Source organism: Shewanella sp. CAL98-MNA-CIBAN-0140 (assembly GCF_040309905.1).
Lineage (GTDB): Bacteria > Pseudomonadota > Gammaproteobacteria > Enterobacterales > Shewanellaceae > Shewanella > Shewanella psychromarinicola.
Map to the genome: position 1 here is coordinate 1 of NZ_JBEOPI010000024.1, position 57671 is coordinate 57671.

General features: G+C 41.4%; 45 protein-coding genes, 3 pseudogenes and 1 riboswitch. Of the genes and pseudogenes, 25 read left to right on the forward strand and 23 right to left on the reverse strand.

Going from position 1 to position 57671, the window contains the following annotated elements:
• The 8 genes and pseudogenes from AAEY93_RS13185 to gloA form a co-directional block, all read left to right on the forward strand.
• Positions 1-377 (forward strand): annotated as a pseudogene (locus tag AAEY93_RS13185) (hypothetical protein); the annotation flags it as partial.
• Between the two features lie 2 nt (positions 378-379).
• Positions 380-1432, forward strand: a complete 1053-nt coding sequence (rsxD, locus tag AAEY93_RS13190; RefSeq protein ID WP_124013060.1) for an electron transport complex subunit RsxD — start codon at positions 380-382, stop codon at positions 1430-1432.
• 2 nt (positions 1433-1434) lie between these two features.
• Complete coding sequence (gene rsxG, locus AAEY93_RS13195) at positions 1435-2082, forward strand: electron transport complex subunit RsxG (RefSeq protein WP_101031122.1); 648 nt, start codon at positions 1435-1437, stop codon at positions 2080-2082.
• On the forward strand, positions 2075-2770 hold the full coding sequence (locus tag AAEY93_RS13200; protein WP_101031120.1) for an electron transport complex subunit E: 696 nt from the start codon (positions 2075-2077) through the stop codon (positions 2768-2770). The genes rsxG and AAEY93_RS13200 overlap by 8 nt, the downstream gene beginning before the upstream one ends.
• A 59-nt stretch (positions 2771-2829) precedes the next feature.
• Positions 2830-3492 (forward strand): endonuclease III, encoded by a 663-nt coding sequence (gene nth / locus AAEY93_RS13205; protein ID WP_124013059.1) that lies wholly within the window; start codon positions 2830-2832, stop codon positions 3490-3492.
• A gap of 581 nt (positions 3493-4073) precedes the next feature.
• Positions 4074-4520 carry a hypothetical protein gene (locus tag AAEY93_RS13210; protein WP_124013058.1) on the forward strand — a complete coding sequence of 149 codons (447 nt, stop codon included), beginning with the start codon at positions 4074-4076 and terminating at the stop codon, positions 4518-4520.
• 893 nt (positions 4521-5413) lie between these two features.
• A pseudogene (locus AAEY93_RS13215) lies at positions 5414-5663 on the forward strand (endonuclease III); the annotation flags it as partial.
• Positions 5664-6119: 456 nt separating this feature from the next.
• Positions 6120-6530: a lactoylglutathione lyase gene (gene gloA / locus AAEY93_RS13220; RefSeq protein WP_124013057.1), complete on the forward strand. Its 411-nt coding sequence runs from the start codon at positions 6120-6122 to the stop codon at positions 6528-6530.
• A 150-nt stretch (positions 6531-6680) separates the two neighbouring features.
• Here gloA and ruvB read toward each other — a convergent pair whose 3' ends face one another.
• The 6 genes from ruvB to AAEY93_RS13250 all read right to left on the reverse strand — a co-directional run bounded on the left by ruvB (position 6681) and on the right by AAEY93_RS13250 (position 14512).
• A complete protein-coding gene (gene ruvB, locus AAEY93_RS13225; protein ID WP_101031112.1) occupies positions 6681-7685 on the reverse strand; it encodes a Holliday junction branch migration DNA helicase RuvB in 1005 nt (334 codons plus the stop codon).
• A gap of 33 nt (positions 7686-7718) precedes the next feature.
• Complete coding sequence (gene ruvA / locus AAEY93_RS13230; RefSeq protein WP_124013056.1) at positions 7719-8336, reverse strand: Holliday junction branch migration protein RuvA; 618 nt, start codon at positions 8334-8336, stop codon at positions 7719-7721.
• Positions 8333-8854 carry a crossover junction endodeoxyribonuclease RuvC gene (gene ruvC / locus AAEY93_RS13235; RefSeq protein WP_059743772.1) on the reverse strand — a complete coding sequence of 174 codons (522 nt, stop codon included), beginning with the start codon at positions 8852-8854 and terminating at the stop codon, positions 8333-8335. The genes ruvA and ruvC overlap by 4 nt, the downstream gene beginning before the upstream one ends.
• A 7-nt stretch (positions 8855-8861) precedes the next feature.
• The gene (locus tag AAEY93_RS13240) at positions 8862-9614 is read right to left on the reverse strand and encodes a YebC/PmpR family DNA-binding transcriptional regulator (RefSeq protein WP_101031108.1); all 753 of its coding nucleotides are present in this window, start codon (positions 9612-9614) and stop codon (positions 8862-8864) included.
• A gap of 125 nt (positions 9615-9739) precedes the next feature.
• Positions 9740-11515 (reverse strand): aspartate--tRNA ligase, encoded by a 1776-nt coding sequence (aspS, locus tag AAEY93_RS13245; protein ID WP_351077496.1) that lies wholly within the window; start codon positions 11513-11515, stop codon positions 9740-9742.
• 171 nt (positions 11516-11686) lie between these two features.
• Positions 11687-14512, reverse strand: coding sequence for a diguanylate cyclase domain-containing protein (locus AAEY93_RS13250; protein WP_351077499.1), 2826 nt, complete (start codon positions 14510-14512; stop codon positions 11687-11689).
• Between the two features lie 396 nt (positions 14513-14908).
• On the opposite strand from AAEY93_RS13250, the gene cmoA reads away from it, so the two are divergent.
• From cmoA to AAEY93_RS13290, 8 genes are all read left to right on the forward strand, one after another.
• Positions 14909-15640, forward strand: coding sequence for a carboxy-S-adenosyl-L-methionine synthase CmoA (gene cmoA, locus AAEY93_RS13255; RefSeq protein WP_124013052.1), 732 nt, complete (start codon positions 14909-14911; stop codon positions 15638-15640).
• Positions 15637-16629 carry a tRNA 5-methoxyuridine(34)/uridine 5-oxyacetic acid(34) synthase CmoB gene (cmoB, locus tag AAEY93_RS13260; RefSeq protein WP_124013051.1) on the forward strand — a complete coding sequence of 331 codons (993 nt, stop codon included), beginning with the start codon at positions 15637-15639 and terminating at the stop codon, positions 16627-16629. Before cmoA ends, cmoB begins: the two co-directional genes overlap by 4 nt.
• A 25-nt stretch (positions 16630-16654) precedes the next feature.
• A complete protein-coding gene (locus AAEY93_RS13265; RefSeq protein ID WP_351077504.1) occupies positions 16655-17422 on the forward strand; it encodes an ATP-dependent zinc protease family protein in 768 nt (255 codons plus the stop codon).
• 8 nt (positions 17423-17430) lie between these two features.
• The gene (locus tag AAEY93_RS13270) at positions 17431-18939 is read left to right on the forward strand and encodes a UUP1 family membrane protein (RefSeq protein ID WP_124013049.1); all 1509 of its coding nucleotides are present in this window, start codon (positions 17431-17433) and stop codon (positions 18937-18939) included.
• A complete protein-coding gene (locus AAEY93_RS13275) occupies positions 18939-19895 on the forward strand; it encodes an alpha-L-glutamate ligase-like protein (RefSeq protein ID WP_101031094.1) in 957 nt (318 codons plus the stop codon). Before AAEY93_RS13270 ends, AAEY93_RS13275 begins: the two co-directional genes overlap by 1 nt.
• Positions 19858-21660, forward strand: coding sequence for a hypothetical protein (locus AAEY93_RS13280; RefSeq protein ID WP_351077508.1), 1803 nt, complete (start codon positions 19858-19860; stop codon positions 21658-21660). Before AAEY93_RS13275 ends, AAEY93_RS13280 begins: the two co-directional genes overlap by 38 nt.
• Positions 21638-22768 carry a DUF3541 domain-containing protein gene (locus AAEY93_RS13285; RefSeq protein ID WP_351077511.1) on the forward strand — a complete coding sequence of 377 codons (1131 nt, stop codon included), beginning with the start codon at positions 21638-21640 and terminating at the stop codon, positions 22766-22768. Before AAEY93_RS13280 ends, AAEY93_RS13285 begins: the two co-directional genes overlap by 23 nt.
• Before the next feature lie 108 nt (positions 22769-22876).
• The gene (locus tag AAEY93_RS13290; protein WP_351077514.1) at positions 22877-23776 is read left to right on the forward strand and encodes a LysR family transcriptional regulator; all 900 of its coding nucleotides are present in this window, start codon (positions 22877-22879) and stop codon (positions 23774-23776) included.
• A 236-nt stretch (positions 23777-24012) separates the two neighbouring features.
• Here the strand turns inward: AAEY93_RS13290 and AAEY93_RS13295 are convergent, their stop codons facing one another.
• The 8 genes from AAEY93_RS13295 to thiC form a co-directional block, all read right to left on the reverse strand.
• Positions 24013-25470: a putative metalloprotease CJM1_0395 family protein gene (locus AAEY93_RS13295; protein ID WP_351077517.1), complete on the reverse strand. Its 1458-nt coding sequence runs from the start codon at positions 25468-25470 to the stop codon at positions 24013-24015.
• A gap of 2 nt (positions 25471-25472) precedes the next feature.
• A complete protein-coding gene (locus AAEY93_RS13300; protein WP_101031084.1) occupies positions 25473-25760 on the reverse strand; it encodes a chemotaxis protein in 288 nt (95 codons plus the stop codon).
• 87 nt (positions 25761-25847) lie between these two features.
• A complete protein-coding gene (gene thiH / locus AAEY93_RS13305; RefSeq protein ID WP_351077520.1) occupies positions 25848-26963 on the reverse strand; it encodes a 2-iminoacetate synthase ThiH in 1116 nt (371 codons plus the stop codon).
• A complete protein-coding gene (locus tag AAEY93_RS13310) occupies positions 26960-27775 on the reverse strand; it encodes a thiazole synthase (protein ID WP_124013042.1) in 816 nt (271 codons plus the stop codon). Before AAEY93_RS13310 ends, thiH begins: the two co-directional genes overlap by 4 nt.
• Positions 27776-27777: 2 nt before the next feature.
• The gene (gene thiS, locus AAEY93_RS13315) at positions 27778-28005 is read right to left on the reverse strand and encodes a sulfur carrier protein ThiS (protein WP_124013041.1); all 228 of its coding nucleotides are present in this window, start codon (positions 28003-28005) and stop codon (positions 27778-27780) included.
• The gene (locus AAEY93_RS13320; RefSeq protein WP_164839475.1) at positions 27992-28834 is read right to left on the reverse strand and encodes a HesA/MoeB/ThiF family protein; all 843 of its coding nucleotides are present in this window, start codon (positions 28832-28834) and stop codon (positions 27992-27994) included. Before AAEY93_RS13320 ends, thiS begins: the two co-directional genes overlap by 14 nt.
• Positions 28831-30549, reverse strand: coding sequence for a bifunctional hydroxymethylpyrimidine kinase/phosphomethylpyrimidine kinase (locus AAEY93_RS13325; protein ID WP_124013039.1), 1719 nt, complete (start codon positions 30547-30549; stop codon positions 28831-28833). Before AAEY93_RS13325 ends, AAEY93_RS13320 begins: the two co-directional genes overlap by 4 nt.
• A 5-nt stretch (positions 30550-30554) precedes the next feature.
• Complete coding sequence (gene thiC, locus AAEY93_RS13330; protein WP_351077526.1) at positions 30555-32573, reverse strand: phosphomethylpyrimidine synthase ThiC; 2019 nt, start codon at positions 32571-32573, stop codon at positions 30555-30557.
• Between the two features lie 209 nt (positions 32574-32782).
• A riboswitch (TPP riboswitch) is annotated at positions 32783-32882 on the reverse strand.
• A 264-nt stretch (positions 32883-33146) separates the two neighbouring features.
• Here thiC and AAEY93_RS13335 point away from each other — a divergent pair.
• Positions 33147-35288: a TonB-dependent receptor gene (locus AAEY93_RS13335; protein WP_124013037.1), complete on the forward strand. Its 2142-nt coding sequence runs from the start codon at positions 33147-33149 to the stop codon at positions 35286-35288.
• A 479-nt stretch (positions 35289-35767) separates the two neighbouring features.
• Here the strand turns inward: AAEY93_RS13335 and AAEY93_RS13340 are convergent, their stop codons facing one another.
• Together AAEY93_RS13340 and dnaQ are read right to left on the reverse strand one after the other, a co-directional pair.
• The gene (locus AAEY93_RS13340; protein ID WP_351077560.1) at positions 35768-37045 is read right to left on the reverse strand and encodes a TIGR03503 family protein; all 1278 of its coding nucleotides are present in this window, start codon (positions 37043-37045) and stop codon (positions 35768-35770) included.
• A gap of 71 nt (positions 37046-37116) precedes the next feature.
• The gene (dnaQ, locus tag AAEY93_RS13345) at positions 37117-37845 is read right to left on the reverse strand and encodes a DNA polymerase III subunit epsilon (RefSeq protein WP_101031066.1); all 729 of its coding nucleotides are present in this window, start codon (positions 37843-37845) and stop codon (positions 37117-37119) included.
• 77 nt (positions 37846-37922) lie between these two features.
• Here dnaQ and rnhA point away from each other — a divergent pair, with 77 nt between their 5' ends.
• The gene (gene rnhA / locus AAEY93_RS13350) at positions 37923-38396 is read left to right on the forward strand and encodes a ribonuclease HI (RefSeq protein WP_124013035.1); all 474 of its coding nucleotides are present in this window, start codon (positions 37923-37925) and stop codon (positions 38394-38396) included.
• Between the two features lie 25 nt (positions 38397-38421).
• Here rnhA and AAEY93_RS13355 read toward each other — a convergent pair whose 3' ends face one another.
• The gene (locus tag AAEY93_RS13355) at positions 38422-39201 is read right to left on the reverse strand and encodes a methyltransferase domain-containing protein (RefSeq protein WP_124013034.1); all 780 of its coding nucleotides are present in this window, start codon (positions 39199-39201) and stop codon (positions 38422-38424) included.
• 366 nt (positions 39202-39567) lie between these two features.
• Here AAEY93_RS13355 and gloB point away from each other — a divergent pair, with 366 nt between their 5' ends.
• A complete protein-coding gene (gene gloB / locus AAEY93_RS13360) occupies positions 39568-40347 on the forward strand; it encodes a hydroxyacylglutathione hydrolase (protein ID WP_124013033.1) in 780 nt (259 codons plus the stop codon).
• Between the two features lie 142 nt (positions 40348-40489).
• Positions 40490-42043, forward strand: a complete 1554-nt coding sequence (locus AAEY93_RS13365; protein ID WP_124013032.1) for a lytic transglycosylase — start codon at positions 40490-40492, stop codon at positions 42041-42043.
• Between the two features lie 314 nt (positions 42044-42357).
• Here the strand turns inward: AAEY93_RS13365 and AAEY93_RS13370 are convergent, their stop codons facing one another.
• Positions 42358-44181: an AsmA family protein gene (locus AAEY93_RS13370; RefSeq protein ID WP_351077533.1), complete on the reverse strand. Its 1824-nt coding sequence runs from the start codon at positions 44179-44181 to the stop codon at positions 42358-42360.
• A gap of 26 nt (positions 44182-44207) precedes the next feature.
• Positions 44208-44702 carry a putative 4-hydroxy-4-methyl-2-oxoglutarate aldolase gene (locus tag AAEY93_RS13375; RefSeq protein WP_101031054.1) on the reverse strand — a complete coding sequence of 165 codons (495 nt, stop codon included), beginning with the start codon at positions 44700-44702 and terminating at the stop codon, positions 44208-44210.
• Positions 44703-44896: 194 nt separating this feature from the next.
• Here AAEY93_RS13375 and AAEY93_RS13380 point away from each other — a divergent pair, with 194 nt between their 5' ends.
• On the forward strand, positions 44897-45211 hold the full coding sequence (locus tag AAEY93_RS13380; protein WP_101031052.1) for a hypothetical protein: 315 nt from the start codon (positions 44897-44899) through the stop codon (positions 45209-45211).
• 88 nt (positions 45212-45299) lie between these two features.
• Here the strand turns inward: AAEY93_RS13380 and AAEY93_RS13385 are convergent, their stop codons facing one another.
• Positions 45300-46949: a methyl-accepting chemotaxis protein gene (locus tag AAEY93_RS13385; RefSeq protein WP_351077538.1), complete on the reverse strand. Its 1650-nt coding sequence runs from the start codon at positions 46947-46949 to the stop codon at positions 45300-45302.
• A 721-nt stretch (positions 46950-47670) separates the two neighbouring features.
• Between AAEY93_RS13385 and AAEY93_RS13390 the strand changes: the two genes are divergently transcribed.
• From AAEY93_RS13390 to AAEY93_RS13405, 4 genes and pseudogenes are all read left to right on the forward strand, one after another.
• Positions 47671-47862 carry an SDR family oxidoreductase gene (locus AAEY93_RS13390; protein ID WP_351077541.1) on the forward strand — a complete coding sequence of 64 codons (192 nt, stop codon included), beginning with the start codon at positions 47671-47673 and terminating at the stop codon, positions 47860-47862.
• Positions 47850-48531, forward strand: a pseudogene (locus AAEY93_RS13395) (phosphotransferase family protein); the annotation flags it as partial. The gene AAEY93_RS13390 and the pseudogene AAEY93_RS13395, both read left to right, overlap by 13 nt.
• Before the next feature lie 2 nt (positions 48532-48533).
• Complete coding sequence (locus AAEY93_RS13400; protein ID WP_101031048.1) at positions 48534-49235, forward strand: histidine phosphatase family protein; 702 nt, start codon at positions 48534-48536, stop codon at positions 49233-49235.
• Between the two features lie 107 nt (positions 49236-49342).
• Entirely contained in the window at positions 49343-50092 is a 750-nt protein-coding gene (locus tag AAEY93_RS13405) for an SDR family oxidoreductase (protein WP_351077563.1), read from the forward strand.
• A gap of 883 nt (positions 50093-50975) precedes the next feature.
• Here AAEY93_RS13405 and AAEY93_RS13410 read toward each other — a convergent pair.
• The 3 genes from AAEY93_RS13410 to AAEY93_RS13420 all read right to left on the reverse strand — a co-directional run bounded on the left by AAEY93_RS13410 (position 50976) and on the right by AAEY93_RS13420 (position 57603).
• A complete protein-coding gene (locus AAEY93_RS13410) occupies positions 50976-51509 on the reverse strand; it encodes a cell division protein ZapC (RefSeq protein ID WP_101031044.1) in 534 nt (177 codons plus the stop codon).
• A gap of 168 nt (positions 51510-51677) precedes the next feature.
• Positions 51678-52697 (reverse strand): quinone-dependent dihydroorotate dehydrogenase, encoded by a 1020-nt coding sequence (gene pyrD, locus AAEY93_RS13415; protein ID WP_101031042.1) that lies wholly within the window; start codon positions 52695-52697, stop codon positions 51678-51680.
• A 61-nt stretch (positions 52698-52758) separates the two neighbouring features.
• On the reverse strand, positions 52759-57603 hold the full coding sequence (locus AAEY93_RS13420) for an NAD-glutamate dehydrogenase (protein WP_124013027.1): 4845 nt from the start codon (positions 57601-57603) through the stop codon (positions 52759-52761).
• Positions 57604-57671: the final 68 nt, after the last annotated feature.

Genomic DNA, 57671 nt, shown 5'->3' on the forward strand with positions numbered 1-57671 from the left:
AGACTATTACCGATAATGACCACAACACTGCGAGTGAAGCTGAAGTAACTCATTCAGCCACCACCCAAGCTGTAGATGACAAAAAAGTTAAAATTGCTGCGGCGGTTGCACGTGCTAAAGCCAAAAAAGCGGCATTAGCCAATGGCTCAGCGACAACAAGTACTGCCGATACAAAAAGCACTGCGGTGACTGAACATGCTGTCGTTAGCAAAAATCAGACTATTACCGATAATGACCACAACACTGCGAGTGAAGCTGAAGTAACTCATTCAGCCACCACCCAAGCTGTAGATAACAAAAAAGCCAAAATTGCTGCCGCTGTCGCCAAAGCAAAAGCGAAAAAGCTCGCTAACAGTGCTAAGCAAGAGGAACAATAACTATGGCATTTAAAATTGCCTCATCTCCACATGTCAGCACAACATTGCACACCAATAAAGTGATGAAACGTGTCGCGCTATGCCTAATACCGGGTATTGCAGTACAAAGCTATTATTTCGGTTATGGTACTCTTGTACAGTTATTACTCGCCATTACAGTGGCTTATTTAGCTGAATCTGCCGTAATGAAGTTACGAAACAAAAATATTTCCGCCACGTTATCTGATAATAGTGCATTGGTTACTGCAAGCTTACTTGCGGTTGCGATTCCGCCTTTAGCACCTTGGTGGCTCATTGTAATAGGCACAGTATTTGCCATTGTCATCGTTAAGCAGCTTTACGGCGGGCTGGGTAATAACGTCTTTAACCCGGCTATGGCCGCTTACGTTCTATTGTTGATTTCATTCCCAGTGCAAATGACATCATGGGTCGCTCCGCAAACGCTCACGCTCAATAGCGCAGATTTAAGCAATACTATTAACAGTATTTTTCAATTAAACAACGTCTATTCGGCAGATTTTTTTCGGCTTGCGATTGACGGCACCACAATGGCAACACCACTGGACACACTTAAGACCGATCTTTCAATGGGCATGACCACGACAGAAAGTTTGGCTAAAATCATCTTCAATGGCAGTGTCGGTGCCGGCTGGTTTTGGGTGAATTTGGCTTACCTTGTAGGTGGGCTAATCATGCTCAAGCTTCATGTTATACGCTGGCACATCAGCGTCTCTATTTTACTGACATTATTTATTTGCGCCAGTGGCGGATTTTTAATCAGTCCGGATACCTTCGTCAGTCCAATGATGCATTTATTTTCCGGTGGTACCATGTTGGCGGCATTTTTTATTGCCACCGACCCAGTCACTGCAGCAGCGAGTCCTCGCGGTCGACTGATATTTGGCGCCATGATAGGCTTACTCATTTACTTAATACGCACCTTTGGTGGCTACCCTGATGCCGTCGCATTTGCCGTATTGTTAGCTAACATGTGCGCACCTTTTATTGATTATTATGTTCGCCCGCGTAGCTATGGTCATCGAGCAGGAAATTAATTATGTCTATTTTAACAACTAACCCGATGATTAAAAATGGCCTGTTACTCGGCCTATTTGCCTTATGTTGCACCGGCCTCGTCGCGTTGGTGAATGCCTTAACCAGTGACACAATATTATTGCAACAGCAAAAACAATTAACCCTAACGCTTAACCAAATTATTCCGACCGAATTACACGACAATGTACTCAGTGAGCAATGTATTTTGGTTAATTCTCCGCAGCTATTAGGCACTAAAGCCGATTTGCCGGCCTATCTTGCTTATAAAGGCGAACAACCTGTTGCCATCGCGATTGAAGCCATTGCTCCAGATGGTTATAACGGAGCAATAAAACTCATTATTGGCGTTGATAACACCGGGACAATATTGGGTGTTCGCACCCTTTTCCATCAAGAAACGCCTGGCTTAGGCGATAAAATTGATTTACGAAAGTCTGATTGGGTCACTCATTTCAGCGGCAAACGTTTTACTGGAAATTCAAGCGACTGGAAAGTGAAAAAAGATGGCGGACAATTTGATCAATTTACCGGTGCGACCATTACTCCGCGCGCTTATGTTAAAGCCATTGCAAATGCGATGACATTTGTTGAACAACATCGCCAAGCGCTCTACCAAAGTCATTATGCCTGTGAGGCCAACCATGAGTAATTATCGTGCAATCGCGGCTCAAGGGTTATGGAAGAATAACCCCGGATTAGTCCAACTATTAGGTTTATGTCCGCTGCTTGCTGTGACAGCAACAATCACAAATGCATTAGGTTTGGGGGTTGCCACTTTGTTGGTACTAATTGGATCCAATGTCTTAGTTTCCTTGGTACGCGATATTGTTCCTAAAGAAATTCGTATCCCAGTATTTGTTATGATCATTGCCGCACTTGTCACTTGCGTACAATTACTGATCAACGCTTATGCCTATAATCTATATTTGTCGTTAGGCATTTTTTTACCACTGATTGTGACCAACTGCGTCATCATCGGCCGCGCTGAAGCATTTGCCTCTCGTAACTCTGTAGCCCACTCGGCCTTTGATGGATTAATGATGGGGTTAGGTTTTACTGCTGTACTGGTTGTTTTAGGTGCCAGCCGAGAATTACTCGGTCAAGGGACCCTATTTGGTGGTGCTGATTTATTATTAGGTGATTGGGCGAGTGTGTTAACGATTCATGTGTGGCATGTGGACACACCATTTTTATTGGCGATGTTGCCGCCGGGAGCATTTATAGCGATGGGATTATTAATTGCCCTTAAAAATGTCATCGATAGCCGAGTAAAAGCACAGCAGCCTAAAGCTGAAAGTGTTGGCGTGACGCGTGCTCGGATCACTAAAGTCAACTAACACGACTCCGCGGTTACTCTAAAACGGCCGTTAACTTAACGATGAATTGACCGATTAATATGAATAAAGATAAACGTATCCAAATTCTCAACCGATTAAGAGACAATAACCCTAAGCCTGAAACTGAATTGAACTTTTCAAGCCCATTTGAGTTATTAGTTGCTGTGACATTATCAGCACAAGCGACCGATGTCAGTGTCAATAAAGCGACCAATAAGCTGTTTCCTGTTGCCAATACGCCTCAAGCCATATTTGACTTAGGGGTTGACGGGCTTAAGCAATACATTAAAACCATTGGCCTATACAATAACAAAGCTATTAATGTGATTAACGCCTGTAAAATGCTGCTGGATTTGCATAATGGTGCGGTACCAGAAAACAGAGACGCACTAGAAGCTTTACCTGGCGTGGGTCGAAAAACAGCAAACGTCGTTCTCAATACGGCATTTGGCTGGCTAAAAGATAATGAAGGTAGATACTTTATTGCTGTTGATACACATATTCAACGAGTAGCTAATCGCACAGGCTACGCTAAAGGTAAGACTGTTGAAGAAACCGAACAAGCCATCATTAAGAACACCCCTAACAAAACTGAATTTATGTATGATCTACATCACTGGTTAATTTTGCATGGTAGATACACGTGCATAGCACGAAAGCCTCGCTGCGGTTCTTGTATTATCGAAGACTTGTGTGATTTTAAAGAGAAGACTGAAGACTAAAGATTTACTTAACCCATTTATAATCTCATCGTCAGCTATGGTAGGTAATCATTATCATAGCTTGATCTATCTTCACTCTTGCCACGAAGAGTAAGTGGTTCTGTTATTACTTATTTAGTATTTTCCTGACACTGAAATGAACTTTCGAGATATCCAGAAAAATATTGAAAGTTTGAATTTATCGAATAAAAATTTAAGGTTAGTAGCTGCCAAAGAGGAGACTCTTGCCTGAATGTAAAACGGATTCAACATAGACTGTTTACATACTAAAGCTGACGTATCGAGTTCTGTTTAAATTTATATTGCAGCCCAGTTTTATTATGCCACTATAATTTTCTACTTATATAAGAACCGATAGGTATGCCAATTAATCTGCCCGCCTCTAAACCAAAAGTAGCACAAACATGACCTCGTGTTCCTGCACCTATTAAGCCCGATTTTTCTGCTGTTTTCCCCAAGCTATTGCGGTCATATGATCACCTGTATGTTAAGCAAATCCAAATTAGACAAAGTAAAAACATTGAACTATTTTTATATCACTGTGAACACCCATGTTCACGAATAATTAGGAAATACAAAAAATGAAAACAAATTCAATCCAAGGATTATTGTTTTGTGTATTAAGCTTATTCGCTATTCAAAATGTATATGCAGAAGAACCACCTTTTATTGGTGGTGAGTATTGGGAAGTTACAGGTATAAAAATATCCGATGGTGCTGGCCTTAAATATTCGACGTGGCTTGCGGGCGAATGGCGTAAAAACAGCGATTATGCCAAATCTCAAGGCTGGCTAATAGATGCTAAAGTTATTAGTAATGTACACCCCAGAATGGATGAGCCTGACCTTTACCTGGTTCGTGTATTCGAAAACATGGCATCCGTTGCTGAAAATGAAAAGCGTCGTACCACGTATATGGCGTGGGCAAAGAAAAGTATGGAAAAGATGGAATCTGAAAGCGGTAACCGTGCTGAGTTTCGAACCATCATGAGTACTTCATTGCTGCAAGAGATGAAATATCGAGATTAAGACTTAACTGTTACCAAAAAAGTAGGGGGAGCTTCATTACCCTACTTTTTTTATCGAGAAAACAACACTCACACATCACTCATTCACAACAGCAAACAAACCGTCAGCATCTATAAGGCCAAACAAGCTGCACATACCCAAATCTCCACCATAGAACATCGCCAACTAAACAAAAGCCTACCGACTATCGTCAATAGAAAGCTTTCTCACTTAATGTTTGTTCTACGCCACAAACGGATGGTTTTAGATACTAAAAATCTGCGTTTGAAAGAGCTATTTAGATAGGATAGAAGAAGCTTTGGTGTTGCTACTAGTCACTTTCGCAATGAGCATATTTGTCAGTTTTTTGAGAGTTAACAACATTTCATTCCAATATATGATGCTAAGCGTCACGATGACCTCAAAGCGGTCGATTTTTGTTATTCGACATAACCTCACCCAACGCTAACATAGAGACGAAAGTGGACGTTAAAATATTGAGTTGGTAGTTTGGACTTAAGTAGTTTGATCTATTGATATATATAGGTAAGCAAGAGCAATAGAGCATTTTTCATTTCATTAAGTACAGCTGATAGATGTGGCTCGCTGTGATAACGGCTAGTGAATTTAACGGACAATTAGCATCTGAAATCGAGAGTGTAGTGACATCGTTAATTTGAAATAGTTTGGTAGGCTTTTAAGTCGCAATGAGAGTGATGAGAGTGATGAGAGTGATGAGAGTTAGACTCGCGCTTACAACAAAAATCAGCAATTAAAATTACAGTATCAATAACTGTTTTAGCGATAAACGGAAGTTTTGATATTGCTGCTGTTAACTTCCGTTAAGCACAAAACAACCCAATAGTGTATTCTTTCCATATAAAACATATGCAATAATTAACACCACTTAAAGTTGGCCCACGATTGCGGTCGACACGCATATTTTTAGGTTAGCGAATCGCACTAAGTTTGCTCCTGGCAAAAATGTCGACCAAGTTGAACTGAATATGCTTAAAGTGGTGACAAGTGAGTTTAAGGTCGATGTACATCATTGGTTTATTCTACATGGGCGTTACACTTGTTTAGCGCAAAAACCACGTTGTGGCAGCTGTATTTAGTGAATATAACGCAGATTTTAAAGACAAGGTCTATCCAGAAGAATAACCCCAAATCACCTAGGGTGTTTTGGGGTATTTATATCAATGTTTTGAATGTTAACTCATCAATTAACATGCAATACAGTTATTTAGCGGTGGATCAAATGGGGCTATCTATTTTATGATGGTGCTTAAAACATCGACACAAAAAACGCGCTAAAACAAATTGCGATTACGACAGTCGTGCCTAAGGCCATTTTTAATTCTGTATTCATTGTCTTGCCTCCATATGTGTATAACGAAATAATAACGCTTTTAGGCCAAATGCCCAAAAGATAACATCATAAATGTGAGCCAAAGCAAAATATGATTATTGTCTATTCGAGAACAACTGGCTATCCACTCGAGTAAAACAATGCAACCTCACCTTGTTCGTTTTAAGTTTTAATCAATCAGAACTGCAAAACTTTTCATTGTCATCTGAGCTTGTTAAAGTCAGATAAATTTTATAAGAGAGCATATCATGTCGCAATTACTTCATACGATGATCCGAGTAGGCAACCTTGAACGTAGCATTCAATTTTATACCCAAGTCATGGGAATGAAACTACTACGCCAATCTGAAAACCCAGAGTACAAATACACCCTCGCTTTTGTTGGTTTTGGTGAGGAAACAACAGGCCAAGCCGTTATAGAGTTAACTTATAATTGGGGTGTCGATACATATAATTTGGGTAATGGCTTTGGGCATTTAGCCATAGGCGAAGACGATATTTATGCCCGTTGCGAGACGATTGCTGCCGCTGGCGGTAACATTACTCGAGCACCGGGTCCGGTTGCCGGCGGCAAAACTGAAATTGCCTTTGTTGAAGATCCTGACGGATACAAAATTGAGTTAATTCAAAAGAGTTCGGCGACTGAAGCGTTAGGTTAGATCCATCCTTATCACCACAAGTTAAATAGCTAGGCCTGATCATATATCGCTCACCTAGTAAGATTAAAACCAGCGAAAGCTGGTTTTTTTATCTAAAACGATATTGGTCTAATTGCGTATGTTCACTAAAGCAAGTGGATAAGATTGGGCTTATTCGGGCTTAACAAGACTAAAATGATCATAAGCTCTTTGACTCGCAATACGGCCTCTTGGTGTGCGCTGAATAAAGCCTTGCTGAATTAAAAAAGGCTCCAGTACGTCTTCAATCGTTTCTCTATCTTCACCGATGGCCGCCGCGAGGTTATCTAATCCTACAGGGCCACCCATAAATTTATCAATAATGGCAAGCAAGAGTTTACGATCTAAGTAATCAAAACCTTGCTCATCAACATCGAGTAAATCGAGGGCATATTCGGCCACTTTTTGGGTCACTTTGCCATCATGTTTGACTTCAGCATAATCGCGAACCCGGCGTAATAAACGGTTGGCAATTCGCGGGGTGCCGCGTGAGCGCTTGGCTATTTCAATCGCGCCTTGACCATCTATCTCAAGTTCCATCACCTTAGCTGAACGGATCACTATGGTGGTAAGATCTTTCACATTGTAAAATTCTAACCGTAATGGAATACCAAAACGAGCCCGCAATGGTGAGGTTAATGCACCGGCACGCGTGGTAGCGCCAATAAGTGTAAATGGCGGCAAATCTAATTTAATCGAACGCGCAGCAGGACCTTCACCAATCATAATATCAAGTTGGTAGTCTTCCATCGCCGGATAAAGGATCTCTTCGACTACAGGGCTTAGACGATGAATTTCATCGATAAACAGCACATCCCCCTCTTCAAGGTTAGTCAGTAAAGCCGCTAAATCCCCCGCTTTTTCAAGTACAGGGCCAGAAGTGGATTTGATATTCACTCCCATTTCATTGGCTACAATCATCGCCAAGGTTGTTTTACCTAAACCTGGAGGACCAAAAATTAGCATGTGATCAAGTGCTTCGCGACGATTTATCGCTGCTTGAATAAAAATCTTAAGCTGGGCTCGAGTATCATCTTGACCTGTATACTCATCCAACATTTTAGGGCGCATAGCACGATCAATAAGTTCATCTTGACCTTGTTCCTGTGGCTGGATTAGACGATCAGCTTCAATCATTTTTACGTACCCTGTTTATGCATATCATCATATTTATAACATTGATTTTAATGCAGCTTTAATTAACGTTTCAGAACTCATACCTTGTTTAAAAGCCGCAGAAACTGATTTACTGGCTTGTGCAGGTTTATAGCCTAACGATAATAACGCGGAAATGGCATCTTCCTCTGCACTGTCTGCTGTCGGAGCCGGTGTATAATTACTCTGCAACATAAATTCGCGCTCAGAACCCGCTGATGCTTCAAGCAAGCTTTTAAGCTTATCACGCATTTCAATGACTAAGCGTTCAGCGGTTTTCTTACCCACGCCAGGTAACTTGACTAAGGTGGCAATGTCGTCACGTTCGACACATGAAACAAACTCCGATGCTGTCATACCCGATAAAATGGTTAACGCTAACTTAGGGCCAACGCCGTTGGTTTTAATCAATAAACGAAATAATGCCCGCTCTTGTTTAGTGATAAAGCCATAAAGTAACTGCGCATCTTCACGCACCACAAAATGGGTAAATAACATCGCAGCATGATTTAACGCTGGCAACTCATAAAAGCTGGTCATGGGCACTTGCAACTCATAACCGACACCATTGACATCGAGCACCACTTCAGGCGCGTGTTTTTCAACTAAAATACCACTTAGACGACCTATCATTTGTATCTTCCATATGTTCTGCTGCTAGCTTTACCACCCATAGCGATAAGGCTTTGATAAGTATGAAAATGGCATATTGCTACCCCTAACGCATCCGCCGCATCGGCTTGTGGTGAAGCAGGTAGTTTAAGTAATTGCTTAATCATATGTTGAACTTGTGTTTTTTGGGCTCGACCCGTCCCTACGACTGCACTTTTTATCTGTGTCGCGCTATATTCAGCAACAGGCAGTCCGGCACATGTTGCCGCGACAATCGCCGCGCCTCTTGCTTGACCCAGTTTTAGGGCAGAGTCGGCATTTTTTGCCATAAAAACCCGTTCAATGGCAAACTCATCAGGCTGATATTGAGTAATAATTTCGCATAGACCCGCATAAATTTGTTGTAATCGTTGGGGTAAATCATCGGCAGATGTTCGGATACAGCCGCTGCCAAGGTAAATCTGTTGACGGCCTTGGCATTGGATCACACCATAGCCTGTAATACGGGAGCCGGGATCAACCCCTAAAATAATGGCCATTGATGCCTCATGCGTTGTCTAATACTTGCATAACGTCATCTGAAATATCAGCATTATGATATACCTCTTGTACATCATCATTATCTTCTAAGTTATCGATTAAACGTAAAAACTTTTCAGCAGTGTTAGCATCAAGTTCAGCTTTTAATGACGCAACCATGGTCACTTCAGCATGAACAGAGTCAAAGGACGCGCTATCAAGTGCATCTTTGACTTTGCCAAAGGTATCTGGAGTGGTAAACACATCGATAGAACCATCGTCATGAGTGACAACATCTTCAGCACCCGCCTCTAACGCACTGTCTATTAAGCTATCTTCATCAATATCAGTGTCATAAGAAATAATGCCAGATTTAGTAAACAGATACGCCACTGAACCGTCGGTACCTAAGTTGCCACCAGACTTATTAAACGCATTTCGCACGCCAGAAACAGTACGATTACGATTATCCGTCATTGTTTCAACCATCACAGCAGTCCCTCCGGGACCATAGCCTTCATAAATAATGGTTTCTAATTGCTGACCATCCATTTCACCGGCACCACGTTTGATTGCGCGTTCAACGGTATCTCGGGTCATATTATTGGATAAGGCTTTATCGACTGCAGCGCGTAATCTGGGATTAGCATCAATATCAGAACCGCCTTCGCGGGCCGCCACATTGAGCTCGCGAATAAATTTGGTGAATAACTTACCGCGTTTAGCATCTTGTGCCGCTTTACGGTGTTTAATATTGTCCCATTTACTGTGTCCTGCCATTATATCTCCTTACTATTTAATAGAATTTTTCAAGTGAAACAGTCTACTTGTCAAAAACGTACCGAGGCAAAAGCCTCGGTATATAGTGCCCATTTAAGAGCGAGCAAATGGCTAACGTTAGCGTTTTACTCTTCTGTTTTAACCTTTTCAACCACAGCAATGCCTAACTCAGCGAGTTGAACTGGGTTAGCAAATCCTGGCGCATTGGTTAACGGACACGCCGCTGTGGTGGTTTTAGGGAAAGCCATCACGTCACGAATTGAGCTTGCCCCTGTCATTAACATAATAATACGATCTAATCCGAAGGCTAAACCAGCATGAGGTGGGGTACCATAACGTAATGCTTCAAGTAAGAATCCGAATTTTTCATTCGCTTCTTCTGCTTCAATGCCTAAAATGCCAAATACTGTGCTTTGCATTTCTGCGTTGTGGATACGTACTGAACCACCCCCTAACTCACAACCATTTAACACCATGTCGTAGGCATCTGAAATTGCCACCGCGGGATCGGCGGCCAATTGTTCAGCACTAATCCCACGAGGGGCGGTAAATGGATGGTGAACGGCGTGGAAACCACCATTAATTTGTTCAAACATTGGGAAGTCAACCACCCATAATGGGCGCCATTCACCTTCAAGTAGCTTGAAATCTTCACCTGCTTTTAAGCGCAGCGCGCCCATGGCTTCTTCCACGACGGTCGCTTTGTCTGCACCAAATAGAATGATATCACCGGTTTGTGCGCCAGTACGGCTAATAATGTCGTTAACGATAGCTTCGGTTAAAAACTTAAGTACTGGAGATTGAATACCTTCGATACCTGCTGCTAAGTCATTTATCTTCATCCACGCTAAGCCTTTAGCGCCATAAATACCAGCATACTTAGTGTAGTCATCAATTTGCTTACGTGATAATGATGCGCCAGTTGGAATACGTAACGCTGCTACGCGGCCTTCTACATCGTTTGCCGGGCCATTAAAAACGGCAAACTCGACATTGTTAACTAAATCGGCAATATCAACTAACTCAAGCGGGTTACGCAAATCGGGTTTATCAGAACCGTAACGCTTCATTGCTTCTGCGTATGACATGCGTGGAAAATCGCCTAAATCAACATTCAATAAATCTTGGAATAAACCGCGCATCATTTGCTCAGTTTTTTCCATGACTTGTTCAGAAGACATAAACGAAGTTTCAATATCGATTTGAGTAAATTCAGGCTGGCGATCTGCCCGTAAATCTTCATCACGGAAACATTTTACAATTTGGTAATAGCGATCAAAACCAGACATCATTAGCAGCTGTTTGAACAGCTGTGGTGATTGAGGTAAAGCAAAAAACTGACCTTTATAAGTCCGGCTAGGAACTAAATAGTCACGCGCACCTTCTGGGGTGGCTTTAGTCAAAATAGGCGTTTCGATATCTAAAAAGCCATTGCTGTCTAAAAAGCGACGCACTGAGCTGGTCACTTTTGCACGAAAAATAAGACGCTCGGCCATCTCTGGACGACGTAAATCTAAATAACGGTATTTTAAACGTTGTTCTTCGCTGTTATTTTGGTAATTATCCATGCTCAATGGCAACGGAGCAGAAGCATTAATAATGGTCAATTGCTTACCCAAAATTTCAATTTCGCCAGTCTTCATGTTTGAATTGACTTGGCTTTCTGGACGGGCACTAACAACCCCTTTGACCTGAACACAAAATTCACTGCGCAACGTGCTTGCTATATCAAAAACATCTTTTAGATCTGGGTCATAAACAACCTGCACTAGCCCTTCTCTATCGCGTAAGTCTAAAAATACGACTCCGCCTAAATCTCGACTACGGTTTACCCAACCGACTAAAGTTACTTCTTGACCTAGATGAGACTTATTAACGTCTCCACAATAATGACTGCGCATTGAACTCTATCCTTTATCCACAAAGCGGTATTTTGGAAATCGAAAACCACAAAAACGGCATTATATACCGTGACTCAAACTTATGCATTGAAGTATCAATCAGATTGGGTGAATTAACTAGACCTAGAGCAAATAATCTCGACCGATTGACTGAAAAACCATCAAGGTAAACTAATTCATTTTGTATTGATGACCGCCGACTTTTTTAGCCTGATACATTAGCTGATCTGATTTCTTCAATAATAAAGCCCCACTATCGGCATCATCAGGGAAGATAGCCACACCGATACTGGCCGAAATAGTGACACTGATATCATCGATTAATAACGGCTTCTTTAATGCGATTAAGATGTTATCAGCCACTTGACGGGCATTTTCTTTAGCTTCTATGTGATTTAATAACACCACAAACTCATCACCACCAAAACGAGCCACAGTGTCTGATTCTCTTACATGTCGAGTTAATAACACGGCTATGCGTTGTAGTAACTTATCACCCATATGATGACCGTGCTGATCATTTATCGCTTTAAAGCCATCTAAATCAATAAACAACAATGCAAATTTTAATTTATCTCTATGATGAGTCAGTGTTGCTTGCGTTAATCTATCATCAAGTAAACTGCGATTAGGCAGTGCGGTAACATTGTCATGATCTGCCATATACTTAAGCGTTTCTTCAGCTTTAAAGCGCTTTTGGATTTCGACATTTAAGCGTCGATTTGACATCAATATCACGATGGCGATCAGAGTGATAATTAACAAACCGATCACCAATAATTTAAGCCAACGCTGGTAACGTAATGTGTCACTATTGAGATCTAATGATACCCATTTTTGATACATGTTTTGTTGTTCTGTTTCATCTATAGTCGCAATCGCTCTATCAATCAAAGGAACTAAATTTTTGAGCCCGGGGAATAGACCAATGTGGCTATGCTGCTCAGTAAACTCGGTTAACAACGACATTTTTAAACTCGGATATTGACCACCTTTTAAAGTAGTCGCCAATGTCGCCACTTGTTCAACAAACATATCCGCGCTGCCATTAATCACCGCTTCCGTACCCTGCTTGGTATCTGACACAACCACTAACTTTATTTCTGGGTATTGTTGACGAAGCTGATCCACAATATGGTAGCCATCAACAACAGCCAGTCGTTTACCCGCAATTTGTGAGACATTAAAAATGGGAGGTTGAGTTAATGAAGTGATTATCGCCCAAGGTGACGGCCAATATGCTAATGAGAATGCAAGAGTGTTTGCCCGATCCGATGTTTTAGCCATGCTGGCAACTAAATGAATTTCTCCTTTAACAAGGTCACTGACCATTTTACCAAAATCATCATAAGCCACTGGGATAATGGTTAAATTGAGTTGTTTAACCAGTAAATTTTTAATGTCTGCATTCACCCCTAAAAATTCACCATTTTTCCCTTGAAATTCCATAGGAGCCCAATTTTTTAGGTAACCCATTTTGATAGCACCTAAGGTACTTATATATTGCTTTTGTTGAGTTGTTAGTTTTATTTTATTGGCAGAACCTGCAAAATAACGATCGTCTGGATTAATTAACCATTTACGTTCGATTTGAATTTGTTCCTCGACAGAAATTAAACTAAATCCTGCTTGAATTCGATCCGCTAATCCACTGTCGTCAACACGTGTTAACGCATACATATCTGTCGAAAATTCGATATCAGTATATTGTCGAAACTCTGCCCATAATTTATTAGCCAACAAATAATGTGACGTCATGGCGGCAGACGACACAAAACCGCTAATTTCGTCATTGCGACCCGCTTTCACCATACTTTCTAAGGTGTCATAAAAACGTAACTGTGCCTTAGGAAACGTTTTTTTTATATCACTAATATACGGTGCTGTAGGAAACACCCCGATGCGCATGGCAATATCTTCAATATGAGTTAATTTCGGGTTTGAACTAAAAAAACGACTTTTGACTGAAATAATATGCCAAGCTTGCTTGAGACCCGTTCGCATATCTTGGCTTTCAGGGTACCCAATGTGAACGTCTGCCACGCCACGTTTGACGTCATCAATACTGCTGTTCATGTCGCCTGCAACAAAATCAATTTTGATACCGGTTTTTTCTGACCATAATGTCCATAAGTCAACTAGCATGCCATGTGGAAAACCATCAGCATCGATATCTACGTAGGGTTCGACACCATTTTGCATCGCAATAATCACACCCGATGTTTGTCGATGATAACCTAACCAGTGACGCTCTATTTGCTGGATAACCTCGGCGGGTATTAATTCAAAACCATTATTTATTTTGTTAACAAGCGCTTGATCCCCTTTCACTACTGCCGGTGCAAGGTTGATTTTTTTAATTAAGATACGTGATGAGCTGTAAAAATTTGCCGCGATATCTTGCTCTAGTGCTAAGTTGCGTTGGTATCCTTCAATACCGGCGAAAACAAACAACTCTCCGTTAACCGCCGCTTGTAACAATTGTTCACGATTTTGATAACGCTTAAAACTAAGCTTAGGTTCTAACGCTGATAATGTTGCTTCATGGGATGAGCCCGTCACAATACCGACTTGATAGGGAATTAAATCGCTAATTTTCTTTTTACTATTTATCGACTTATGAATGTATAAATAGGTATTTAATGAGGTAAATGATTTAGCAAAATCAAACTTTTTTAACCGTGCTTGGTTTTGAGACATACCAATATGAACATCTGCTTTTTTCTGTTCGAGTTGATTCATTGACTGCTGCCAGTGCCGAGACACAAATTGCACTTTAGTGTCAGTGATGATTGACCACTCGCGCCATAAATCAACTAAAATACCGGCAGGAGTCCCCCTCTCATCTAAATATTCAAACGGATACGTATCTTCCCCCATAACAATGATCAAGGGTTTATTTTCAACGGGCTTATCGATTTTATCTGAGTGTAATGCTTGCGCAGGTATTGAAAAACACGCAAATACTAATGCTAATATCCAAGGTATAAATTTCAAGTTTTTTCCCTAATACTTTCACTTTTTATACTGTATTCACCGAATAAACGGGTTCATAGTAATTGACTGATAGAACAGCAGAATGTGGTAAAAGATCAATATTGATGATGTTAGCCAAAGATGGTTGAGAATGGTTTAGCAGACATCTATTGTTATTACTTTGTAACAAGGCTAAATAATATCATTTTTCCAGCTTGTGTCGTGCTAATTTTATGAATAGAAATTAATTTTTGAACATATTGTACATAATGCCAGCAAAAATAAGCAGTTTAAGCCTATCTTATTGACATCATCGTGATCTATTTGAAAAAAAACTCATAAATTGCCCGTTAGATACTTGCTGTGGTTCACCATGATTAGCTAAAATACAAACTTAATTTTTTCACATTGCAACTCATGAACTCTCAACAAGATACGATATACGCTAATGCAACAAACCAAATAGCAGATTTTCAATTTGATCAACGTGTTGCAGGTGTCTTTAATGACATGATCCGCCGCTCTGTTCCTGGCTATGCACAAATCATCAATACCATAGGTGATTTTGCTAATCGATTTGTCACACCTCAAAGCAATATATACGATCTTGGCAGTTCGTTAGGCTCGGCAACATTAAGTATTCGTCGCCAGATTGAAGGACGAGGATGCCAGATTTATGCGGTAGACAACAGCCAATCAATGATTGAACGTTGTACCGAAAATCTCGCGGCTTATGTGAGTGATATTCAAGTTAACCTGCTGTGCGCTGATATAAGAGATGTAGACATTAATAAAGCATCGATGGTAGTGCTAAACTTTACCCTACAATTTTTGCCTACTCACGATCGTGATGCCTTGATAAAACGCATTTATGACGGAATGTTGCCTGGTGGTATATTAGTCATTTCAGAGAAGTTGTTTTTTGAAGATAATCATATACATCAATTACTGGATCAACAGCATTTAGATTTTAAGCGTGCAAATGGGTATAGTGAACTCGAAATAAGTCAAAAACGCAGTGCGTTAGAAAACGTGATGCGCCCAGATAGCTTGAATGTACATGAACAGCGTTTTACTGAAAATGGTTTTTCGCACTTTTCAGTCTGGTTTCAATGTTTTAACTTTGCATCTATGGTAGCGATTAAATGATCAATTTTAGCTCTTTTTACAAAGATATTGCCGATTCAAACCTGCAACATTGGCTGGAAACATTACCGGCAATTTTGGGGCAATGGCAACGAGATCATAAACACGGCAATTTGCCTAAATGGGAAAAGGTTCTCAATAAATTACATTACCCACAACCTGATCAAGTTGATTTTACTAGCAGCGTAACCATTGGCAGTGGAGAACAATTAAGCCCTGGTCAAGTAGAGAAACTGACTAATTTATTAGCCGTTTTTCAGCCGTGGCGCAAAGGGCCTTTTTCAGTACATGGTATCCAAATTGATACTGAATGGCGCAGTGATTGGAAATGGGATCGAGTTAAAGCGTTTATTTCGCCTTTAAATAATCGTACCGTTTTAGATGTGGGCTGTGGAAGTGGTTACCACATGTGGCGGATGTATGGTGCGGGAGCCTCTCGCGTAGTAGGGATAGATCCTTCACCATTATTTTTATGCCAATTTGAAGCCCTAAAACGAATCGCAGGTAATCAGCACCCAGTGCATTTACTGCCTCTTGGCATTGAAGAGTTACCGGCTTTAGATGCCTTTGATACTGTATTTTCAATGGGCGTGCTCTATCACCGTCGCTCACCCATTGATCATTTACTACAATTACGTGACCAACTGCGAGTCGGTGGTGAACTTGTACTTGAAACTCTGGTGATCGATGGCGATGAAAATGCGGTACTGGTTCCACAAGATAGATATGGAAAAATGAACAACGTTTGGTTTTTGCCTTCAGTTGCCGCCTTAATGTTATGGTTAGAAAAATGCGAGTTTACCGATATTCGTTGTGTTGACATTGATATCACCTCATTAGCAGAACAACGCAGCACCCAGTGGATGAAAAATGAATCTCTAGTTGATTATCTCGATCCAAATGATGTGAGTTTAACCGTAGAAGGTTATCCTGCGCCTAAAAGGGCGATCATTATTGCGACGAAAAACCAACCTAACCACGATTTGGTATAAATAATACTATTCAACAGGAATTGACATGTTAAAGCAGGTAATTGCTCTATCCGTTGTAGCGGCCCTCATCGCAGGTTGCAGCGTCACTCAAAAACCGATAACACCTCCGCTCACCAATGCTGATTTTAATAACGGTCTGCAAGTTTCGCAAACCGTTATTATTGATGCAATTAATTCAAATAATAGCCAACAGACAAACGACATTAGCGCGCTTTCCACCGAAATCAGAAAACTGAAGACTCAGGTAAGTACTGCGATGAGACAAAAATCGGAAACGATTATGGTTCAACCACCAATGCCAAAGATGGCCGAGGTTAAACAATGCCCAGAAAGCATTATGGGTGAAAAATTTCTACTCGGTGAAGTCGAAAGTGTCTTTATTGATGAATTGAAAGTCAAGTTTGCGACCCGTATCGATACCGGTGCAGAGTCATCATCTTTAGATGCGCGCAATATTGTATTATTTGAACGAGAAGGCGAACAATGGGTTCGTTTTGACGTAATGACTAATGGGTTTGATCAACCTGGCAATACGTTTGAATCAGAAGTTGAACACTTCATTCGTATTAAACAAGATGTTGATACCGGTAATGATCGTCGTCCCGTTATCCATGCCCATTTAAAAATAGGTAAATATTCCGCTGAAACAGAATTAAACCTAACAGATCGAAGCCACCTAGATTATCCTTTATTACTAGGTCGCAAGTTTATGAAAGACATTGCCATTGTTGATGTGGGCCAAATGTACATTCATGGCAAAGCTAAAAACCAAATTACCACGTTAATTAAGTAGGATCCGTAATGCATTCTCGTAAACCGTTTTACATATTCGTTGTACTGCTGTTTATCGCAGGGATAAGTGCCAGTATTTACCGTGGTATTGAGCACAATGTGCCTTTTTTACCGGGTGAACAAGTGCAAAGTTGGGCCATAGATGCCAAGGTCAGTTTTAATGGTACAAACCAACCCGCCGAAGTTAATTTTTCATTACCTAACGATCCTGCCTTTGACATATTGGTCGAGAATGCTTCGTCATCAGGTTATGGCTTAAATATTTCCGCTGACACCGATAATCGCCGTGCCGTTTGGTCAATTCGCGAAGCTTCAGGCCCACAAGCACTGTATTATCGAGTCACGCTAGTCCCAACAGGCAAACTCAATATTGAAACAGATGAAGAACCCCTTACGCCTGAACCTTATTTATGGCCTGCAACAGAAAAATCAGCAGCAGACCAAATAATTGAAGAAGTATGGATCCGCAGTGCAACAAACTTGTCTTTTGCACAGCAGTTAATGAATTTAATTAATGATAATGATCAAAGCCAAAATATGGCGTTGTTGTTATCAGCCAACACCTCAACAAATTTGTTTGTGCATATGTTGCACTCAAAAGGCGTGCCGGCACGGATCATTAATGGTTTGCAACTCGAAGATCAACGACGTCGTCAGCAGCTCACATCATACGTTCAGATTTATAATGATGGTGAATGGATACTTTTTGACGTTCCAAACAACAAGAAAGGCCGTGATAATACGCTAGTGTTATGGGAATATTCCGGACACTCAGTGCTTGATGTTATGGGGGGGACTAATTCATTAGTGAATTTCTCAATGTTAAAGGATACTCGCTCCGCATTGGCAACCTCTATTGACATGATGATGAATGACGATGCGTGGGACTTTTCCTTGTATCAGTTACCGCTTGAAGAACAAAGCACCTTTAAAGGCATTCTATTAATTCCTATTGGGGTATTAGTGGTGGTTTTCTTGCGCGTCATTGTCGGCATCAAAACATCGGGTACTTTTATGCCGGTATTGATTGCCATGGCCTTTATTCAAACCACCTTATTAACAGGCTTAATTGGTTTCTTACTGATTATAGCCTGTGGATTAATGATCCGTTCCTATCTGTCGACCCTCAACTTACTACTGATCTCCCGAATATCGGCGGTGATTATTGTGGTGATTTTCATTATTGGGTTATTTACCTTAATCTCATTCAAATTAGGCTTAAATGAAGGACTCACTGTAACCTTCTTCCCAATGATCATCCTAGCGTGGACCATTGAGCGTATGTCGATTCTCTGGGAAGAAGAAGGCCCTAAGAAAGTCTTTGTCTCAGGTGGCGGCAGCTTGTTTGTAGCAACATTGGCATACCTAGCCATGGACAATCAAATAGTCCAATATTGGGTATTTAACTTCTTGGGTATTCATTTAGTGATCTTAGCCTTGGTATTAGTGATGGGCCAGTACACTGGTTACCGTTTAACTGAGCTAAAACGCTTTAAACCATTAGTTGGAGAGCAATAATGAAGTACGCCTGGCCCTGGGAATTGAGCCGTAGCGGTGTACTCAACATGAACAGGCGCAATATTAGCTATATTGGTCGTTACAATCAGCGCAAGTTTTATAAGCGCGTTGATGACAAACTGATTACTAAACAACTTGCGCTGGCTAATGGCATTGCGGTTCCCGATTTAATTGGGGTTGTTCACCAACAACATAAAATCCAAGAAATTCCAGCTATGGTCCTAGACCGTAGCGGTTTTGTGATAAAACCGGCAAAAGGTTCTGGCGGTAAAGGCATTATGGTGATCACCAGAGTGAGCAATGGCTGTTATTACAAGTCCAATGGTCATGAAGTGACGCATAGCGAAATTTATCGTCATGTATCAAATATTTTAAGTGGATTATTTTCACTGGGTGGTAAGCCAGATGTCGCGATTGTAGAAGGGTTAATTGAATTTGATCCGGTGTTTGAAGGCCTAAGCTATGAAGGTGTCCCTGACATCCGCTTAATTGTGTTTAAAGGCTTTCCTGTCATGGGAATGTTACGTTTATCGACTTCAGCATCTGATGGCAAGGCAAACTTACACCAAGGCGCTGTGGGTGTGGGTTTAGATATCGCCACCGGAAACAGTTTACATGCAGTGCAATTTGACTTACCCGTTGATAAACATCCTGATACTCACTTCCCTCTGTCGGACATCACAGTTCCTCATTGGGAAACTTTACTTCATACGGCATCGAGTGCCTATGAAATGTGTGAGTTAGGGTATTTAGGTACTGACATGGTGTTAGATAAAAACAAAGGCCCATTATTACTTGAATTAAATGCTCGCCCAGGTTTAACCATTCAAATTGCCAATGGTAGAGGGATGTTACCTCGACTTAAGCATGTTGAAGCGATGAAAAGCTCAGCAATGTCAGTTGAGGAACGTGTGGCTTATGCTAAAAAGCATTTTTGTAGCAACCCTATTTTTTAATCTATTAGCCACCTCAAACGCGGTGGCGGGTCCATTAGCACTGTTCATTGAACAGTGCTTACAATATCAACCTGACTTAGGACAAGATAGCCTTGTCACTTTTCAGTCGTTTGAACAACAAGCTGTTGAATTTGAAAAACGCACAATTGCGTTAAATAATATCAACGACAGAATTCAATACTACCGCCCTTTTGCCAATGATAACCTCAGTAGACAAGGCTTATTATGGTGCCAACTCCACCTTGCCGATGAATTTTATGCTTTAGCTACAGCCCCGAAAACCCAATCCCTAATCGATCAGTTACAACACCTTGCACCACCTTATAATCAGTTTGCACAACGTTTAGTTGCGATAAAACGGTCGCAATGGACTTTAATCAAAAAGTCAAAACTGCACAGCGCCCAGGCCAGCATTAATCAAGCATTGTCATCGCGGCAATTTACATTGCAATTTAATCAGCAAGATTGTGTATTAACCAATGCAGCCAATACTGATGAAGCAATTAAGCATGAAAGTACTACCAATATCGATATTAGTATTGCCAAGTATTTAATTAAACAACCTAATGAACTCTGCAGAAAACAAGCCTGGCTCGCCTATCAAGTTCGAACTAAAGACCAACAAGCCCCTGCACTGGCATTGATCCATCAACTGCAACAGCAGCATGCAATGCTTCAAGAATATGGCAATACAGCACAGGCACAGCTGTCATCTCATGGTTTAACCCCTCTATTATTAGCGCAATTTTTAGCCGAGCAAACAACCAATCTAAATATCGCGCCATGGAATATTGCCCAAGCTTTAGGCCGTGCCAGTAAATCATCGAACATGGATACGGTAACTGCGAATGCATTTTTACAGCAAATATTGCAAAGCCTTAAGCCTTTAGATCTCAAGTTTGAGCTAATCATTGTAGAAAAATCGACTATAGACAAAGATCCCTCCACTGATGATAGTCAACATAGGGCCTTGAGTGACACGCAAATTATTCGAGTTTGGCATCAACAAAGATTATTGGGTGAGATTTTTACCTACCCACCAGGTAAGTTACAACCTGGTGTCAACGTAGATGGTCAACTGATAAAACAAACTGTGGTTGGTCATCAATTTGGTCAATATGTGCTCAGTTTTCCACAACAATTAACTCGCACAACACAACAACACGAATTAATTAACGCCTTGAGCCAAGCAATAGTATCCTTAGCTCAAGGTGGCCAGTTTTATTTTCTCAACCATCGAGGCCAAAACAGCGATGCCCATGCTATTGCAACGCAGTGGTTAGTTCACTACATTAAACAGCAACTTAACTTGTCCAGGTTGTCTGAACGCTATCAATTAGCAGAGCAATATCAGCAACAATTATGGGTATTCAGAGCAAAAGTGGCACTGGCATTTTATCAATATAAAGGTGATTTTAAGGGGACTGAGCAAGATAATTGGTTACGTCATAATCAACAACTATCAGCGGCTTTTGAACAAAGCTTTGGTCAACAATGGCCAAACGCTACAGATGCAATATATAGTTATCAAGCGATTGCTAATAAAGGCATTAATCATTACCGTCCTTTATGGCAAACCGCATTGACTCAATTGATCATTACTGAGACACCAGCCAAAATATCGACTATAGAGATATTTAATTTACTGGTTGTCAACGAAACAGATTTAACCTTAAACGATAAACTTGAGCAGCTTATTGGCCCACCGATTGACCCACATTCACTCATCAGGAGATTTAAACATGCTGGTACTACACAAGAGTAAAGCACTCTGGTACTTACTATTGTCAGCTACGTTGTTTAGTAGTGTGGTTTTCGCAACAAAGCCCGTTGAAAAAGTAGCTCATAATTTAACGGCTGAACAAGTTTATCATGGGATTAAAGCCAATTTAGAGACCAATCTTTATTCATTACCCCCACGAGTCCAAGGACATTATGCCATTCGTCAATTCCGTATGACGGGTGAAACCAAATATGCCAACGGTTCATTAATCGACCTACTCACCATTGCTGAACGCCAAGCCTATTATTCCTGTAATCTGGATAAACCAGGTTTTATTAAAAGTGAATCAAAAATTGCAGTGGATAAATTAGGTAACGGCCCACGTGGCCAAGCACGTAAAAAAGCCATCGCCCCCTACCCTAACTTTATGTTGTATAGCAATGTCTTATTACGTTATGCCAGCCGTGTCGATGAGTTTGGCTTTACCGGACCTTGTCATGATTTAATGATAAAAACCCTAAAAAAGGCCAACTTAGCACCCGCGTTAACCGATAAACAGATGATCCAAGCTTGGGCTGCACAGTTAATAAACTATGTGTACTGGGCGAAACAAATTGGTGTTGGCGACTATTATGAGGCTTACAAAAAGGCCTTTATTAACACATACCCAAACAGCAAAGATGATCAGCTTGAAAAAGGCCAATACAAAAATAAAATTTATGGCATGACTCACTTTATTTTTTCAGCCAGCGGGTATTATCAATACCCAGTGGATCCAAAAGAACATCAGTGGATTTTAGATTACTTCGAAAAGAATATCGATCGTATTTTAACGGACACTACAGAAGATATTATTACTGAAGTGGGTATTAGTTTCTTGATCACTGGCAATGGTTCAAATCCTGTTGTCGATAAAGTGAAAAAACATGTGATTGCAGCCTACGATCCAAACACTATGATGATCCCATCTCCTCATGGTAAAGCGGAATTATCCAGCGGCGAACACAGAAACGTGTTGGCGATGATGTTACTAGATTGGCCTGAAACATTACATAAAGGCCCATATTTAAATGATATTGCTAGTACTAAGAAACATCTACCTAAATTAGTTAAGCCTAAAGCATCTGCGAGTGATACTAAATTACACTAAATAAGACCTGTATATATTGAAGACAAATGTGCCCCATTTGTCTTGTTTACATAAAAAGATGTTATGGTTTTTTCCTTCAATTTCTGTCACCTGTAAAGAGAACACTTAATGAGCCGAGCAAAATCAACTCTAGAACAATGGCGGATTGTCCAAGCAGTCGTTGATTTTGGCGGCTATGCTCAGGCAGCAGAGAAACTCAATAAAAGCCAATCATCGCTAAACCATGCGGTGGCCAAATTGCAGCACCAATTAGGCATTAATCTACTCGAAGTAAAAGGCCGAAAAGCCTATTTAACTGAACAAGGTGAAGTGTTACTGCGTCGTTCCCGTCATTTAACTCAATCGGTTGAAGAGCTTGAACAATTAGCCTGTAATTTAGGCCAGGGTTGGGAACCTAACCTAACCATTGCCAGAGAGATTGTTTATCCAATGGACGATCTGGTTGGATCATTAACGGCATTTTTACCTGAAAGTCGTGGCACTCGTGTAACAATTATTGATTCGGTTATTTCTGGCACTCACGAATTAGTAAAAACTAATCAAGTCGATATTGCTATCTGTGCCACCCCTCCTAAAGGCCATATTTCTGAGCCATTAGGTGAATTAAGTTTTGAACTTGTGTGTCATCCCGAGCATCCACTGGCCCAATTAGACGTGATTGAGGACGACAAACAACTGGCACAACACTTACAAATTGTCATTAAAGATACTGGCATAAATGCCACCAATGATATTGGTTGGTTAAAAGCAGAACAGCGTTGGACCGTATCTAACTTTCATGAAGCAAAAATAATTTTGGCACGTAATATAGGTTTTTGCTGGATACCCAGTTTTTTAGTCGAACAAGAAATTGCTAATAAACAACTCATCCGATTACATTTGCGCGGCAGTTATCAGCGAAAAATAATGCTTAACTTAGTAATACCGAATCGCGATCAGCAAGGGCCGGCCTGTAAATTATTAGAAAACTTAATTTTAAAACAACATAATTTACCATTTAATGATTAATTATCAGCAGAAGATGTTTTCTTCCCATTAAGTAAGTCTAAATGTCACTTTAATCTAGTTAACCTCGGTCGGGATAATAAACGGTTATCAAACAGCCACTTGTTCAGCTACTTATGTTGCATTGACTTGCAATAGACTCACAATACGCAACATAATCTAACCACTCAGCATGGTAGCTTTTCTAGGCTTAGCGAATGTTAACTTAATACCTGATGAGGCATAGATAAAGGTGGGTATTACACGTAAATTTCGATTTGACGAGCTGAGTTTATTTCAGCCTTATGGGTACCCTTTACAACCGTTTCATTTGCAACAGTAAGATGGCCCTGCTCTGCTGATAATGGCCGCCTGGAGGATAATAAATTCATATTAGTCTCATCGGCACCAAGGGTGTCATTTATCGTTAAAGTACGGCTATTAGGCGTGATAGGATTGTGGGAATGAGTTATTGAAGTGGATCCTGACTGATTATCTGAGGCCGTAAAAAGGTTACCGGACTCAGAGGTATTTTGACTTTTTTGTGTAGACCCAGTGTTTTGTTGGCTTTGTTGAATTAACTCTTGGTTTGCATCATTGATGTTTTTTAATGCTTGCGCCGCAACATGAATGTCCGCCATTGACGGTTGCACAGGGGCCATTGCTGCTGCATACACTTTCTGCATTTTACTTAACGTTGCTTGGGAATCGCCATCTACGGTCGACACATCAATATTGACTTCACCATCGACAACATAGCGACGCCCATCTGGGCCTTTTTCATATTGATAACTTGGACTTTGGGCTAAACTGCCACCTATTGCTGCGTGGGCTTTTTCGTGCGTTTTAACCTCGGTATCTCGCTGCGTGAGTTGGTCGATCTGTATTGTTTCAGCTCGCTCTATTTGCTGTTGTTTTGTTGCTACCTTTTGCTCAACTTGTTTTGCTGCGGCCTCATCTTGGGTGTTTGATGCTTGAGGCTCTGCAGTTGCTTTGGAATCATCTAACAATGCAGTTCCCGCAGTGTCATTTATGGGTGTAGCTGAACTGACCGATGGCTTATTAATATGATTAACCGCTGGTTGTTGTGTATTAGCCGTATCACTTTTACTCGTGCTGGTTGATATCCCTGTACCAACTGATGTTGGTGCAACAACGCCCGGAGCCGGCACTTGAGTTTGTGAACGATTCAATACACCAGCCAGATTGAGTGGGCCACTTTTAAAATGGTAACTGTGGAGTGGATCAGCACCGACGTTTTTTTTAGACTGAATGTCATTTTTGTCTGAGATGCTAGACGAAAAACCCGGCTGAGTATCCGTACTGGGTAAATTAACCTTGAGGTCTTTTGACGCGTTAAATGTCGATGTAGCCGCTGCTTGAATTGAGTTAGAGCTGGATTTAAGCGAACTATTGTTAACCAAACTATTGTTAACCCAATTAGACTGAACGGCTGCAGATTGGGTGTCTATGGATTTAGTTGTTATCGCTTGGGTAGTATTGACTTGAGCGTTATTGATTTGAGCGTTATTTGTTTGAGTGCTACTTATTTTAGAACTACTTATTTTAGTGCTACTTATTTTAGTGCTACTTACTTGAGAGCTAGTTGCTTGAGAGCCAGTCGTTTGAGCCTCTGGTGCGGATAATGAATTGCGATGGTTTATTTGGGCAGCATTGATAACTGACCCTGTGTTAGCGGAAACCATTAACGCACTCATGATTACACTTGGATATCAATCAAGCTACCAACTGTCTCAGATGCCACTTCAATCACTTTCGAGGATGCTTGAGCTTGATTGGATGATTCAGTCGCAGACACTAAGGCCGCTGTGGTATCTGTTTGTCCAACAGCACGAGAGCTTAATGTCACAGTCTCTTGTGTCGATGAGCTAGGCACCGCCGGTTTTTGTTGATCTGGCATTGCAACAGATGTTGTCGCTTGGGCTAAACCTTGTTGAGCACTTTGCAATCCTTGTACACCTGATGCATACGCTGATTGAACTTGCATAATAACCGCTCCTGATCCTAAAAAGTCGATTTAGTATGGGCTAAATCGACTAATATGTATAGTTTTCAAACACAACTAACCTATATTTTAGCCTTTAACCCAACCCATCTCCCAATCTTTCCATACGGGATTAATCCCCCGTAGTTTCATTTGAGTAACAACTTGTTCAACAGAGCGACTATCACTGATCTCAAATTGGTCAAGCTGACTGTCTGGTGTCATGTAACCACCTGGTTGAGTTGAGCTTCCTGCACTCATGTGGGTAATGCCTAAAGGGAGTAAATTATCCCTCAACGACGGTAGCTCGCGAGTCGACAAACTGATTTCAAGCTGCGGATTAAACAATCTAAATGCACAAATCATTTGTACTAAGCCTGCATCGGTTAATTCAACTTTCGGCGTAATACCGCCAGTACAGGGGCGTAAACGAGGTAACGAGATACTGTATCGGTTGCGCCAATAGGTTTTCTCTAAGTAATCTAGATGAAAGCCCATGAGTAATGCATCTAATCGCCAATCATCGAGTCCTAGTAACACCCCTAAGCCAATTTTATCAATCCCCGCTTTTGCCAATCGGTCTGGGGTATCTAAACGGTAAATGAAATCTTGTTTTTTACCGCGAGTATGGTGTTTAGCGTAAGTGTGTGGCCGGTAAGTTTCTTGGTACACCATAACGGCATCGACCCCTAACTGTCCTAGACGTTGATACTGATGAGTATCCAGCGGCTGAACTTCCATCGCCACGTAATTAAAAGCCGAGTTAACTATCGGTAACATCGACTCAAAATATCCCATTCCAACTTTGGTTTCATGCTCGCCAGACACCAATAATATCGAATCAAAGCCTCGTTGTTTAATAATCGCAATTTCTGCGGCTAACTCTTCCTGAGTAAGCGTTTTACGCTTGACCTTATTGCTCATACTAAAACCACAATAATCACATTCATTAGCGCACAGGTTAGACAAATACAAAGGCAAAAAAAGACCAATATTGGCACCAAATCGTTGCCGTGTAAGCTGGGCAGCTTGCTGCGCCATTGGTTCAATATATGCCATTGCCGCCGGCGATAATAACGCTAAAAGACTGTCTATATTGCCGCTAGGGTTACGTAACGCTAACTCGACCTCTTTGGCGGTAGTCGAATACAGCTTCATCGATAACGCATCGGGAGCCAATTGCGAAAAGACCGTAGAATACGTCATGTTGAATCTCTCATAATATGAGCTGTCGGGATTGGTACCTTTATTGATGAATCAGTCAAAAAAGCCGTTAATGGGCTTGTCGCATCAGCGTGATGGTTTACTGCGCCTAATCCGGCAAGATATGCTTGTCTTCCGGTAGCAACCGCATCAGCAAAGCATTTGGCCATTTTCTGAGGATAAGCACTACTGGCAATCGCGGTATTAACCAATACTGCAGCGGCGCCCATTTCCATGGCCCTGCAAGCTTGTGATGGCGCGCCAATTCCAGCATCGATTATCACTGGTATAGTGGCTTGTTCGATGATGATGCGTAAAAAGGTTTCCGTCGCTAAGCCTTGGTTGCTGCCAATGGGACTGCCAAGAGGCATGACTGCGGCGCAACCGACTTCTTCTAGTCGCCGACATAACACAGGGTCGGCATGCACATAAGGCATAACAATATAGCCTTGCTCACACAAGTATTGGGCCGCTATCAGTGTTTCAATGGGATCGGGCAGTAGATATTTAGGATCGGGATGAATTTCGAGTTTAATCCATTTAGTACCGAGCATTTCATAAGCCAGCTCAGCGGCAAAAATAGCTTCTTTTGCATTACGCGCCCCAGCAGTATTGGGCAGTAATTTTACCCCCAGACTTTGCAATGGCCCGAGTAAATTATCATGGCCGCGTGTTAAATCGATACGCTTCATGGCCAAAGTCACTAACTGCGACCCCGAACTGGCTATCGCTTGTAACATAGTGTTGTGATCTGCAAACTTTCCCGTTCCGGTAAATAAACGCGACGAGAATTGATGATCGGCTATCGTCAACATTATTAACCTCCAGCAACGGCAGAAAAGACCGTAATATTGTCGTTCGCTTGACACAATATATGCATCCAACGGCTTCGTGGTACAACACTATCATTGACGACGATGGCAACAGACTGAGTGGGTAAATCACATAAAATCAATAATTCGGCTACATTCAAATTAGCCCGAACGATTTGTTCGACCCCATTGAGTTGCAACGTTATCTGAGAGTGGCTATCAATATGTGTCATTAGGCTGCTCCGCATGCTGAGTTAATGCCTGCTGATGACACATTTCACAGTCTGGGTCTCGAGTCATATTGGCATGCTGCCAGCGTAAATCCTTAGCATTAAAATGATGTAAAATACCGTATTGGGTAAAGGTATTACTGATATGTTGTATGCCCACCAGCGCTTGCATACTGGCAATAATACCCACAGCAGGCCCAAGCACGCCTGCTTGGGTACAATTTTGCGCCATGTCCATATCAAGTGGATATAAACAACGATAGCAACCGCATGGTGAATTTGAGCCTGGGTCTGAATATGGGTCTGAATCTGAGCCTGAACATGAAAAATCAATACAAAACACTTGTCCTTGATAACCACTGATCGCCCCACTAACCAGTGTCAATTGATGCTCAACACACATTTGGTTAATAAGCTGCCTAGCACTGACATTATCAGTGCAGTCAAACACCACGGTTTTACTCATCTGTTGCTTGGCAAGCTTATTAAAATGCTGGGCCGTGACTTTTCCCGCTAGCACATCGATGTTGATCTCAGGGTAAGCAGCACTTAGCACCTTTTTTGCAACCTTGACTTTTGCTTGGCCAATATCTGCGGCCGTGAACAACAGTTGCCTTGGTAAGTTTGATAACTCAACAACATCGTGGTCAATTAACAGCATGTGCTGAACACCTGCTGCCGCGAGGTAATGCGCCACTACATGGCCTAATCCACCAACGCCGACAATCACCACCGCGCTATTCATAATGGCAAGTTGACCCGCTTCCCCTATATTGCTCAGTAACATGGTGCGCGAGTACTGGATATAGTGCCTATCAGATAAAGTGTTCATACGCCCTCCGCAGATAAATTCACTTGCGGTAACGACCGTGTAAGCTGTAGCCATTTGTGATGCAAGGCTAGATAAGCCTTGGCGGGATCTACAGCAGTGGTCACAGCCCTGACAACCGCAGCATCACCCACCCCTGTCTTAGCAATTAACGCAAGGTTACTGAGATTGATCCCGCCAATCGCTACGGTTGGATAATGACGCGAAAATAAGCTGACATAACGAGTCAGCTTATTGACCCCTTGGGGGGCTGATGGCATTTTTTTAGTGGTGGTGGCAAAAATATGCCCGAGGGCAATATAGGATGGTGAATACTGGTGGGCTAACAAGGCTTCAAAATAACTGTGACTGGATAAGCCTAATGCAAGTCCACCATCGGCAATCGCGCTTAAATCTGCACTTGCCATGTCTTCTTGACCTAAGTGAACCCCAAAAGCACCGTGTTTAAGCGCTAATTGCCAATGGTCATTGATAAATAACTGAGCATGAAACTCGCGACCCAGTTTAATCGCAGTGATGATATTGTTTTCCAGTGGTAATCGCGGCTGACAGTCTGCATCTGGATCGAGCTTAGTGCGATATTGGATTGTCTTGCAACCTACTACTAGCAGTTGTTTTAGGATATTAAGATCATCAACAACGGGATAAATACCTAACGGTTGAAGCAAGCCTGTAAAGCCATTATGCGCCGCGCGCTTAACCGTAAAAGCTTGAGCTAGATTGCCTGATGTGATTAAGTTGATTAACGGCATAACCTCTAGATCATCGGGCCAACCCGTTCGGGCTAACACACCAGCACCTTGCCCAGGACAGAAGCCTAATGCTAAGCCTTTACTGACATAAGCTTTTGCCAATACGATAGCGTCATGCACCACCAAATCATGGGCGATAAAGCATGCAATAGCAGATGATAATGTACAACCACTGCCATGATTATTGCTCAAGGTTATCCGCGGACTGGTTAATGTAAATGATGCATTATCGTGGGCAATACTGGCGCCCTTTACGGCTTTACTCACATAAATATCTATCGCAAATTGGTGCTGCCACAGGGCATCACCTCCTTTGGCGAGTACATGGCAGTTAAAGCTATCTGATAACCACTTAGCGTTGTTGATCATCTGCTGTTGCAAAGTGCTAACGGTGTTTATTTCAATAGATGATCTATTAGATGACTCAACAGGCGGTTCAACATCTATCTCATCAGTTCGATGTTGTGCCAAAACGGAATGACGACATAAGCGGCGTAATTCATGTTGATTAGGGGTTAATAAGTCAATTAAGCCAATAAGAGGACTAAAATCGAGATCCATAGGATTAAAGCTAGCACCACTGCTGGCGACCATCACAGGATCAAGTATCACAAACGGCCTAATCTTTCGCGTCATTCGCATTTGAGTCAAACACTCCGCCAATAGGTCTACCTGAGCTTGGGATGCCAACAGTCCGATTTTAATCGCAACTGGCGGTAAGTCAGCCAGTAAACTCGCAAATTGTGCCAATAGCATAGGTTCAGAAACAGGCTCAACCAGGCTTACACTAACGGAGTTTTGCGCGGTTAAGGTGGTTATCACGCTACACCCGTGACACGATAAATCCTGCATGGTTAATAAATCAGCTTGAATACCAGCCCCACCACCACTGTCTGAACCGGCTATAGTCCAAACAATAGGTGGTGTTGGCGTTATGTATTCACTGACAAGCGTCGTTGAATTCATAGTGATTATTCAACCTCAGCCGTTAAGTCGATATCGGCTTTTACAACCGGTTTAACCTCATGATAAATCGCCGATCCAGCGGCTTTAAATTCCGCCGACTTTTGCGCCATCGCCTCAGTTTGGCTCAAGGTTTGAGTTTGATCTGAATGTTGATCTAGAGGGTGGCTTTGATAAGCGCTAGCTGAAGCAACTTCAATCTTAAGCGCTTGTGCTTGCTCAAGATTAGCGGCATATTCGCGCACTTCATGGGTGATTTTCATTGAGCAAAATTTGGGTCCACACATCGAACAAAAATGGGCCACTTTAGCTGACTCTTGCGGTAATGATTCATCGTGATAAGCCCGTGCGGTATCAGGATCAAGACCTAAGTTATATTGGTCTTCCCAGCGAAATTCAAAACGTGCTTTTGATAAGGCGTTATCTCGCACTTGAGCCCCAGGATGTCCCTTAGCCACATCTGCCGCATGGGCAGCAATTTTATACGCGATGAGTCCTTGCTTTACATCATCTTTATTAGGTAAACCCAGGTGCTCTTTGGGGGTGACATAACACAACATTGCCACGCCGTACCAGGCCATCATGGCAGCACCAATCCCCGAGGTGAAATGATCATAACCAGGAGCAATATCGGTGGTTTGTGGGCCTAAGGTATAAAATGGCGCTTCGTCACAATGGGCTAATTGTTTTTCCATATTGACTTTAATCAGCTGCATCGGCACATGACCAGGGCCTTCAATAATCGTTTGCACGTCATATTGCCATGCAATTTTAACTAACTCACCTAGGGTTGCTAATTCTGCAAATTGGGCTTCATCATTGGCATCGGCAATAGAGCCGGGGCGCATGCCATCGCCTAATGACAACGACACATCATATTGAGCACAAATTTGGCAAATATCGCGAAAATGTTCATATAAGAAACTTTCTTTATGGTGGCTTAAACACCACTTAGCCATAATAGAACCGCCACGCGACACAATACCGGTTAAGCGTTTAGCCGTCATCGGCACATAACGCAATAACACGCCGGCGTGGATAGTAAAATAATCCACTCCCTGCTCAGCTTGTTCAATTAAGGTATCTCTAAACACTGACCAATTAAGATCTTCAGCAACCCCATTAACCTTTTCTAATGCTTGATAAATGGGGACTGTGCCAATAGGCACTGGAGAATTACGAATAAGCCATTCACGCGTTTCATGAATATAGCGCCCTGTCGATAAGTCCATTACCGTATCTGCGCCCCAACGAGTGGACCACACCAGTTTTTCAACTTCTTCTTCAATTGAAGATGTCACTGCTGAATTGCCAATATTGGCATTCACTTTAACCAAAAAGTTACGCCCAATAATCATAGGTTCAGTTTCTGGGTGATTAATATTAAGCGGAATAATCGCTCGACCTCGAGCCACTTCATCGCGAACAAATTCAGGGGTAATTAACTGGCCGATATGCGCGCCAAAAGCTTCCCCAGGTGCTTTTTGAGTCAGTACACTGTCTGTAACCTCACTGCGAGCCATGTTTTCACGAATGGCAATATACTCCATTTCTGGGGTGATAATGCCTTGGCGAGCATAGTGCATTTGGGTCACACATTTGCCTGTTTTAGCGAGTTTCGGGGCAACAAGAGCATCAAAACGTAAATGGTCTACACCATCGTCGGCGAGTCTTTGCTGCGTAAAACCAGAACTTGCTGCGGATAATTGTTCGGTGTCAGCACGTTCATCAATCCAAGCTTGGCGAATTTTAGCCAAACCTTGGCGGACGTTGATATTGGCTCGGGGATCAGAATAAGCACCGGCACAGTCGTACACCATAATAGGCGGATTAGCTTGCTTGATGGGCTCGGCATCGCTGCCACCCATCACGGTATCAGATTGATTAACTTGGCGCATAGCAACATTAATGTCCGCGCGGCTGCCGGGTAAATAGACTTTTTCAGAATTAGGGTGTTGTAACGGTTTAAGGGTATCTATAAATTGTTGAGCGTTAGCTCGAGTTTGACGACGGTTTGGATTTGACATTAGCAACCTCATTATTAAGAGTAGAGTTGCTTGTCTGGAGAGGTGTTGATAGCAGCAGTGAACAATACAAACGCTATTGTTCACGTTAATAATCATATGTAAAAAATAGTAAAATAATAACCTAACAGGATATCAAAACCGATAAATAGACCCGGGATTAAGCATCACTTATTCTGTTGTTAATACTTTATTTATCTTCCTCAATAATCATGATTATTACGCTTGTTTCCTTCGCAGGTTCTAGCCTGATCAGGTTCAACGGATCCCGAATAAACGGTCTCAGCCATAATGGCACTCCGACAAGATGTCCGCCAGTATAAGCAAGCTTGTATCAAAATAACAAGACCTTAATGTGTAAATAGTACCAATATCATCACTTATCGGCGTAGTGGATAGCCTGACTCATGTGTCATTAAAATATTAACTCATCCTATGACGCAAGTTTAAACAAAGGTGCGACAATATGCCGCATTTATTAAGTTTATTAGCAGGTTATAATTTTTTCAAATCTCATATGTACCATTAATAGCATTCATCAATGGTACATATCCTTGACCGAAAAAGGTGATCGTTTTGACAAAATCGACTGAGCAAACACTTAATGTATTAAGCAATACTCCTTGGCTTTACTCATCAATCGCATTGGCGATCAGTGTTGCCATTACGCCACAAGTGATAGCTAAGCAGTACACTGCACAAGATAGCTCTCGCATTGAACACGTCACGGTACACGGACAACAAACTGCACATAAAGACCTGTTAGGCTCAGCAGAAAATCTACTCAAAAAACAAGGCGTCGATTTTTCACAAGCCGGTGGCGTATCAGCCTTACCTATTTTAAATGGCATGATGGGCGATCGCATTAAGATACTTATTGATGGCAGCGACATTACCGCATCATGTGCCAATCACATGAATCCGCCGCTCTCCTATGTGTCTGCAAATCAAATCAGTTCTGCGCAGGTGGTCGCGGGGGTATCTCCTGTCAGTGCTGGCGGCGATAATATTGCCGGTGTGATAAAAATCAGTAGCTTAAATCCCATTTTTGCGAATAGCGATACGGTCACATGGCACAGCGGTAATGTGGCTGCAGGTTATCGCAGCGCTAGCGACGCCTTTTTAGCTGGTGTCAATGCGACCCTAGCAAGCAAAGAACTCAGTGTTAGTTATCAAGGCTCATTTGAAGATGCAAACAGCTATACCGATGGTCATGGCGATAAAGTATTAGACACGCTATACCAATCACAAAATCATGCCTTAACCGCAGCTTGGCAAGACGATAGCCAACAAATTGCCATTAAACTCACACATCAGCATATTCCTTATCAAGGTTTTGCCAACCAATATATGGACATGACTAACAATGACAGTTATGGCGCTTTAGCCCGCTATCAATTGCAACTCGATAACGAAGGTCTGTTCACGTCCCAAGTCAATTGGCACAGTGTTGAACATGAAATGGGATTTTTTACTGACGAAAAAATCGGCATGATGCCAATGGAAACCACAGGTAAAGATTACAGCTACCAACTGCATTGGCTATTACCCATAAGTTCAGACAGTACCTTGCTGATTGGGCAAGAATATTATGTTTATCAACTTGATGATACTTGGCCTGCTATTAATGGTTCTACCATGATGGGGCCCAATGATTATATCAATATTAATGACGGCAAGCGTCAACGCGCAGCTCTTTATGGTGAATGGCAGCAAACCTTAAATCGTCGTTGGTGGCTGTCGGCTGGTGTACGCTATGAATATGTGTCAACAAGCACAGGTGAAGTACAACCCTACAACACCATGAGCATGATGGGCATGACAAATGTGAATGCTACCGCAGCTAACGAGTTCAATGACCTTTATCGTAAGCGCAATGACAATATTATCGACGCTACCCTGCTTGCGCGTTATCAATTGAGTGATACCGAAGTCATTGAATTAGGCTTAGCGAGAAAGAGCCGCGCGCCTAATTTATATGAACGCTATAGCTGGGGTCAAAGCACCATGGCCACGACTATGATTGGTTGGTACGGTGATGCAAATGGCTATATTGGTAATCCTGATCTTAGCGCCGAAACGGCACATACCTTAAGTGCAGCATACAAGCTGGTACAAGACGATTTAGCTTTTAGTGCAACCGCCTGGTATAGCACCATTAAAGACTATATCGATGCCGATGTGGTAGGTCATTTTAACAAAACCACAATGGCCAATACTCGGCGTAATATTTTACAATTTGCCAATGTTGACGCCACCCTGTTTGGCGCACGTATGGATGCTGAATATCAACTAGCAGAAAACAGCAGTGGTAAGTGGCTAATGGTCGCTAATGTCAGTGCGACTCGCGGGGAAAGAAATGACAGTAACGAGCCCTTATATCAAATAAAGCCTTTGCAAACTGAGTTGGCTTTACAGCAAGAACGGGGGGATTGGCAAAATAGTGTTAGCTGGCAATGGGTTGCAAGCAAAGATCGCGTTGATAGTCAGCGTTTAGAAAACTCAACAGACTGTTACTCACGGCTTAACTTAAGCAGCAGTATTCAATGGCAAGATGTGACAATGACCATCGCAGTGAACAACCTACTCGATGACTATTATCAATTGCCGCTGGGCGGTGTCAGTGTTGCACAATACAAAGCAGACAGCAGTAACGGCTTTGAACCAATAGCCGGTGCAGGCCGCTCATTGGAGCTCAATGTTAGTTTCGCATTCTAATTGACACCAGAGGCGTGCTAAAAAAATCAAGTTTACGTTTGGTTAAGTCGTGGCATCCTCATACGTTAGTAACACTTTTTTGAAGCATTACCAATCTGCCACTGATTTTTAAATGAATGACCCCGCAGAGCCCTTAGTGACAGACCGCGGCCCATTAATAATGAAGCGAAAAAACCACGAATGGAATTCACTCATGGAATTCACTCATGGAATTAGGGCCAAACAATATAAATCACATTGTGGGCCCAACTGAGCTACTGCTGCTGTTGGTGTTAAAGCAAAAACGTCTATCGTGATGTAGAGATTTTAGTCTTATTTTGACGGAGCTTATGGGACTACACATTTGTCTTCGATACTTGTGATAGACCGACTATCTCTAATAAAGCGTCCTAACCTTTCACGGAGTGCTAGATAGACACAAAACATATTGTCCATTGTCAGCCGCTAATATTTGGTAAAACAATACTCGAGTTGGCGGCTTAGGTTTTATCGTCTGGGATACTCAAATCAATATCATCTAAGTCGACGCTTTGAAGAATACTGTCTTTGGGCTTATCTTCATCGACTCGATTTTTGTTTAACCTTTGTTCTGCCGCTGCCATCGCCTTTGCCAATGTCTGCTTTTTACGCCACACCAACAAACCAACAACGCCGACTAAAAAGAGTACCCCGTTAATGGTAATAATCCAAAACATGGCATTATCCTTGGCCACTTGTTCTTCAATGGCAGCCTGAATGGCCGCTTTTTCAGCCAGCGCTTGGGCTGTTGGCGCAGGCGCAGCCGGTTCGATTAAATTGAAAAACATTTCTGGTAAATTAAGGACGATTTCACGGCCATCGACTGTTGTCGACACCACATAACCTTTAACCCGATAACTACCAAACTTGGTCACTTTAGGTAGATATAAAATTTGATCTGGACTGGTCACGGTTTGCAATGTGATCGGCAGTTTTAACCCGGCAGGCCCCACTAATTCAAACTCAAAATGAGTTTGTGCTAACAAAACAACAGATTCATCAACCGATAATTGTATTTGCCATATGTCTTTTAATGGGTCGCTATTGGGCTCCATTTTAACGTTTATCGGTTGTGGCGAAAGCTCAAAAGGCATCACATATTCGCGTTCGAACACATCATTTCGTGCAGTGACATTGAGCACATAATGGCCGGTGGGTTGTTGTAAATTAGGGTTACCGGTAAATATACCATCGTCTGGCACTTCATCTAACTTTTCACCATTGTCTTGATACGCGCCAACAATAATGGTTCCTGTTGCAAAATTATTATCGCTAGCAAGGCGCTCACTGGTAAAACGAGCCGTCCACTCAACCATGTAATCTAAACCCGGCATTCTCATGGTTAACTTATCACCCAAGAGTCTAGCGGTCACTTTCAGCCTTTCCCCTTGATATAGGGGTTGTGGCAAGGGTTGTACCTCAATGTCCAACTTAGAGATTTTTTTGATGGTCGAGCCTTGGACCACATTACCGAGTAACTGCCAAGGCCCTGGCATCGGCTTTTCGATATAAATCATATCGGCAGCAAGACCATCCACCCATTTTACGGTCTGGGGATGACGATTTGAATACCATTTACTGCCATCAGGTAAAATCACCACCACAGGAGCAGAACCATAGGTGCGTTGAATCACCAAGGTTAGATTATCAACCATATGATCGATTCGAAAACGATTTTTAAGTTCTGCAGCTTGGGATGCTATGACCATTGAAGCTTGGGCATAAGGTTGCCAAGCCATGATGAGACCAAGCGAAAATAAACAAGCAATTGCAAGATAACCGGTGCGAGTGGCAATCATATAAGGTTGGTTTACCCTCTCCAGAGACATTTACCTGACTTCGCAATGAGATCAAGTCGTTGTTCATGTAATAGTATTTCATCGGCAGACGCACCGACGACTTTAAGATTAAACGCAACTGGATCGATTTTTTTTATTCCGCCAGCTTCATAGCCTGCTTTTTCATTAGACAAATTAAACTTAATTTGTCCACCCGTCATGATTAAGTAAACATCAGCAAGAATTTCTGCATCGAGTAACGCGCCGTGGTACGTACGGCGACCGTTATCGATACCATAACGTCGACACAGTGCATCTAGATTGTTTTTTTGGCCTGGATGTAAACGTTTCGCAATCGCCAAACTGTCTAAAATACTGCAAATATCTTTGGTTTTCGGCCCGATAGGATTGAGTTTCGAAAACTCATGATCCATAAAGCTCACGTCGAAGCTGGCGTTATGAGCCACAATTTCAGCGCCATCGATAAAATCGATGAAATCTTTCGCTATTTGGTGAAACCGCGGTTCGTTAGCAACACGATCATTGCTAATACCGTGAACTTGAATAGCTTCCTCATCAATCGCTTGACCAGGATTAATATATTGGTGATACGTTCGACCCGTTAAGCGACGATTAATCACTTCAACACAACCAATTTCGATAATTCGGTGACCAATATGTATTGGCCCACCCGCTTGGTTCATACCGGTTGTTTCGGTATCGAGAATGACTTGACGACTAGCACTGGAAATTATGTTCATATTTTTTACTCATTCAGCCCTCGCCTTGGTATAAATTGAGTATACTGGCGCGAATATTTCGCTATGGTAACAATTTGATGGCCGAACTCAAACAGCTGAATATCTTTACTGATGGCTCTTGCTTAGGAAATCCCGGACCTGGCGGTTATGGCGTGGTAATGAAATATAAACATCAACACCATGAAATAGCCGATGGGTTCTCATTAACGACCAATAACCGCATGGAGCTTTTAGCCCCGATTATTGCCTTAGAAGCTTTATATGAACCATGTAATATTATTTTAACCAGTGATAGCCAGTACATGCGTCAAGGCATTATGACTTGGATCCATAGTTGGAAGAAAAAGGGTTGGATAACCTCAACCAAACAACCGGTCAAAAATGTCGATTTATGGAAGCGTTTAGATGCGGCCAGTCAATTACACAAAATTGACTGGCACTGGGTAAAAGGCCATGCAGGCCATATTGAAAACGAGCGTTGTGACGTATTGGCTCGAAAAGCCGCCGAAGCTAAGCCTCAACAAGCCGATACGGGTTATAAGCCAGAGTAATGGCTTAACTATGATTTATGTATTGCTAATATTTTGTCGGTTTTAACAATGGTTTTTTAATACGTTGGGTATGAGTTAATCCAGTGCGGCCTGCTGTTGGTGCGGTTGACCAATTAGGTGCTTTTAGCTTTGATTTATCTTTTATTGGCGTAAGCGGTGTGGTCATTTTTCGAGCCACGATTAAATAGACACTGCCGGTACTGGGCAACCAATTAGCAATACTTTTTTGCCACCATGGTGTTTGTTGAGGTTTGTTGGCTTGATAAGGCATATTGACACCGCTTTGCCCTAATAACGAATGGTACATTAAGCGTTCATCCGCTAAAACTTGATAACCCAGTAATCCGAGCCAATCTTTAACTCTTGATGGCATAAAAAATTGCCCATTCCAAGGTAATTGAGTTTGATATTTTGGCAGGATTTTGCCGATAAAAGCTGGACTGATAGGATTAAACCCAACAATAAAAATATAACCACTGCTAATGAGCACCCGATCGAATTCACGTAAAATTTGATAGGGATCCGATTCAAATTCCAGTAAAAAACAACTTAGCACAGCATCAATGGCACTTTGCTGTACCGGTAAATGATGAGGATCGGCCTGAATACTGGCATCCGCACCGTCATAAACACTAAAGTGTCGTGCAATATTGCAATGTAGACTGTTTAGCTGGCTGCTTAACGCCCCTGCTTTAAGTAAATGATAGCCAAATATGCGCGGCCACCAAGGTGCTAATTTAGCTTCTATCTCGGCTTGTAACAATTCACCAAAAGGTAAGTCTTGCCAAATATGGGGTTTTAACATGGAGCCCGCCAACTTTAAAAATGTCAGATTTACTGAGTCAACTCTACCATAGCTTATTTAATTTTCAGCTACCGATCATTAATACTGTCTAACATGGCATAAATTAACACTATACCAACATGATTAACGTTGTTATCACTCAGAGTCAATCAAGCTTTTTAGTTCACTCATGGTTGAAATAATAGTGACGCCTTTATCAAACAAGACAACAAGGAAGCGGTTACCTAGGATAACGGTGCCTTCAATCCAGTGATGTCGTGACATCACACTAAATGGCCGAAGTGTTACCCGATAACCCATGAATTTGGTATTGTCTCACGATATCCGTTACCCTAACTGATAGTCAATCATCACTTGAGTAAGATCATGCTTAACGTTCATACTATTACTGCATTTAACGATAATTATATTTGGTTAATTCATCAAGAAAACAGTCGCTATGCTTACGTCGTTGACCCTGGCTGTGGTCAAAGTGTTATTGATTATATCTCAACAACAGATCTTAAATTAGTCGGAATTTTAATCACTCATCATCATGCTGATCATACCGGCGGTATTGAAATGTTACAGCAACATTTCAAGCATGCGCTTAATGTATATGGTCCTGATAATGAAAAAATTGCAGCGTTAACTCATCCTCTTAACGTTGGATCACAATCCACTCTCAATGTTCCCCATCTCGATCCAATAACCATAATGGCGGTTCCGGGACATACCTTAGGACATATTGCTTATTATCTACAGGAAAGCCTGTTTTGTGGTGATACTTTATTTAGCGCGGGCTGCGGACGTTTATTTGAGGGAACCGCGGAACAAATGCTTAAATCACTTTCAATGCTTGCACAGCTGCCCGATAGCACCAAAGTGTATTGTGCCCATGAATATACCGAGGCAAACCTTAAATTTGCGCTACATGTCACACCAAATAATCAGCAATTAATTGATTATGCAGACAAGGTCAAACGATTAAGAGCACAAAAAAAACCTACTATTCCGAGCTCAATAGGCACAGAAAAAGCCATCAATCCTTTTTTACGTTGCCACCTACATGAGACTCAGAACGCAATTGCGGCCCAACTAAAAGAAAAAGAAATAGATACTATTCAAACATTTACACAAATTAGATTATGGAAAAACAACTTTTAGATCAACATGAAAACAGTTTAATAAGACAAGTTAAAATAATTAATCTACAATGCGAAATTGAATTAGCATGACCAAAAAAGTCTTGAAGGCATTTGGTATGTTCCATTTTAATGCCTGAAAACTTGAGGAAGTGTATCTTCAAATGAAAGCTAACTTATTTATTATAGCTGGCAGTATGCTGGCTGTAGCAGGGTGCCAAACACTCTACACTTCAGAGCCAAGTTCTGATAGTACAACCCAGACGGTTACATCTAACGCTAAAAGTAAAAAATCGGCGACGGTATCCCTTGATCAAATTGAAGAACAAGTTGCTGAAGTTAACAACTTATGGTTCAGGATCAGCAATCAAATGCGTTTCCCTATTGTCGAGAATACATTGGTGGATCATTACCGCCAATGGTACATCGATAATCCGCGGCATTTGGAGATTGTGACCCAACGTGCTAAGCCATATCTGTATTACATCGTTGAACAGCTTGAACAACGCAATTTACCCTTAGAGCTCGCATTATTACCGATTATTGAAAGTGGATTTGACCCACTAGCCTACTCTCCAAGTCACGCATCAGGTCTATGGCAATTAACCTCACCGACCGCGATTTCTTTTGGAGTGAAAACCAATTGGTGGTCCGACGGACGCCGTGATATAGCCTCGTCCACAAAAGCGGCTTTAGATTTAATGGAATACCTCTACGCCAAAATGGATCACAATTGGTTATATACCATTGCCGCTTATAATTCTGGTGAAGGCCGAATATTCAATGCAATAAAACATAATCAAGCTCGCGGAAAATCTACCGATTTCTGGTCATTATCTGTTCCACGAGAAACCGCTCACTATGTGCCTCAATTATTAGCATTGGCAGATGTGATTAAACATGCTGACAAATACGGTATCAATTTAATTGCTATCGATAATTCGCCACAAATAGAAGTGGTCAATATTGAAAGCCAATTAGACATTAACTTAGCGGCAGATCTCGCTCAAATAGACATCAATGATTTAAAAGCGATTAATCCGGGTTTAAAGCGCTGGGCAACGGCACCACAAGGGCCACATCAATTGATTGTGCCTAGTGATAAAGCGGCAACCTTTAAACGAGCATTAGCCACTATTGAACCAAACTCTCGCATTAACTGGGTTCGTTATAAAATTAAGTCTGGTGACAGTATCAGCGAAATCGCCGATCAATTTGAGACGACTGCAACGTTAATAAGAAGCAGTAATGGCATTAAAGGCAATAATATTATTGCCGGTAGGTTTTTAATTATTCCTGTTGCAGCAAAAGATCCCGATTTAGCGACGATGATCGCGGACCAAGTGCTGGCTCGCCGAACTGTGGTTAAATCTAGCCCAAATAAACAAGTTTATACCGTTAAGTCTGGTGATTCGTTATGGAAAATTGCACAGTCACAACAAGTGAACGTGGCACAATTAGTTAAATGGAATAATCTTAAGAAAAAATCGACATTAACCATAGGTAAATCGTTAGTTATTTTTCCTAATGAAGTCGCCAATAGCAACGCTAGCAATGAGAAAACCGTTAACTATCGAGTCAAATCAGGTGATTCATTATCGCGTATTGCCCTTAAATACAAGGTTACCGTTGCTGAATTAATCGAATGGAACAGTTTACAAAGCAGTTCCTTGATCCAACCTGGACAAATATTAAAACTGATCATGACCAATAGCTAGTCACTGTAGCGAATGGGTGATTGTGGTGATCTTAGCTTGAAAATTTGACACAGTGCTGATTTCAAGCCTCACATAAAAAAACGGACAAGTGATAACCTGTCCGTTTTTTTTATGCAGTAAAATGTGGGCAGATAAATGCTAATCTGTTCATCGTGCTCAATGACGTTTTGATGCTTTATCTGCACTGTCATTACCGCGACTTAAGTACATCTTGCTTACCAAGATAACCAATTGTATATCATAAGCGCTAGTCGCCTTCACAAGGCTGTAGTCGTAAAGAAGACCTACAGCCACTAGTATCCAAAGACGATCAATTAAATGCCAAGCTTTTTAAACAATCCTTCTTTTAGCTTTTCTTTGGCTTTGTCGGCCTCATCTTTAAATTGGCCTTCTAATAACGCTTTGGTATCAATACCAAACTTAGGATCTTGGAATGTGCCTTTAATGGTTAATGGAATATCAACACCTTTGAGTGATTCATCAACAGCATCACCTTGACCCGATAAGGAACCCACCACACTGGTGGTTAACGTGTAATCCAAGGCTTCAGTAGCAATGTTTGCCGTACCATTACCTTTTAAACGTATTAACGGTGAAGCCATCGTTAAGTCAGGGTTGTTAACGACAGCGTCTTTAAGCGTAAAGCTGCCGGTTAAACTGGTAAAATCGGTTTTTAAGGCTTCTTTTTTATCTGCCGATAAATCACCTTTTAATTTTTGCTGTGCACTGCGGATCATCTGCGGAATATTAACCCCATAGAGCGCGCCATCTGCCACTTCAAACTTACCCACGGCTTCGAGATTTTTTTTCATATTATCGGGGATCAAACTAGCGCCACTGCCGTTAACTTCAAAGCTCGCTGTACCAGAAATCAAATCCACTTCTGCCGCATCCGTTAATAATGGAAGAATTTGCACGCCAGTCAATTTTTTATCAAACTGATACGTCGGCACCGCTTTACGAGCGTCTAACTTAGCGCTAAGCGCTAGTTTACCTTCATATAAATTGGCAGTGAGCGACGATAAGGTTAATACACCTTTATTAATAGCCAGTTTCATTTGCCAATTTTGCGTCAGCATATTACTGACTTTTATTGATTTAGCGGTCAAATTTAAGATTAAATCCATACTCTTTAATGCTGATAAATCAGGTTCTTGGCTCGGCGCAGTGTCGGTTTTCTCCCCTGGCTTGTCGGCCTGGTCTTCTTGCTGTGGCAGTAGTGCATCCACATCAATATCACCAACGTCTAGATTCATCGCAATTTTCGGAATGCTAGTGCCATAGTTGACCTTAACATCACCGGTTGCGGCTAAGTCCATAGCTGATATTTTGGTCAATTGCAGCGCTATGGTTTTGGCATCTAATGCCAGCGTCATTTGTGTAGTGAGCTCTGCGGTAACCGCTTTTCCCGGTAAGCTGTCGCCTTGGGCTTTGTGTACCATAGCAAAATCATTAATAGTGACATTCTTTAATGCTTGGTCGACTTTAACTTTACCCTGGCCAGATGATGTTAACTGCATATCAGGAAGCGTCGCAGAAAACTCGTAAGCAAAATCAGCGAATTGACCTAGGCTGAATTGACCTAAGGTAAAGCTTTTTAAACTGAAGGTCTGGGTGGTATTGCTGGCCATATCAATGAGATTAATATTGGTATTGGTCAGTTCAATGCCGCCAATGTCCAACGTCTGCAACAATTTTGCTTTTGTGTCGCTACTTGCTGTCGCTTTTGGCTTGTCTGCAGTGGTTTTTGCCGCCAATCCATCAAAACTGGTTCTGCCGTCTTTTTGAGTCACTAAATGTAGTGTTAATCCGTCTAGCTTTAATAAATCAATTTCAATCTGTTGGCTAAACAATGGCATCAGTGCCACACTGGCCACTGCCTCATTAACATCAAGCATTGATGCAGGCGTAAACCCATCTGGATTAGATAACGAAATACCCCCGAGCTTTATTCCTAAAGAGGGAAACACACTCCAACTTAAGTCTTGGGTGATTTGTAAGTCGCGGCCAGTTTGTTTCTTTACGGCATCGACAATTTGCGGTTTAACATTATTTAAATCGAAAAACATTGTCAGATAGACTGTCACACCTACCACTAAGGTTAGCACTATCGCTAAAAACCACTTTATTACTTTCATTTTGCTCTTCCTTGTCTGTCGCTATTTTAAGCTAAAATAGTTAAATCCAATGCCTGTCTACTGACAGCAACACCATTTAAATCAGCGTAGATCATCATTCCAGGAAAAATACTGACACCCGCAATCTCAATTTTTACATTGACTTCACCTACGTCTTTTTTATCCGTTTTAATTGGATTAGTGCCTAAAGCTTGCACGCCAATTTGCATGGTGTTGATGGTTCCAGCGTCACGAATACAACCATTAATAATGATACCTTCCCAGCCATTCTTACATGCATTTAGAGCGATCATGTCACCAAGTAGCGCACGTCTGGTTGAACCACCACCGTCAACAACCAATACTTTTCCTTGCCCATTTTTAGCTAATTCAGATTTTACCTTGGAATTGTCTTCAAAGCATTTTACGGTCACCACTTCACCATAAAATATAGGCTTGGCACCAAAGGATTGCCATGGATTAGACAATAATATTAATTGTTCAGGGTAATGATCGAATAAGTCCGGTAATAGATCTAACATAAGTCCTCCTTGAAAATCTGAATCTTAGATTACTAATTATTAGGCAATTCAACAAGTTTTGTTAACGATACATTATTATACTCAAAAAAGTACTGTTAACTTAGTCTATGAACCTATCCACAAACTAAGTTAAAGAGTGACTTATTCGATAAAAATGCATATAATTTCCAAAAATAACGTAAAAAATCATACTTATGAGTGAAGATTTAAATTTACAACAAATGATGGATGCGTTTGATGAGTTAGACTTCGAACAACGCACCACAACAAACCTTGGAAATGCGCGTAATAAACAGCAAATGACGGCGTATATTGATTCGTTGGACTTTAGTTTGCGCCGCTTATTAATCTTGCAAGATACGGTAAATTCTATTGTTGAACAAAAACAAATAGGCTTACTTAAACAAGAGCATATTCAAACTTATAAAACTAAAATCATTAATCTTTCACGCAAATACAATATCTCGTATCAAGATGTCATCAATATTATGGTGCAATTATCACGTTAATATTGATGAACTAACTGTGTCAATTTCGTTATAGAATATCACCATATCAATCGGGCTAATTGAATCAATCAGCCCGATGAGCAAGCTGTTATTTTACCTTAAATTGATCCACAAGCTCATGCAACTCAATCGCACCTTGTTCAATATCCATACTGCCATTATTAATGAGCTCATTTTGAGTTCTATTTTCTAATGACATGTCATTAATACGGGTAATATTCATATTGAGCTCTGCTATAACCGTACTTTGCTCTTCTGTCGCAGCAGCGATTTGAACATTCATTTGCGATATTTGCTCAATTGAAGACTTAATATTATCAAGCGCACCAACAACTTGCTGAGCTTCATTGACCGTTTCGGATGATTTTATTTTGGCTCTGGCAACAGAGGCATTAACACTGTTAATGGCACTTCTGATTGCGTCGACGATAAGATTAATTTCACTTGTTGAAGCTTGGGTTCGGCTAGCAAGAGTACGAACTTCATCTGCAACAACCGCAAAACCCCGACCCGCCTCGCCGGCTCTAGCCGCTTCGATAGCGGCATTCAAAGCGAGTAAATTAGTTTGATCGGCAATGCCCACAATCACATCAAGAATTTGCCCAATTTGACCGGAACTCACTTGTAAGCCTTTTGCAACATCTTCTGTTGTCGCCAACTCATTGGATAGTTCTGAAATTTTTTGCATCGCGTTATCAACCACGGTAGCAGATTTATCTGCTTCAGTGTCAGCATGATGGGTGCTGTCTGCGGCTAATTGTGCATTAGAAGCCACTTCAGATGCGGTCATTGACATTTGATTAATGGCGGTCGCAACATTTGCCGTTTCGGCTTGTACATTGGTCGAAATTTGATTGGCTTGTTGTGCAATGATTGACATGTTTTTGGCTAAACGGCTTGATTCATCAACCGACTGACTCACCGATACAATAACGTTCTGGATTTTATTAATAAATACGTTGAAATGATGCGCAATATGTTTGAGTTCATCATTTCCCTCTTCAGATAAACGTAAGGTCAAATCCCCTTCACCTTTAGCAATATTTTTAAACGCGTTGATGGTTTCCATCATAGGTACAGAGATACTTCGAATAATAAAAAACAGTAGCAAAATGACTGGTAACCAAACTAACGTGAGTAATATTAAGTATTGGGTAATAAAATGGTTTTTGTCGGCTTGAATATCATCAACATAAATACCTGTACCGATGATCCAGCCCCAAGGTCTAAAACGCTTGACCACGGACATTTTCGGGCTAGCTTGCTCTTGCTGTGGTTTGTTCCACATGTAATCCACCCGGGCAAAATCCTGTTGCTCTGTCCGTTGGATCATCTGTGCGAACAGTTTTACACCGTTTGGGTCTTTCATTGATAACACGTTGGTATCGACAAGTTTCTTGGCAAAAGGATGTTGGATCATTACCCCTTGAGTATCAATGCTGAAATAATATTCATTGCCCGAATATCTCAACTTATCGATTGCCGCCAAGGCCATGACTTTAGCTTCATCTTCAGTGATGATCCCAGACTGCGCATCTTGATAATATTTGTCTGCTATGGTGGTAGCGACGTCAACCAAAGCATTCAGTTTGGCTTCTTTTTCGTTAATTAACACGTTTTCAACTCGGGTTAATGAAAACCAAAAAACCACAATCGTGGCAATAATAGCTAATGCCAACATCCCCAGTAAACGGTTAGCAATGGTCGTTTTGCGAAAAAACATATTGGTTGGGTTCATATAGGCACCATTTGATTATTATTATTATTAGGCTGGTTTGATATTAGAATTGGAATTTATGTTGGTTCAGGCTAGGCAACAATAGTAGAAGCCTAAAGTGTACTCAGTCGGTTAATTGTTGTTTACAAGGCAATTATCAATATTTATATAAAAATAAATATAATAATCAGTTATTTAATTTTTTATCATCTAAGGGTTACCGTATTCTCCTTGCCCGTTTTCGGGCATGATACCGTGCCGCAGTGGCGGGTTCAATTAGCCGATAGTCGACTATATCACTACTGTGTCGTGACGCTAACCCAACAGATCTAGTGACCTTAACATCAGCAATCGGCCAATCGAGTTGATAACGGTCATTCAACAAAGCATTGGCAATTTCACACCTTGTCACTCAGTCACCTTCTGCTACAGTCTTATAAATGATTCACCACCACATCGATACTATGACATTGATACTATGACATCGGCGGTCAATCAACACACAAAAAGGATCAGAAAGGAGCTTTTATGGGCTAAAAGGAAATTAACAGTTCGAGTCACATCAATGGCAAAATCCACTTCCCCATTGGTTAACTGTCGCGCTATATCTGTTATCACAAGCCGCCTTAACCTCCCCCATTCCTTTTATGTCGAACTATAACGTCTCAAAAGCCGCGGTGGTGCCGCAGTCAGAAACATTGCACTTAGAGCTTTGCGATGACAATATCAATGTATGCAGATTATGGCCTGTTTTTTTAAAACGAATCTTGGCAGTAGTTTACGTACCCAATTACCCCCATGGAAAATCATGGACAAGCGCTTTGATAAGTCACAGATTAATGCATCGCAAGTGACTGACATAACCTTTAAAGGCGAAAACAATAAGCCGTTTTGGTTACTGACACAATCACAAGGTAATGACCTAAAGGCTTAAAAGTCGATAAACAACAAACCACAACGATGTGCACCAATGTGAATGTTTGATCGAATTGCACAACGTTGACATTGAGGCCGCTGGTCTTAATCACATAGGAAAAGGCGAAGGGTACACCCTGCGCCAAATTGATGGTTGGAGCCAGCGCTATGCTCAAGCTAAAATATGGAATGCACCCTCAGGAAACGTGTTATGGCTTGGTTACAACAGCATAAACCCGCACAAACAACCATTTGTTTAACCCACAATGATTTTCGGTTTGATAACGTAGTGTTAGACCCCGATAACATAGGCAAGGTGAAAGGAATATTAGACTGGGAGCTTGCCACGCTCGGCAATCCGTTGATGGATTTAGGCAACACCCTAGCCTATTGGGTTGAAGCGGATGATGATTTTTTAGCGCAGATGACCCGCCGCCAACCGACACATCTTGACGGCATGCTAACGCGTCAACAAGTGGTTGCATATTATTGCGATAAAATGGATATCATCATTGATGATTTCCGCTTTTATGCAGTGTTTGGTTTGTTCCGTTTAGCGGGTATTGTGCAACAAATTTATTATCGCTACCTCCACAAGCAAACTCGTAATCCGGCGTTTAAACCGTTTTGGATTTTGTCTCATTATTTAATGTGGCGTTGCAAACGTGCAATGAAACAAAAAGGATAACCATGGCGAACATTTATTTAATCCGTCACGGCCAAGCCAGTTTTGGCGCCCATAATTACGACAACTTGTCGAACTTAGGACGTACCCAAGCTAGGCTCTTGGCCGAACATTTTAATCAACGCACTATTCGCCCAAATCGTGTTATTTGTGGCAACATGACCCGCCATCAACAAACTCGTGATGCGTGCTTAGCCACCTTATCACCCCCCTTTTTACACGACCCATTACAGATCAGTGCAAAGTGGAATGAGTTTAATCATGAAAACGTGATTGCAGTCTATCGCCCAGAATTAGCCAAACCAGAAGCCATGAAGCAGTATCTTCACCAGCAAGCTTCACCTACGAGAGCATTTGTTGAGTTATTTAGCCAAGCCATTTTACAATGGCAACAAGCACCTAATGCTCATGATTACAGCGAATCTTGGCAGCACTTTAGCCAGAGAGTGGCCAGTGGCTTACAACAACTCACCACTCAGACAGAACAAGATGACACGGTATTTGTGTTCACCTCTGGCGGCGTAATAAGTACTGCTATTATGCAGGTTTTATCAATACCAGAAATCCAGTTCTTTAATATCAATAAACAATTAGTTAATTGCAGCGTGACTCAATTACAGCTAAAACAACAACGATTAAGCTTAATCACTATGAATGAGCATAGTTTTTTTGGTGGTGAACAGCGACATTTACACAGTTTGATTTAATAATTAAATCACCTAGAGTTTTATTTACCCAGAGCCATAAAGATTAAAGACAATCATTAACGACAATCACTATATAAATAACTATTATAAAATAAAAAGAGCAGATGATGAAACGGACAAATATATTGATAACAGGGGCGAGTTCGGGTTTAGGGCGCGGCATGGCAATTGAATTTGCCAAGCAAGACTATAATTTAGCCTTGTGCGCCAGACGAATGGACCGCCTTGAACAATTAAAACAAGAACTATTGGCCATTAACCCTAATATCAAGGTGTTAATTAAGTCCCTTGATGTGAACAACCACCCACAAGTCTTTGAGGTGTTTAGTCAGTTTAAACAAGAGTTAGGACAACTGGACCGTGTTATCGTTAATGCAGGTATGGGCAAAGGGGCTTCAATTGGGACGGTTTTTTTTGAAGCCAACTTACAAACTGCGCAAACCAACTTTATTGCCGCTATTGCCCAATGTGAAGCCGCAATGGCTATATTCCGTGAACAAAATAATGGCCACCTAGTGACCATGTCATCCATCAGTGCAGTACGTGGTTTTAGACGTGCCATGACCGTTTACGCCGCCACCAAAGCAGCCTTAACCTCATTGTCTGAAGGTATGCGCATTGATGTTATGGATACCCCAATAAAAGTCACTTGTGTTCATCCCGGTTTCATTCGCAGTGAAATTAACCAGAAAGTGAAGACAGTCCCCTTTATTGTCGACACTGAGACGGGTTGTAAAGCCTTGGTAAAGGCCATCCAAAAAGAAAAGGCTAATGCCTATGTGCCAAGTTATCCGTGGGCAATGTTACATTGGCTGCTGCGTATTGCTCCGATCAGCATGATCCGTAAAATGAGCTGAGTTTAGCCAAAAATCGCAGCATCGTGATAACAAGCCCAGATGATGCTGCAAAGATTCAATAATTTTCCGAAATCATTAATCAGCACAATGTTAACCCAGTAAAAATGTGAATTAGGTCGCGGATGCGGATCATCATGCTATAACTAGCTTATATATTCATCTGACACTCTCAGTATAATGGCATTATTTTAGCCACTACCAAAAGGCTTATTACACAGCATTAATCCAACACTATTTAGTCAACAAGGCGTAAAAAAACCAGTAAATTGTTTTGGTAGTCTACCGATACGCAAGCTCACTGAGTAATAGATGACAGATATAACATCGAATTTAGTATTGGTCATACAAAAACACTCTGATTTAATAACCAATAAATCAGTCTGCTATCAAATGATGATCCTAAATCCGCCACAATTGATTATCAATAGAGCGAGACTAAAATTTGATGCTGAATAGAATATATTGGCGGCAGTTTATGTTATTCATAATAGGCGGGTGTAATTAACGTGCCTATTAGTATTCATCCCATAATGGATCAAGATTAATGAAGGGAGTGCAAAGGGCACTATCAGCTCAAGCAACAAGAGCTCATTTTAGATACAATTAAATCTGGCCTAAGTTGCAGAATGTTAGGGCATTACATGTTGGACAAACACATCAATGAACGTGGATTGATGCAACTATTGCAAGGCTATCAAATTAAGTGATTATGATGGCGCTGGTAATGCTATCAATCCAAATAGAAACACAACATCACTATTGAATATATTTGTTGAGACAACAAAAATGAGACTAGGCGAAGAGCCTGTTTGGGAAAGTAATGTAGAGCATGTTGCCATTGAAAATGGTAATTAGCGGTAATAAATCAAACCAATAAACTTAACTATGCTGCGACAACTTGTTTAGCTTTACGCAGTGGATGTAAACGATTATGCATCACTTTTATAGTATCAAATTGCACTAATGATTTATTTTCTGATAACTGACAGTATTGCGATAAAATCATCACGGTTGCAGCTTGTAAGCCATTTTCAACCACTAATCCTAATACTTTAGAGTAGCCACAATTAAGTTGAAATAACTTACCCACATCGCAATAAACACATTCATCACTCACGTCAAAAAACCAAGACTTTGGCATTTGCGATTGTAATAAAAAATGGGCGGCGGTGGCATTTAGTGCGGTTTGTACAATACCTGCATCAGAGATATGTAAAACCTTAGGTAAGGTTTCGAGCATGTTAATATAAAATTTTGCGTGTTCAAGGGTAAATTCCTTAGCCGTTAGTGCATCAGGAATTAATAATTTTGTTTTATATGGGGTTAAGAACTCCATCTCGGAACCTAATGAAATACTTAATTGGTTTAAGCTTTCATTGTATTCCCAATGCCAGTCCTTATTTGGCATTAATAACATGACTATTTACACCTAAATGTTAAACACATATTTATAATAGATTATATTTCACGCAATATCAAAATTTAAATAAAAAATATAACATAAATTTCATAGTGTTAGCGCGATCGAACGATCTAAAATTCGATCGCGGCATGATTTTTGATCAATAACCTAGTGTTTTAGATGCTATTTTGTACAGTAAGCCCTAGCGATCTGATCAATCAGTTTAGGTCCTTGATAAATAAAACCCGTGTATATCTGCACCATGGCTGAACCCGCGTCAAATTTGGCTAAGGCATCTGCCGCACTATTGATCCCACCCACACCAATGATCGGGATCTTATCTTGTAAATAGATCGATAATTGCTTGATCACTTGAGTTGATAAGTCAGCCAAAGGTTTACCACTCAATCCGCCTGTTTCTTGTGCATTTTTTAAACCGGTAACATTATCTCGGCTTAATGTGGTGTTGGTCGCAATGACACCATCAAACTGATGACTCAACAGTGAATCGGCAATCGCTTTAATTTCGTCTGAGGTCAAGTCAGGAGCAATCTTTAACGCCACAGGTACATATTTACCATGTTTAGCGGCTAACTCAGTTTGTTTGGCTTTAATTGAACTTAATAAGTCATCAAGTAACTCACCGTATTGCATTGAACGTAAACCTGGGGTGTTAGGAGAAGAAATATTAACGGCAATATAACTGGCATATTGATAAACCTTTTCCATGCAGATCAGGTAGTCATCTTTACCCTGTTCTACTGGTGTATCTTTGTTTTTACCTATATTCACACCAACCATAATGTCAGATTTCTTAGCCATCATATTACGAACCAGATTGTCGACACCTTTATTATTAAAGCCCATACGATTAATAATCCCTTTGGCAGGTTTTAATCGAAACAAACGTGGTTGATCATTACCCGCTTGCGGACGTGGCGTTACCGTCCCGACTTCAATATGACCAAAGCCCATAGCATGAAAAGCATCAATTGACTCGCCATCTTTATCCATACCTGCAGCTAAACCAATAGGGTTAGGAAAAGTGAGCCCCATACAGGTTACTGGAGCAGATTTAACCTGTTGACGATAAAAACAATTTAACGGATTGTTTCCGGTAATTTTCAAACTGCCAATCGCTAGATTATGAGCTAACTCAGGGTCCATCTGAAACATTACTTTTTGTGCAAGTTTGTAAAACATGTTTTCTCCTAGACCTAAAAAAAACCCCAGCAATCGCCAGGGTTTATTCACATTATAAAAACTACTTCTGACTTTCGCAATGCAAAATCAGTAAGTTCAGTTCTCGTAAGGCGACTGAGAACTTCGCAAATTCATGGGTTTGAGAAACCTTAAAATCCGCTAGCATGTGATACCATCTTTCGAGCAAAGACTTATTTTGTTCAATCCACTGATTAATCACACTATCTGCATCACAAGTATCACTACAAGTCCGTAATACTGCAGAGCTTAAAGCACGTTGCTGCCAATCAAGTTCTTCTCTGAATGCCGCACGGGCAAGTGCTTGCCAATGGTTAGCAACAGGTTGGGCACTGATTTGTTCTAAGAACCAATGTAACTCAACTTTAGCACCGAGTTTGAAGTAAGTTTCTGATACCAGTTCAACTGACTTATTCTCAATTTGAGCAATTTGTGCAATGTCTAACGCAGAGAATAATGTACTCATTTTCACCGCAACTTCTGCGACGGCTTGAGGAACATTTTCGTTGGTCAGCGCATTAATCTCGGCAGACATAACGTTCACTTCAGCCGCTATCATATATTGATCGACATTGGCTTTAAGCTGTTCAAACACGGGCTTAAAGAACGCAACGGTTTGATCAATATTATGAGCGCGATTACGATGACGGATAAACCAACGACACGCACGGCGCATATTACGACGTAACTGATGTAACATTTCACCCTGCACTACTGCAGGTATTACGCCATTCAAATCACTAATTGAAGCGGTTAACTCGTCAAGGCCAAAGATTTCTCGAGCCATAGTATAACAAATTGCCGCTTCAGCAACTGTTGCACCGGTCTCATCTTGCATACGTTGTACAAAATTAAAGCCCATGTCATTAACCAATTCATTGGCTAAAGATGTTGCAATAATTTCACCTCGTAGAGGATGCGCGGTCATTTTGTCAGCGTATTTAGCTTGTAATTTTTTAGGGAAATAAGCGACGAGCAACTTACTTAAAAAAGCATCTTCAGTGATTTCAGGGGTCACTAATTGCTCTTTAAGTACCATCTTAGCGTACGCGACTAATACCGATATTTCAGGACGAGTTAGCGCTCGGCCATTGGCTAAACGTTCAGCTAAATCGTCATCTGTTGGTAAAAATTCAAGTGCACGATCAAGTTTGCCATCTTTTTCAAGATACTGAATAAAACGAATTTGTTCTTTCAACTGCGACACACCATCGACTTGTGTCACTGAAATAGTACGGGTTTGACTTTTACAATCTTGGATCACAATCTCGCTGACTTCGTCGGTCATGTCTTGAAGTAAACGGTTACGCTGTTTAACGGTTAACTCACCTTCTGCCACTAAGGTGTTTAAGAAAATCTTAATGTTAACTTCGTTATCGGAACAATCTACACCGCCAACGTTATCCACAAAGTCAGTGTTCATGCGGCCACCATTAGCGCAATATTCAATACGGCCTAATTGAGTGCAACCTAAGTTACCGCCTTCACCAATGATTTTGGCACGAACTTCTTTACCATTAACCCGTAAAGTATCATTAGCACGGTCGCCGACTTCAGAATGCGATTCTTTGCTCGATTTAACATAGGTACCGATCCCCCCGTTCCAAATCAAATCTACTGGCATTTTCAGTAGTTCTTTCATTAGTTCACTTGGGGTCATGGCGTCTTTGTCAGTGTCTAACATTCGCTTGATTTCTGGCGTCAATTTAATTGACTTGGCAGCACGTAGGAATATCCCACCGCCTTTAGATATCAGTTTCGCGTTGTAGTCTTCCCAGCTTGAGCGAGGTAACACAAACAAACGCTGACGCTCAGCATAGCTTTCTGCAATCTTTGGCGTAGGGTCAATAAAGATGTGCATATGGTTAAATGCAGCAACCAATTGAGTTTGTTCCGATAACAACATGCCGTTACCAAATACGTCACCCGCCATATCACCAATGGCGACACAGCTAAAGGGTGTAGTTTGACAATCTACGCCTATCTCACGGAAATGACGCTTCACTGATTCCCATGCACCACGAGCAGTAATACCCATTTTCTTGTGGTCATAACCGTTACTGCCACCAGAGGCAAACGCATCACCTAACCAGAAGTCATATTCAATCGCAATCTCGTTAGCAATATCGGAGAAGGTCGCGGTGCCTTTGTCGGCTGCAACAACTAAATAAGCATCATCTTCGTCATGGCGAACAACATCGACTGGCGGAACCACTTCACCGTTTTTAATGTTGTCAGAAATATCTAACAACGCACGGATAAAGATGCGGTAACATTGTTGCCCTTCAGTGAAGAATGCCTCACGGCCTCCCTCGGTTGGCAGTTGCTTACAGACAAAGCCACCTTTTGCACCAACAGGGACAATTACGGTGTTTTTCACTTGTTGTGCTTTTACTAAACCGAGTACTTCGGTACGGAAATCTTCACGACGATCTGACCAACGCAAACCACCACGGGCCACTTTACCTCCGCGCAAATGCACACCTTCAACACGAGGTGAATACACGAAAATCTCAAACTTAGGTAACGGCTTAGGCATTTCCGGGATCAAGATTGGCGAAAACTTAAACGAAAGGTAATCTTTTGCTAGGCCATTTGCAGCCGTTTGGTAGAAGTTAGTACGCATTGTGGCGTTAATTAAATCTAAATAACGACGAATAATGCGGTCATCATCCAAGCTTGAAACATCATCAAGTTGTAGGTTCACTTGTTCAAGGAACTTGCTTAACGTCCGGGTTTTTAACTTAGGATTAAACTTACGGATGAACATCTTCACCAATAAGTCCGCTAGTTTAGGATAACGGCTGAAAGTTTCTTCAATGTAAGACTGACTAAATGTCGCATCAATTTGACGCATATATTTAGCATAAGCACGTAAAATAGACACTTCACGACCGCTTAAACCGGTTGACAGTACGATACGATTAAAACCGTCATCTTCCAGTTTCTTTTGCCAAACTTGCAACAATGCCGTTTGGAAACGGTCTTGGCTGTCGGCTAGGTTTTCTGTTGCCGCGCCCTGCACTGTCATTAAGAAGTCTAAAATCCAGAATGTCGCACCGTCATTGGTTTTGACTTCATACGGGCGTTCGTTAATCACCCGTAAGCCAAAGTTTTCAAGCATTGGCAATACATCGGACAAGTGAATAGGTTCGTCTTTATGGAACAGTTTTAAACGAACTTTATTGTTGTTTAACGCCGACTCTTGTGGTTGATAGAACAACATGCCTAACTTGTGATCGTCATCCAATGCTTCTAAATGTTGCATATCGACAACAGCAGAGCTAGGTAATACATCATCTTTATAGCTAGGTGGGAACGTATTTAAATAACGTTTGGTTAAGCCAGTACCGGCTTGTTCCCCAACAGTATTATTTAACGCTGTGTGCAATTTATCATCCCACGAGCGAGCAGCTTCAATAAGATTTTTTTCAATGGCAATCACATCAACATCCATATTGTTATTATCAACTTTGATAATATAGTGAGTTCGAGCCAAGGTTGACTCTGAGAAATAGGTTGTGAACTCAACATCTTCATTACTCTGGAAATGCTGTGCCAGAATGCGTTGAGTATCTTGACGTAATTTAGTGTTGTAACGATCTTTGGACACATACACTAAACACGATAAGAAACGACCATAACCGTCTTTACGCACGAACAGCTTTAATTTATCGCGGTCTTGCATTTCAAGCACGCCATAAGCAATGTCCGATAACTCATCATCTTTCGCTTGAATTAACTCATCGCGAGGTAAGTTCTCAAGGATGTTCATTAACGCTTTGTAATCATGTGAGCGTGGTGCTAGCCCTGAACGGGCCAAGATCCGCTGAACCTTTTCGCGCAGTAATGGGATCTCACGAGGACTCCGGTTATAAAGATTGGAAGCATATAAACCAATGAAGCGATCTTCACCAATGACATTGCCTTTGTTATCGAAGCGTTTAACACCGACATAGTCAACATAAGCCGGACGATGCACACGGCTTTTAGCAGAACTTTTGGTGAGAACGAGTAAGCTTTCATCTAATGCCTCTTTACGAGCAGAATCAGATAAACTTGAGAGTAATAAACCACGCTCACTGTGTGAGGTTTTTGAACGGTTCATTAGTCCTAAGCTAGATTCAATATTAGGAACAAGCTCAACATCGCCTTCAACGCGTTTTAAATCATAATAACGGTAGCCAAGCAAAGTAAAATGGTGGTTGTTCAAATAGTTCAAGAAATCAATCGACTCTTGAAGTTCAGCTTTCTCACCAGGAAACGGACGTGAAGGTAATTGCTTAATAGTCTCGGTTAATGTAGCAGACATTAATTGCCAATCATTGACCGATGCAGTGACATCAGCAAGTACTGTTTGTATTTCTTTTTCGATGGCCTTAATGTCAGCATCACTATTTTGCTTGTCAATTTCGACCAAGAATACCGCCACATTATTGCTACCATCTGTCGCGTCATTCACAAATGACACATCTGTCACCTTGTTATTACCACGCACGACCGCTAATGGCGTATGCAACATCACATGAGCTGTGATGCCCATTCGATTTAACGCCATTGAGAGCGAGTCAACCAAGAAAGGCATATCAAGTTGGATAACCTCAATAATGCTATGAGTTGACTGCCAACCATGTTTGGCTTGGCTAGGATTAAATACACGAATGTGTGTTTTGTCCTGTGCCGTTTTATTCAGTGCATTCCAAAGGCTCACTACGGCACCATACAAATCACTGTCATTACGGGCATTGAGATCGTCTTTTGACATTTGGGCATAGAGGCAGTTAGCAAATTGCTCAACTTGTTTGGCTTGAGAATGAGGGATTTTTGTGTAAATTAAATTGACTACATTTTCCAGTAGTACTGAAGGCATTGCATCTTTCAAGGCCATGGTGCAGATTCCTTAAGCGTCTATGGCAGCGCTCTTATAATTATATGGATGTTTCGGCTTGTTGATTC

Bases quoted from the DNA above. Each gene is read 5' to 3' on its own strand.
- pyrD (WP_101031042.1), bottom strand. From the start codon at position 52,697: ATGTTTTACAAACTTGCACAAAAAGTAATGTTTCAGATGGACCCTGAG.
- AAEY93_RS13270 (WP_124013049.1), top strand. From the start codon at position 17,431: ATGCATTCTCGTAAACCGTTTTACATATTCGTTGTACTGCTGTTTATC.
- AAEY93_RS13370 (WP_351077533.1), bottom strand. From the start codon at position 44,181: ATGAAAGTAATAAAGTGGTTTTTAGCGATAGTGCTAACCTTAGTGGTA.
- AAEY93_RS13210 (WP_124013058.1), top strand. From the start codon at position 4,074: ATGAAAACAAATTCAATCCAAGGATTATTGTTTTGTGTATTAAGCTTA.
- AAEY93_RS13295 (WP_351077517.1), bottom strand. From the start codon at position 25,470: ATGAGTGCGTTAATGGTTTCCGCTAACACAGGGTCAGTTATCAATGCT.
- AAEY93_RS13265 (WP_351077504.1), top strand. From the start codon at position 16,655: ATGTTAAAGCAGGTAATTGCTCTATCCGTTGTAGCGGCCCTCATCGCA.
- AAEY93_RS13300 (WP_101031084.1), bottom strand. From the start codon at position 25,760: ATGCAAGTTCAATCAGCGTATGCATCAGGTGTACAAGGATTGCAAAGT.
- thiS (WP_124013041.1), bottom strand. From the start codon at position 28,005: ATGACACATATTGATAGCCACTCTCAGATAACGTTGCAACTCAATGGG.
- AAEY93_RS13340 (WP_351077560.1), bottom strand. From the start codon at position 37,045: ATGGCTTGGCAACCTTATGCCCAAGCTTCAATGGTCATAGCATCCCAA.
- ruvC (WP_059743772.1), bottom strand. From the start codon at position 8,854: ATGGCCATTATTTTAGGGGTTGATCCCGGCTCCCGTATTACAGGCTAT.
- cmoB (WP_124013051.1), top strand. From the start codon at position 15,637: ATGATCAATTTTAGCTCTTTTTACAAAGATATTGCCGATTCAAACCTG.
- AAEY93_RS13310 (WP_124013042.1), bottom strand. From the start codon at position 27,775: ATGTTGACGATAGCCGATCATCAATTCTCGTCGCGTTTATTTACCGGA.
- nth (WP_124013059.1), top strand. From the start codon at position 2,830: ATGAATAAAGATAAACGTATCCAAATTCTCAACCGATTAAGAGACAAT.
- ruvA (WP_124013056.1), bottom strand. From the start codon at position 8,336: ATGATAGGTCGTCTAAGTGGTATTTTAGTTGAAAAACACGCGCCTGAA.
- AAEY93_RS13420 (WP_124013027.1), bottom strand. From the start codon at position 57,603: ATGGCCTTGAAAGATGCAATGCCTTCAGTACTACTGGAAAATGTAGTC.
- AAEY93_RS13385 (WP_351077538.1), bottom strand. From the start codon at position 46,949: ATGAACCCAACCAATATGTTTTTTCGCAAAACGACCATTGCTAACCGT.
- rsxG (WP_101031122.1), top strand. From the start codon at position 1,435: ATGTCTATTTTAACAACTAACCCGATGATTAAAAATGGCCTGTTACTC.
- AAEY93_RS13380 (WP_101031052.1), top strand. From the start codon at position 44,897: ATGAGTGAAGATTTAAATTTACAACAAATGATGGATGCGTTTGATGAG.
- AAEY93_RS13285 (WP_351077511.1), top strand. From the start codon at position 21,638: ATGCTGGTACTACACAAGAGTAAAGCACTCTGGTACTTACTATTGTCA.
- cmoA (WP_124013052.1), top strand. From the start codon at position 14,909: ATGAACTCTCAACAAGATACGATATACGCTAATGCAACAAACCAAATA.
- AAEY93_RS13275 (WP_101031094.1), top strand. From the start codon at position 18,939: ATGAAGTACGCCTGGCCCTGGGAATTGAGCCGTAGCGGTGTACTCAAC.
- AAEY93_RS13280 (WP_351077508.1), top strand. From the start codon at position 19,858: ATGCTAAAAAGCATTTTTGTAGCAACCCTATTTTTTAATCTATTAGCC.
- rnhA (WP_124013035.1), top strand. From the start codon at position 37,923: ATGGCCGAACTCAAACAGCTGAATATCTTTACTGATGGCTCTTGCTTA.
- dnaQ (WP_101031066.1), bottom strand. From the start codon at position 37,845: ATGAACATAATTTCCAGTGCTAGTCGTCAAGTCATTCTCGATACCGAA.
- AAEY93_RS13325 (WP_124013039.1), bottom strand. From the start codon at position 30,549: ATGAATTCAACGACGCTTGTCAGTGAATACATAACGCCAACACCACCT.
- AAEY93_RS13410 (WP_101031044.1), bottom strand. From the start codon at position 51,509: ATGTTATTAATGCCAAATAAGGACTGGCATTGGGAATACAATGAAAGC.
- AAEY93_RS13405 (WP_351077563.1), top strand. From the start codon at position 49,343: ATGAAACGGACAAATATATTGATAACAGGGGCGAGTTCGGGTTTAGGG.
- gloA (WP_124013057.1), top strand. From the start codon at position 6,120: ATGTCGCAATTACTTCATACGATGATCCGAGTAGGCAACCTTGAACGT.
- AAEY93_RS13400 (WP_101031048.1), top strand. From the start codon at position 48,534: ATGGCGAACATTTATTTAATCCGTCACGGCCAAGCCAGTTTTGGCGCC.
- AAEY93_RS13375 (WP_101031054.1), bottom strand. From the start codon at position 44,702: ATGTTAGATCTATTACCGGACTTATTCGATCATTACCCTGAACAATTA.
- AAEY93_RS13365 (WP_124013032.1), top strand. From the start codon at position 40,490: ATGAAAGCTAACTTATTTATTATAGCTGGCAGTATGCTGGCTGTAGCA.
- gloB (WP_124013033.1), top strand. From the start codon at position 39,568: ATGCTTAACGTTCATACTATTACTGCATTTAACGATAATTATATTTGG.
- ruvB (WP_101031112.1), bottom strand. From the start codon at position 7,685: ATGATTGAAGCTGATCGTCTAATCCAGCCACAGGAACAAGGTCAAGAT.
- AAEY93_RS13320 (WP_164839475.1), bottom strand. From the start codon at position 28,834: ATGAACACTTTATCTGATAGGCACTATATCCAGTACTCGCGCACCATG.
- AAEY93_RS13290 (WP_351077514.1), top strand. From the start codon at position 22,877: ATGAGCCGAGCAAAATCAACTCTAGAACAATGGCGGATTGTCCAAGCA.
- aspS (WP_351077496.1), bottom strand. From the start codon at position 11,515: ATGCGCAGTCATTATTGTGGAGACGTTAATAAGTCTCATCTAGGTCAA.
- AAEY93_RS13200 (WP_101031120.1), top strand. From the start codon at position 2,075: ATGAGTAATTATCGTGCAATCGCGGCTCAAGGGTTATGGAAGAATAAC.
- thiH (WP_351077520.1), bottom strand. From the start codon at position 26,963: ATGACGTATTCTACGGTCTTTTCGCAATTGGCTCCCGATGCGTTATCG.
- AAEY93_RS13355 (WP_124013034.1), bottom strand. From the start codon at position 39,201: ATGTTAAAACCCCATATTTGGCAAGACTTACCTTTTGGTGAATTGTTA.
- AAEY93_RS13240 (WP_101031108.1), bottom strand. From the start codon at position 9,614: ATGGCAGGACACAGTAAATGGGACAATATTAAACACCGTAAAGCGGCA.
- thiC (WP_351077526.1), bottom strand. From the start codon at position 32,573: ATGTCAAATCCAAACCGTCGTCAAACTCGAGCTAACGCTCAACAATTT.
- AAEY93_RS13390 (WP_351077541.1), top strand. From the start codon at position 47,671: ATGGCCTGTTTTTTTAAAACGAATCTTGGCAGTAGTTTACGTACCCAA.
- rsxD (WP_124013060.1), top strand. From the start codon at position 380: ATGGCATTTAAAATTGCCTCATCTCCACATGTCAGCACAACATTGCAC.